The following is a 40,911-nucleotide window of genomic DNA, read 5'->3' as shown; positions in this document are numbered from 1 at the left end:
GGCGCGGACTTCGCCAACGGCAGCAGCACGCTGGTGGATCTGGCCAAGTACGCCGCCGGTAACGCACCCAAGCAGCTCAGCGGCCGTCAGGAAGCTTACGAGAGCCTGATCAACCAGTATCTGACGCGTTGATGTCCCGTGGCCGGCGGCGCACTGCGCGTCGCCGGCCGATGTCGGCCGCCCCGGTGGCCGCTCCCTTGCTTGCTTTCAGGTGAATCCATGTCCAGTGTCTCCGTAAACGGCGCCCCCGATGCCGGTGAGAACACCCGTTTTATCGTCCTGATCAGTTGCGTAGCCACGATCGGCGGTTTTTTGTTCGGTTTCGATAGCGGCGTGATTAACGGCACTGTCGACGGCCTGAAGCAGACCTTCAATTCCAGCGCCGCCGAGACCGGGTTCGAAGTCGCCTCGATGCTGCTGGGTTGCGCCATCGGCGCCTTCTTTGCCGGCCGGCTGGCCGACCGCTGGGGCCGCCGCGCGGTCCTGATCATTTCTGCGGCACTGTTCCTGCTCTCGGCCATTGGTGCCGGTGCCTCGCACAGTTCCGGCTTCTTTATTTTCGCTCGCGTGATGGGCGGCTTTGCGGTGGGCGCGGCCAGCGTCATTTCGCCGGCCTACATCGCCGAAGTCGCCTCCGCGCGCTATCGCGGCCGGCTCGCCACGATGCAGCAGATCGCCATCATCAGCGGGCTGTTCTGCGCGTTTTTGAGCAACTACCTGCTGGCCAACGCCGCCGGCGCCTCCACCGAGCCGCTATGGGCCGGGCAGGCCGCCTGGCGCTGGATGTTCTGGATGCAGGCGATTCCCTCGCTGCTGTTCCTGTTGCTGTTGCTGGTCATCCCGGAAAGCCCGCGCTACCTGGTGGTCAAGGGCCGCCGCGAGCAGGCACTGGTGGTGTTGAAGCGCCTGTACGGCAACGCCGCCGCGCAGACCAAGCTGGCCGAGATCTCCGCCTCGATGTCGGCCGACCAGCACAAGCCCAAGTTCTCCGACCTCATCAACAAGGCCACCGGCAAGATCCGCCCGATCGTCTGGATCGGCGTGGGTCTGGCGGTGTTCCAGCAACTGGTCGGCATCAACGTGGTGTTCTATTACGGCGCCGTGCTGTGGCAGGCGGTGGGCTTCTCCGAGCAGGACGCACTGCTGATCAACGTGCTCTCCGGCGGCCTCAGCATCGGCGCCTGCCTGGTCACGGTGATGCTGGTCGACAAGATCGGCCGCAAGCCGCTGCTGTGGATCGGCTCGGCCGGCATGGCGGTCTCGCTGGCCCTGGTGACCTATGCCTTCGCCACTGCCTCGCTGGACCCCACCGGCAAGCTGGCCATGTCCGACGCCATGGGCATGCTCGCGCTGGTGGCTGCCAACGTCTACGTGGTGTTCTTCAATGCCTCCTGGGGGCCGGTGATGTGGGTGATGCTGGGCGAGATGTTCCCCAACCAGATCCGCGGCTCCGGCCTGGCCATTGCCGGTGCCGCACAGTGGACCTCCAACTTCGCCATCACCGTCAGCTTCCCGATCCTGCTCGGCAGCATCGGCCTGGCCGGCGCCTACGGCATCTACACCGTCGCCGCCTTCATCTCGGTATTTTTCGTGCTCAAGTACGTCTACGAGACCAAGGGCAAGGAACTCGAGCAGATGGAGGGCTGATCTTTTCTATTATGCTGATATCGGCATGGAAGACGACCAAGGCCGCGCAATGCGCGGCCTTGGTCGTTGATGATCTTGCCGGGATCTTGCCGATGCCTCGCATGCCCGCATCGCGGCAATCGCCTCAATCGAGCTGGCCATCATATTAGCGGTGGATTGGTGCCTACGCCGCCTCGCGACTGCCCGCTGCTCTGGCCTATGCTGTGTCGGGCAGCCTGATTCCCGCATGGTCGAACGCACCAGCAAAGTGCAATAGATGTCTTCAACAGCGATAGCCGCCTGAAAGCGCAGCGGCTCTTTTTGCAAATTGTGCGCCACCGCTATACTCCAACAGGCAGTTTCCCTCCAGACTAGGGCGAATCGTGGAACCAAGGAGCGGTGGTATGGCGGTAGTAAGGGAAATCTTTAGGGGCGCGCTGGTTAGCGCTTGCTATTGTCTAGCATTCCTGTCGCTCTGGTATTGCTCCATCGACCAGTGGTACCTACCTGTCGGCTTGCGTGTTGTAACCCTGCTATTCAGACCTTATCGCGAGTGGCCATTCCTGTTGGCAGGAGATGCGGCTGCTATGCTCTGGCTGCGTGTTCCGCTTTCGCAGCGTCAGGGATACGACCTGACATGGGCGTACATAAGTCCGCTTGTTCATGCCCCCATGATCGCCTTTGTCATTTGGTTGGCACGCCATTATGCCCGTAAACTGCTTCAGCAGACTCCTTTCCTAATTCCATTGGCGATTGCGATTGGGTTTTTTAATTCATTGTGGAGCATTGTCCTCAATGCCAGCCTTGGTGGGCCGAGCACGGACAAAGTTTTAGAATTCCTTATTCGCTACTGGTTGGGAAGCTATCTGGGGATATTGATTTTCTTGCTTCCGGCCATGTTGTGGTCTCCTAAAAAACGAGAGCCGACGCGCATAGACTTGCCCCGAGATCTTGGAGTCTCGGTTGTCGTCATTCTTGTGCTTTTCTATGTGCTCGGCTACACGCAGGAGCCATTACTTCGAAAGATGTTGATGGCTGCGCTGATAGGGCCGGCGATTGCCTTGACGCGTCGTCACGGGTGGACAGGGACCGCTCTTGGGACGTTGCTTGCAAACTTCGCTTTGGCAATAACCTTGCCAAAGACGTATGAAATTGGATATTACAATCAAAGTCTTTTTGAAGTTCAAATTTTTCATGTAATCGTCAGCACCTTCTTATTTGTCTTTGGCATACGGTTCGTCAGGCCGTTGAAGCGATTTGATACCATCGGGCGAATTAAAGCGGATGCTCAAAAGGCTATTCAAGCTAGTTATCTCGCGGCCGAGCGAACACTGCGGGATCGAGTTGTAGAATACTCCGACATCAACGTCCAGATGAACAGGATGCGTAAATCGGTCGTGGCAGATCTTCGGGAGCGTGGTCACCATGCAGCAGCAATGGAGATAACACGCGTGGCCGTTCTGGAGTCGCAACTTCTGCATGAATATGTTGCGGCTTTATATCCATTGGAGATTGAAACGCATGGCCTGTTTCGAACGTTGCGTTCGGCTGCGTTTGAGAGGTTGAATTCGACCAAGCTCGACTGTCTATTGCAGGGGGACTGCCAGCAGCTCTCGCTTGGACTGCAGCTTGCGGCTTATCGCTGCACACTCAACGCGTTGGAGCTTCTGCCTGCGTCCAACAAGCATTTCATCCATGCGCGTGTCTGGCGCGGTAGAGGGGGGCAGGGGATCGTCATGAGGATTTTTGCCGATACTTCTTTGGTGGATTCCGTGCGGCGTGAATCCCCTGAGGACGAACATGAATTTCGGGCCCGGCTTAAGTCGCATGGCGGCTTGTTCCGTCGCCGCCATGCGTTGGTACTTACCTTCCTCGTGGCCGAGACATCTGCTGTTACCGCGTCGGAGAGACCTTCCAGCGTTCCACGTTGGCTTTCCGCTCGACATGCACGGTAAAGTGTGCGGTCTGGTATACCATTTGCGCGTTAGGTCCTAGCTCAGTCGCAGACGTTGCCGACGAATTCGCCCAAATTGTATTAGTTGCCGGGATTGTGACGCGATCAGCATCCTTGCCCATTGGCAGTACCCAAAGCGCATTGTCAACGCGTGCGACCACTGCTCTAACTCCCCCGGCGGCGTCATTAATTTGCAGATATGTCACGCCGTCACGTTGGAACTCGTAGATCGACCAAGCGGGATCTAGGGTGAGGTTGGCAGCTGCAGGGCTACGCTCCCCCAATCCCGTTGTTGCTTGGGCGCCTACACCGCCTGCGCAGCATCCGCCAGTTTGAGCCCAGACTTGGCCTGTCATCAAAGCGCAGGCCAGGACACACATAACCTTCAACGTATTTGCTTTAACTTCCATGGGTTTCGCCTTCCCCTGCTCGGGGCGATTTTGCCTGCAATTCAGGCTCGCCTACGTTACGTCCATAAAGCGGATAGGTGTTGGCGTTCGCGCAGAAATCGCTGGGAACCATTGTGTCTGGCGCGCGTTCGATATGCAGACTAGGCTGCTTCAGCCTTTAACGTACCTCTCAATTCGTGTTGGCTGCAGTGCTCCCTTGAGAATATGCAATGTCAGTTATTTGACAGTCCTGCCTATTGCACAGGGCTTGGTCTTACCGAAAAAAGCCTTATGTATCTCCACGTAGGCGATGGTGTTTCGCTGAATGTTGTAAGTCCGGCCATGTTTGCCTGGTCACCATGCCGAACCTTCCATGCTCCAAGCGACACGGCGGCCGCGTCGCTCTCCGGGATGGGCCTGATGCGGCGGCGGCAAGTGCTGCGCACCTGCGTGGTCGCCATCGACGCCCGCCACGGCGGCAAGAACGCCGCCAACGAGATGGGCGGCAGCGCGCGCCGTTTGCGGGTGCCAAGCAATCCGGTGTGGTCGCAGGTGCTGGCCGACCTGTCGCTCAGCGGCGGCCACCGCCGGCAGCGTGCGTTCGGCAAGTTGATGCGCGGGCGGCTGCAGCAGGTGACGCGGCTGCATCGGGACCAGGTCGGGCAGGCAGGATTGGCGGTATTGACGTCACCGGACATTTCGCCGCTACTGGTCGAAACTGTCTTGATGAGCAACCGCGACGATTGACGGCGGCTATGCGGCGATACGCATCAGGACGAACTGGCGCAAACGCTGCATGCCGGTATCGACGTGTACTTCCGGATGTTTCCCGGTCGCGCCTAAGGCGCGGTTGCCTTCCTGTCCTTCAGCGACCTTTCGATGTCCGCCACGCTTGCCGATGTTGCGGTTACCGAACGGTCTACGCTGAGCGCGCCGTTGCGCTGGGTCGGCATGCAGGACATTGCCGTGCCGGTGCGCCTGGCCGACGCACGCTGCGCCGATGCGGACGCGCTGGCGCGCAGGTCTACGTCTTGATCGGGCCGTCCATGATGGTTGTAGTGGGGTGATCGACAAGAGCCGAGCCCATGCGACGTCGCCAGGTTGCACTACGCGCAGCTGCAGGGCCGAAGTGCGCGATCGACGGCAAGGCCAACCCGCCGCGCCCGGTGCCGTAACCGGCCCCAGCCAATCGGCGCATCGGCTCGACGGCGCTGCCATGGGAGAAGTGTTTGTCCAGTCCGGGAACAGGACCATTGCGCGCCACCTGGTCGCCGGCAACTGCCCATGCCAATAACGCAAAAACCCCGCAATGCGGGGTCTTGGCGTTCTGCGGTCAGACGACGGTGGTGCTCCCTAGGGGACTCGAACCCCTGTTTTAGCCTTGAGAGGGCCACGTCCTAACCATTAGACGAAGGGAGCGTTTGGTGCGTCTTGTGCAGCGCGCTAGTATAGTGCGCTAAAACCCGTTGGGCAATCCTGCAACACAAGACGGAAGCGCCATCATCGAACCCTCAGTTACATCTCCGTTCACGCTGCGCGTCATCCCACGCGATCAGCACACCATCTCGCGCAAGGACATCAGCCCCAACGCATTGCGCGTGCTGTATCGCCTGCGCGAATCGGGCTTTGGTGCCTACCTGGTCGGCGGCGCGGTGCGCGATTTGCTGGTCGGCGGCCATCCCAAGGATTTCGACGTGGCCACCAGCGCCACGCCGGAAGAAGTCAAAGCGTTGTTCCGCAACTGTCGCCTGATCGGCCGCCGCTTTCGCCTGGCGCATGTGGTGTTCGGCCGCGAGATCATCGAAGTGGCCACGTTCCGCGCCAACATCGACGATGGCAGCGGCGACCGCGAACTGGATAACGGCCGGTTGGTGCGCGACAACGTCTACGGCACCATCGAAGACGATGCGATCCGTCGCGACTTCACCTGCAACGCGCTGTACTACGCGATCGAGGATTTCTCGGTGCGCGATTACTGCGGCGGCTTCGAAGACGTGCAGGCGCGCCTGATGAAGTTGATCGGCAACCCGGAGCTGCGCTACCAGGAAGATCCGGTGCGCATGCTGCGCGCGGTGCGTCTGGCGGCCAAGTTGAACTTCGATATCGAAGCCGGCACCGCAGACCCCATCCCGCGTCTGGCCGGGCTGTTGTCCGAAGCCGCGCCGGCGCGTTTGTTCGAGGAGATTCTCAAGCTGTTCCTGTCCGGGCATGGCGTGGCCAGTTTCGAGGGCCTGGAGCGTTACGGCCTGCTCGGCGCGCTGTTTCCGGAAAGTGCGGCCGCATTACGCTCAAACCGCAGCGGCGCATTGCGCGCCATGGTGCTGGAAGGCCTGCGCAACACCGATGCGCGCGTGGCCAACGACGAGCCGGTCTCGCCGGCATTCCTGTTCGCCCTGCTGCTCTGGCCGGCGTTCTGCCGCACCTTGATGGGCCTGCAGGCGCAGGGCGTGCAGCCGGAAGACGCGCAGCGTCGCGCCGCCGACCGGGTCACCCTGCATCAGCTCGAACGCGTGGCGCTGCCGCGCCGTTTCTCGCTGCCGATGCAGGAAATCTGGCTGTTGCAGACGCGCTTCTCCTCGCGGCAGCGCAAGCGCGTGTTCCGCACCTTGTCGCATCCGCGTTTCCGCGCCGCGTTCGATTTCCTGGTGCTGCGGCAGTTCGCCTCGGCCGATCACGCCGCCGATGTGGAGTTCTGGCGCGAGGCGCAGAAGTCCTCCGGCCAGGAACTGGTCGATGCGATCGAAACCGCGCAGGCCGATCACGAAGGCGAGGAGGGGGCACCGCGCAAGCGGCGCCGTCGCCGTCGGCGCACCGGCGCACCGGCAGGCGAGTAGGGCGTGCAGACTGTCTTTGTCGGCCTGGGCGCCAACCTGGGCCCGGCCGAGGCCAGCGTGCGCGCGGCCATCGCCGCGCTGGGCGAGCTGCCGCAGACCACCTTGATTGCGGCCTCGCGCCTGTACCGCACGCCGGCCTGGGGCCGCGAAGACCAGCCCGATTTCATCAATGCGGTGGCGCAGTTGCGTACCGCGTTGGCGCCGCTGCAACTGCTGGAGGCCCTGCTCGGCATCGAGCAGGCCTTCGGCCGGCAGCGTCAGGACGGCGAGCGCTGGGGCCCGCGCACGCTGGACCTGGATCTGCTGCTGTACGCCGATCAGGTGATCGACCTGCCGCGCCTGCAGGTCCCGCACCCGCATCTGCAGGCGCGCGCCTTTGCGCTGTTGCCGCTGTCCGAACTCGCCCCGGAGGCGGTCATTCCGGGCCATGGAACAGTGCGGCACGCCCTGCAGGCCATCGAGGTCTGCGGGCTGGAGCCGATTGGGTAGATAATGGCCGGCTCATCACCCCACGTAATGACTTCATGAGCAGCCATACCGACAGCAAGCCCTGGACCGTGCCCGCCTTGGCGCAGGCCAAGCGCGAGGGTCGAAAACTGGTCATGTTGACCGCCTACGACGCCGGATTCGCACGGACCTTCGATGCCAACGGCGTCGACTTGATCCTGGTCGGCGATTCGCTGGGCATGGTGGTGCAGGGGCACGATTCCACCTTGCCGGTGACCACCGCCGACATGGTCTACCACACCGCCGCGGTGGCGCGGGTGCTGGAGCGGGCGTTGCTGGTGGCCGATCTGTCGTTCCAGGCCGATGCCACGCCGGAGCGCGCACTGGACGCTGCCACCCGACTGCTGCAGGCCGGCGCGGAGATGGTCAAGCTCGAAGGCGCCGGGCACAAGCTCGAGGTGATCCGCTATCTGGTCGAGCGCGAGATCCCGGTCTGCTCGCACCTGGGGCTGACCCCGCAATCGGTGCTGCGTTTTGGCGGTTACACGGTGCAGGGGCGCGGCGAAGCCGGCGAACAGTTGCGCCGCGACGCGCAGGCCGTGGTCGATGCCGGTGCCAGCCTGGTCGTGCTGGAATGCGTGCCCACGCCGATCGCTGCACAGGTCAGCGGCGAGCTCGGCGTGCCCACCATCGGCATTGGCGCCGGCCCCGGCTGCGATGGCCAGGTGCTGGTGATGCACGACATGCTGGGCCTGGACAGCGGCCATCGCCGTCCCAAGTTCGTCAAGGATTTCCTCGCCGAAGGCGGCTCGGTGGCGGGCGCGGTGCGCGCTTACGCCCAGGCCGTGCGCGATGGCAGTTTCCCCGATGCAGCGCACGCGTACGCCGCATGATCCAGACCCTGACCGATCTTTCCACCCTGCGCGCGCTGGTCACCGGCTGGAAGCGTGAGGGCTTGCGCGTGGCGCTGGTGCCGACCATGGGCAACCTGCATGCCGGCCACTATTCGCTGGTGATGCTGGCGCGCCAGTACGCCGATCGGGTGGTGTCGAGCGTGTTCGTCAATCCGACCCAGTTCGGCCCCAACGAAGACTTTGCGCGTTACCCGCGCACGCCCGAAGCCGACCTGCGCGGCCTGGAAGACGCCGGCTGCGATGCGCTGTGGCTGCCGGATGTGGACACCATGTATCCGCTCGGTACCGCACTGGCCACGCCGATCCATGCGCCGGGCGTCAGCGACGTGCTGGAAGGGGTGTGCCGGCCGGGGCATTTCGATGGCGTGTGCACGGTGGTGGCGCGGCTGTTCAATCAGGTGCAGCCGGACGTGGCCGCCTTCGGCAAGAAGGACTATCAGCAGCTGGCGGTGATCCGCCAGATGGTGGCCGACCTGGCATTCCCGATCGAGATCCTGGGCGGCAGCATCGTGCGCGAGGCCGACGGCCTGGCGATGAGTTCGCGCAACCAGTATCTGACCGCCGACGAGCGCCCGCGTTCGACCCGGATCCGCAAGGTGCTGCTGCAGATGCGCGACGGCTACGCCGCCGGCACGCCGCGTGCGCAGGTCGAAGATACCGCCACCCAGGCGCTGGAACAGGCCGGTTTCCGCGTCGATTACGCGGTGGTGCGGCTGCCCGACCTGAGCGAGCCGGGCGATAGCCATGGTGGCGCGCGCGTGGCCTTGGTCGCCGCCCGTCTGGGCAGCACGCGGCTGATCGACAACCTGGAATTCTGAACGGTCCGAACGCTGCTGCAGGCGCGGCATCAGGCGTGACCGACGCTGCCGGCGCACAGGCGCACAAGCGCGTTTGTCCAGCGCCGGCCTGAAGCCCTCACGACCGGTTGCGGGGCAGGCCGGTGGACACCGGCGCTTTCCGCTAAAATGCCGGCTTTCCTTTGCCGTTGCCTGTCATGCACCTGTCCCTGTTGAAAGCCAAGATCCACCGCGCCACCGTCACCCATTCCGAGCTCAATTACGAAGGCTCGATCGCCATCGACGGCCTGCTGCTGGAAGCCACCGGTATCCGTGAGTTCGAACAGGTGCATATCTGGGACGTCACCAACGGTGCGCGTTTCAGCACCTATGCCATTCGTGCCGATGAAGGCAGCGGCATCATCTCGCTCAACGGCGGCGCCGCGCGTCACGTGCAGGTGGGCGATCTGATCATTGTGGCCGCTTTCGCCAGCATGAGCGAAGCCGAAGCCGAGACCTTCAAGCCCAATCTGGTATATGTGGATGGGAGCAACAAGATCACCCACACCAACCACAGCATCCCCACGCAGGCCGCATGACACATACCAACGGATTCGACGCGCTTCACGCCCACGCTCAGCGCCTGCGTGGCGCTGCCATCCCCGCATTGCTTGTCGCCGAGCCGCAACGGCCGACGCAGTACGCTAGGCAGGTCGGTCCGTTGTATTTCAACTTCGCGCGGCAGAAGTACGACCGCGCCGCGCTCGATGCCTTGTTCGCCATCGCGCGTGAGCGTGATCTGGCCGGCGCGTTTCAACGCCTTTTCCGCGGCGAGCAGGTCAATGTCACCGAACAACGCGCTGCGCTGCATACCGCGTTGCGCGGCGATCTGACCGATGCGCCGGTGGCCTCCGAAGCGTATGCAACCGCTGCGGAAGTACGCCAACGCATGGGCGCGCTGATCGGCCAGCTGGAAGCCACCGACGTCACCGATATCGTCAGCGTCGGCATCGGCGGCTCGGATCTGGGTCCGCGGCTGGTGGCCGATGCCTTGCGTACGCCGTCGGGTGCGCGTTTGCGCGTGCATTTCGTCTCCAATGTCGACGGCGCGGCGATGCAGCGCACGCTGGCGACGCTGGACCCGGCGCGCACTGCCGGCATCCTGATCTCCAAGACCTTCGGCACGCAGGAAACGCTGCTCAACGGCAGCATCCTGCACGCCTGGCTGGGCGGCAGCGAGCGCCTGTACGCGGTGAGCGCAAATCCCGAGCGCGCCGCCAAGGCCTTCGACATCGCGCCGAGCCGCGTGCTGCCGATGTGGGACTGGGTCGGCGGGCGTTATTCGCTGTGGTCGGCGGTGGGTTTTCCGATCGCCTTGGCGATCGGCTTCGAACGTTTCGAACAACTGCTGGAGGGCGCCGCGCAGTTCGACGCGCATGCGCTCAACACGCCGCTGGAAGAAAACGTCGCCGTGCTGCACGGCCTGACTGCGGTGTGGAACCGCAACCTGCTGGGCAGCGCCACGCATGCGGTGATGACCTACGACCAACGCCTGGCGCTGCTGCCGGCCTACCTGCAGCAGCTGGTGATGGAAAGCCTGGGCAAGCGGGTCAAGCTCGACGGTTCTGCAGTGGACAGCGATACCGTGTCGGTGTGGTGGGGCGGTGCGGGCACCGATGTGCAGCACAGCTTTTTCCAGGCGCTGCACCAGGGCACCAGCGTGGTGCCGGCTGATTTCATCGGCACCGTGCACAACGACGATCCGTATGCGGAAAACCATGTCGCACTGATGGCCAACGTGTTGGCGCAGACCGAAGCGCTGGCCAACGGCCAGGACAGCAGCGATCCGCACCGCAGCTATCCGGGCGGCCGGCCGAGCACGGTGATCCTGCTCGATGCGCTGACCCCGCAGGCGCTGGGTGCGCTGATCTCGATGTACGAGCACAGCGTCTACGTGCAGTCGGTGATGTGGGGCATCAATGCGTTCGACCAGTTCGGTGTGGAACTGGGCAAGCAGCTGGCCAGCCAGTTGCTGCCGGCGTTGAAGGGCGAGTCGGCCGACGTGGCCGACCCGGTGACACGCGAACTGCTGGCAAAGCTGCGCGGCTGAGCCTGTTACGCAGCGGTGACACGACGACAACGGGGCCTGCGGGCCCCGTTGCGTTTCTGGAAGCCTGGTATGGCGTGGGGCCAAAATGGCCAAATTTCCCAAAATGGGGAATCGCGAGTAGGCTGGTGTCACCACAGCGCGCAGGACCGTCCCATGTCTCGCCTCCAGGATCTGCCCGAGCTCGAAAAATCTCCCGCCGCCGATATCAAGGTGAAGGGCTGGCCCAGCCTGATGCGCAAGGTGCGCTCGCATGGAGCGGTGGTCATCACCAACCACAACCATCCCGAGGCGGTGGTGGTGGACGCGGAGGAATATCGCCGGCTGGTCAGTCAGGCGAGCGCAGCGACGGCTGCCTCGACGCGCATGCAGTCGCTGCAGGCATTGCAGACCAGGTTCGATGCGCATCTTGCGGCGGTGACCGATGGCGCAGGTCTGGCCCAGGTGATCGGCAAGCCGGCACGCCGGGGCAGGAAGATCACCCTGGGGCCGTCGCTCTAAACCGTGGGAAACATTCTGGTGCTGGCCGGCGTCAACGGCGCTGGAAAAAGTTCGCTGCTGGGCAGTCTGCTGCGGGAAGACGGCGCCACATGGTTCAACCCGGATGCGTTCACCCGGGACCTGGTGGAGCAGGGCTGGTCACCCGAAGACGCCAATGCGCAGGCCTGGCAAGAAGGTGTGCGGCGGCTGCGTCAGGCCGTGGACGCCGGTCACGACTATGCATTCGAAACCACCCTGGGCGCCACGACCATCCCGCGCCTGCTGCGGCAGGCCTGCGTGACGCACACGGTGGCGATCTGGTTTTGCGGTTTGTCGAGCGTCGAGCTGCATATCGCACGTGTCGCGGCGCGCGTGTCCGCCGGCGGACACGCCATCCCCGAGCACAAGATCCGTGAGCGATACGATGCCTCGCGCGGCAACCTGATCGCGCTGTTGCCGCACCTGGCGGTGCTGCATGTCTACGACAACAGCGCGCCCGCCGACGCGACGGGGCAGGTCGCGCCGCAGCTGGTGCTGGAACTGGACCGCAACGGCCTGCAGTACCCGCAAACGCCCGAAGAACTGGCGCAGGTGCCCGATTGGGCCAAGCCCATCGTGATGGCGGCGCTGGAGTTGCGGCAGTCTTGAACCGCGCGCTCAGGCACTTGCGGTCTGATCTGCTTCTCACCGACGCGGCCAGACATCCATCGACCTCACCCGTAGGAGCGCACCCGGGCGCGATAGGCCATACCGGCAAAGCTCCTCGCGCCCAGGTGCGCTCCTACCGGCATTGCGACAGCAGCGAGAACGCCACGCTGCACGTGGCAGCTGTAGCGTCACGCAGCGCTGCAACTGCAACTGCAACGGCGGCGCTTACGCCTTGCCCAACTTCACCGCCACCGGGTCGCCGGTGAGGTAGCCCACCGCCGCGCCGAAACGGTTCTTGTAGTTGGCGCGGATCAGCGGATCCAGCGTGGCCTTGACGGTGTCGTGCAGCGGGCTTTCCCAATCGCCGGGGTGCTGGAAGTTGCTCATCACATAGGTCCAGCCGTGGATCTGGTCGACCGCGTGCAGGCCGGTGGATTCGGCGCCAGCCGGTACCGACAGCACCCGCGTCAGCGAGCCGCTGTCCACGTTGTAGGCCCACAGGAAATTGTTGACGTGCAGGCTGCTGTCTTCGCCGATGAACAAGGTACGCAGCGTTTCGGAGAACTTGAGGTTGTCCGGGTTGGCCAGCCGTTCCGGGTCGGCCAGGTTGCCCAGCGCGTCGGCCTTGGCCAGATCGCGGCCGGTGAGCGCGGCCGGTGCGGCCATGTCGATCGGCACCCAGTCGCTGTGGATCGGCGCGCCGTGGCTGTCGCGCTGGCCGCCGCGCAGGTTCAAGGCGTACACCGCGCCTGCATCCGGTCCTTCCACCTTCACATCGCCCGAGCCGTCGCGCATGCTGGTGACGATGTAGGACATCGCCATATAGGCGATCTTGTCGCGGGCATTGACGGTGGTGCCTTCGAGCTTGGTGAAGCCCAGGCTGCCGCCGGCCAGCGCTGCGTAGCGGTGGGTTTCCAGATACGTCGCCGCCTTGTCCATGCCCGGCTTGATGCGGATCCAGTTGAAGCTGCCGTTGAACGGGATCCTGGTAAACGACGCATCGCCCGGGTCGCTCAGATGCACGTCGAGAATATCGGCGGCGGTCAGGCGGTCGGCCATGGCCTGGATCTCGGAACTGGTGGCGTGGCCGAGCTTGATCCAGCGCAACGTGGCCGCACCCGGGCCCACGCCCGAGGTCTGCTGCCACTTGCCCACGTACAAGGTGCCGGCCGACAGGTCCGCCTTGCGGTCGGCGATGAACATGAAAAGGCCGCCATTGGTGGCGTCGTCGCCCATCAGCACGGTGCGCTGGTCTGGCATCACCTGCACCAGCTCGTGCGAGATGCGGCCCAGGCAGTAGTGCTTGCGCACGCTCCCGGTGCCGTCCGGGTGCACGGTGATTTCAGGCAGATGGCCATAGTGATACGGATTGGCTTTTTCCGGGTCGCCGTACAGATGCGTGCTGTAGCTGCGGAACTGGGTGTTGCCGGCCAGCGCGGTGGCGTCGGGTTCGTACTCTTCGCTGGACAGGTGGGTATTCCACGGCGACAGGCTGGCGCCGCAGGTGGTCCATAGCCCGTGCACCGGCGCGGTGTCGACGTTGTGGTACTTCACCAGCGACAGCTTGCCGGTGGCCGGGTCCTGATCCAGCGTCAGCACCGCGATCGGCGCGGGCAGGTGGCGGTTGGTGTCGTTGCCGGCCTGGTCGCGGGTGGTGTATTCGAACTGCACCACCGCAAATACGTGGTTGCCCTTGACCCCGGGCACCTTGGCATCGGGCAGGGTCAGCAGCGAGGAGCCGTCCGGGCAATCGGAAAAGAACGGGCGTTCGGCACCGGGTCTGGAGCGGTCGATGATCGGCCGATGCTGGATGTCGTAATAGCCACCGGCCAGCACAGTGCCACCCTTGCCGTCGGGCACCTGGTCGCCGGTGACGAAGAACCGGTGGTAGGCCAGGGCATAACGCTGGGTGCTGCCATCGCTACGCGCCACCGTCAGCGCCGACCCCACCGTGGTGGTGGCCATCGCGGCCGGGTTGGCCAGGCTGGGCGCCGGCATGCCATGGAAGGTGGCCGACACCAGCCGGGCCGGGTTGTCCGATGGCTGCAGCGGACGTGCGGCCAGTGCCGCGCCGCCGAGGTGTTGCAGGGCGGCGGCGCTGGCGCTGCCCAGTGGCAACAGCGGAACGGACGCCAGCAACTGCATCAGGCGGCGGCGGGCAGGATCGGGGGAGGCAGACATCGAAACTCCAGGCAAAGACGACGATCAGCGATGGCCGGTGGCGCATCGGCAAGCCGGTCACGCTAGGCCCGAGGTATGACAGGTGTTTGACGGCGAGCTCACCTGTTGGCGCGTAATCGAACATGGCGCCGCAGGCGAACCCGGCACTGCCCGCATTGGCGACAGCGGCTGCGCAGTGCAGAACGCACGCAGTGGTGCATTGCAGCAAAGTGCGCCGCTACGCAAGTCCAGGCGCCGCACCGGATTCAGCGGTTTGCCGTGATTTGACAGGTGCTGCCGGTATTCCATGCCTATAGCCCGGGTCAATAAGTTGGCCGTCGTTTGGCATACAAGCGCGCGTTGTTGACAGGGTAGGGGAATCACGCAAGCGTACGCCGCCTAATGGCCTGCGGCGTCACGCATCGCCGTGGGGAGAACCACCTGGAGACCTGGATCTTGGACAAGCTGCTTCGTCGTACCGCCGCGCCTGTCGCGCGTCGTGCCCTCTCTCTGGCCACCGCCGCTGCGGTGCTGATGCTGGCCGCCTGCCAAGGCAAGGACACCGCTGCCGAGGCGAGCAAGACCGCGCCGGCCGCCGCACCGGCCGAGGCGTCCACCACGATTCATCCCGACCAATGGCCGTCGCCGAAGTGGCCGTTTGCCCAGGACCAGGCCCTGGAGCAGCGCATCACCGATGTGATGGCCAAGATGAGCGTCGAAGAGAAGGTCGCGCAGACCATCCAGGGCGACATCGCCAGCATGACCCCGGACGATGTGCGCAAGTACCGCATCGGCTCGGTGCTGGCCGGCGGCAATTCCGATCCGGGCGGCAAATACGACGCAAGCCCGGCGCAATGGCTGAAGCTGGCCGACGCCTTCTATGAAGCGTCGATGGACACCTCCAAGGGCGGCAACGCGATTCCGATCATCTTCGGCATCGATGCGGTGCACGGCCAGAGCAACATTGTCGGCGCCACGCTGTTCCCGCACAACATCGGCCTGGGCGCCACGCGCAACCCGGAGCTGATCAAGCAGATCGGCGAAGTCACCGCCGCCGAAACCCGCGTCACCGGCATGGAGTGGACCTTCGCGCCGACCGTGGCGGTGCCGCAGGACGACCGCTGGGGCCGCAGCTACGAAGGCTATTCCGAATCGCCGGACGTGGTGGCCAGCTTCGCCGGCAAGATGGTCGAAGGCGTGCAGGGCGTGCCGGGCACCCCGCAGTTCCTCGACGGCAGCCACGTGATCTCCTCGGTAAAGCATTTCGTCGGCGACGGCGGCACCAGCGACGGCAAGGACCAGGGCGACACCAAGGTGTCCGAAGCCACCATGCGCGATATCCACGCGGCCGGTTACCCGCCGGCGATCGCGGCCGGTGCGCAGACGGTGATGGCCTCGTTCAACAGCTTCAACGGCGAGAAGATGCATGGCAACAAGGTCATGCTGACCGACGTGCTCAAGGGCCGCATGAACTTCGGCGGCTTCGTGGTCGGCGACTGGAATGGCCACGGCCAGGTCAAGGGCTGCACCAACGAAAACTGCCCGGCCTCGTTCATTGCCGGCGTCGACATGGCGATGGCCTCCGACAGCTGGAAGGGCATCTACGACACCGAACTGGCGGCAGTGAAGTCGGGCCAGATCTCGGCCGAACGCCTGGACGATGCGGTGCGCCGGATCCTGCGCGTCAAGCTGCGCCTGGGCCTGTTCGAAGCCGGCAAGCCGTCCAAGCGTCCGCTCGGCGGCAAGTACGAATTGCTGGGCGCGCCGGAACATCGCGCGATCGCCCGCCAGGCGGTGCGCGAGTCGCTGGTGCTGCTGAAGAACCAGGCCGGCATCCTGCCGCTGGATCCGAAAAAGCGCGTCCTCGTGCTGGGCGACGGCGCCAACGACATGGGCAAGCAGTCCGGCGGCTGGACGCTGAACTGGCAGGGCACCGGCACCAAACGCAGCGACTACCCCAATGGCAACACCATCTGGGAAGGCCTGGACAAGCAGATCAAGGCGGCCGGCGGCACGGCCGAGCTGGCAGTCGATGGTGCGTACAAGACCAAGCCCGACGTGGCGGTGGTGGTGTTCGGCGAAAACCCGTACGCCGAGTTCCAGGGCGACATCGCCACCCTGCTGTACAAGCCGGGCGACGAGAGCGAGCTGGCACTGATCAAGAAGCTCAAGGCCGAGGGCATCCCGGTAGTGGCCGTGTTCCTGAGCGGGCGTCCGTTGTGGATGAACCAGTACATCAACGCCGCCGATGCCTTCGTCGCCGCCTGGTTGCCGGGTTCGGAAGGCGAGGGCATTGCCGACGTGCTGCTGCGCAAGGCCGATGGCACGGTACAGAACGACTTCAAGGGCAAGCTGAGCTTCTCCTGGCCCAGGACCGCGGTGCAGTTCGCCAACAACGTCGGGCAGAAGGATTACGACCCGCAGTTCAAGTTCGGCTTCGGCCTGACCTATGCCGACAAGGGCGACCTGGCCGCACTGCCGGAGGAATCGGGCGTGTCCGGCGAGCAGTCGGTGGGCGGGGTGTACTTCGTGCGCGGCAAGCCGGCGCTGGGCATTGCGATGCAGCTGTCCAATGCCGGCCAGGCCAACATGCCGGCGACCACGCTGCCGGTGGATCTGTCCGATGGCAGCCTGAAGATGACCGCGGTCGATCACAAGGCGCAGGAAGATGCGCGGCGTCTGGTGTGGTCCGGTGCCAAGGCCTCCAGCGTGTTGCTGGTGTCCGGCAAGCCGGTCGATGTCTCGCGTGAGAGCAACGGCGATGTGCAGTTGCAGCTGACCGTGCGCCGCGACAGCGCAGTGACTGCGCCGGTGTGGCTGGGCGTGGGCTGTGGCGACAAGTGCGGCGGCCGCGTCGATGCGCAGAAGACACTGGCCGCGCTGCCGCAAGGCCAGTGGAAGGTGGTCGGCGTGCCGTTGAAGTGCTTTGCGGTGGCCGGTGCGGATGTGACCAAGCTGACCCAGGTCGCCAGCATCGAAAGCGCTGCGGCGCTGGACCTGTCGGTGTCGAAGATCGCGCTGGGTGCGCTCAACGAAGCCGAAGTCACGCTCGACTGCCCGGTCAAGTAAACAGCACACCCGCGGGCGCGCCTGCGGGTGTGCCCAGGTAAGAACCACATACATGCGTCGCCGGCCCCGGCGACGTGTTACAGCGGCCACCTTTAGCGGTGGTGTCATCAGCCGCCGCGGGACGCGCGCGTCGATCGGCCGGGAAGGCCTGCAGCTGCGGTTCGCCGCGCTGCCCCCACGCACGCGGTGCGGGCGGCGGCAGTCTGCAGACCTGGCCGGTCCACGACGCGCAGCCCAGAGCCAGACAGGAGAGTGCAGTGGGTTTGGCGACGTTGGATATCGTGATTGTGCTGGTCTATCTGACCGGCATCTTCGTACTCGCGCAGTGGGTCTCGCGCGAGAAGGCAGGGCACACCAAGAGCGCCGAGGATTACTTCCTGGCGAGCAAGTCGTTGCCGTGGTGGGCGATCGGCGCCTCGCTGATCGCCGCGAACATCTCGGCCGAACAGATCATCGGCATGGCCGGTTCCGGCTATGCGATCGGCCTGGCGATCGCCTCCTACGAGTGGATGGCGGCGCTGACGCTGCTGATCGTGGGCAAGTTCTTCCTGCCGATCTTTCTGCGCAACGGCATCTACACCATGCCGCAGTTCCTGGAACAGCGCTACGGCAAGTGGATCCGCACGCTGATGGCGGTGTTCTGGCTGCTGCTGTACGTGTTCGTCAATCTCACCTCGATCCTGTGGCTGGGGTCGATCGCGGTCAGCCAGGTCACCGGCATGGACCAGACCCTGGCGCTGGCGTTGATCGGCGTGTTCGCACTGGTGTACCAGCTGTACGGCGGGCTGAAGGCGGTGGCGTTGACCGACATCGTGCAGGTCACCCTGCTGGTGCTGGGCGGCCTGCTGGTGGCCGGGCTGACCCTGGCGCGGATCGGCGATGGCGCCGGCGTGCTGGCCGGCTTCAAGCACCTGTGGAGTGCGCACCCGGAGCACTTCCACATGATCCTGAGCAAGGACAACCCGTTCTACAAGGACCTGCCCGGCCTGAGCGTGCTGCTGGGCGGCCTGTGGGTGATGAACATCAGCTACTGGGGTTTCAACCAGTACATCATCCAGCGCGCGCTGGCGGCCAAGAACATCGGCGAGGCGCAGAAGGGCATGGTGTTCGCCGCGTTCCTGAAGCTGCTGATGCCGTTGGTGATCGTGGTGCCGGGCATTGCCGCGGTGGTGCTGGCGCCGGATCTGGCCAAGCCCGACCAGGCCTATCCGACCATGATGCAGCTGCTGCCGACCGGCATCCTGGGCCTGGTGTTCGCGGCGCTGGTGGCGGCGATCGTGGCCTCGCTGGCCTCCAAGATCAACTCGGTGGCGACGATCTTTACCCTGGATTTCTACGCCAAGTTCCGCCCGCAGACCGAGCAGAAGCAGCTGGTGCGCGTGGGGCGCATCGTGGCCATCGTGGCGGTGGCGATCGGCATCCTGACCGCGCGGCCGCTGCTGGGCAACTTCGACCAGGGCTTCCAGTTCATCCAGGAATTCACCGGTTTCTTTACGCCTGGCGTGGTGGTGATCTTCATGCTCGGCCTGTTCTGGAAGCGCGCCAACGAGGCCGGCGCACTGACTGCGGCGATCGGTTCGGTGGTGTTGTCGTTCGCGCTCAAGTTCGCCTGGCCGGAACTGCCGTTCATGGACCGCATTGGCGTGGTGTTCGTGGCGGCGCTGGTGCTGGCGGTGCTGGTGTCGTCGATGACGGCGCCGACCCAGGCGCGCGACCTGATCCGAACCGACGATGTGGCCTACGGCACCACGCTCGGCTTCAAGATCGGGGCGATCGGGGTGGTGGTGATCCTGATCGCGCTGTACGCGACGTTCTGGTAATCGTCCAGCAGTCAGCTGACATTGGCTGCGCACATGCGGCGCGACACTCAGGTGTCGCGCCGCATTGCGTCTGCACGTTGTGCTACCGCCGCTTGTACGTGCGCTGCGGCCAGGCTTGCGGCAAGCAGGTTGACCGGCGCTTGGAACTGCTCATGCCACGGCGTCTGCAGCCAGGTTTCCAGTGCGGCGGCCGGCATCGGTTTGGCGATCCAGTAGCCCTGACCTTCGTCGCAGCCCCAGGCGCGCAACTGCGTGTAGGCCTCTGCCGATTCGATGCCTTCGGCGACCACGCGCTGGCCCAGGCTGTGGCCGAGCCGGATCATCGCCGGCACCAGGGTGCGGTCTGTGCGGTTGTCCGGCAACGAACGGATGAAGGACTGGTCGATCTTCAACGAGCTGGCCGGCAGCTGCTTGAGATAGCTGAAATTGCTGTAGCCGGTGCCGAAGTCGTCGATGGCGATATGCACGCCCAGCGCCGCGATGGCAGCCAATTGCTCGGCCAGATGCTCCGGGTGGCGGATCATCGCACTTTCGGTGAATTCGATCTCCAGCCGGCGCGGATCCAGCTGATGGCGCTCCAGGCCACGCCGTAGCAGGCCGGCGAATCCAGGCCGGTCCAGATCGGCGGCCGACACGTTCAAGGCCAGATTGAAGTCCAGACCCTGTCGTTGCCAGCGCGCGGCCTGTGCGATGCCGTTGTCGATGACCCAGGCGGTGATGCGGTTGATCAACGCGGTTTTCTCGGCCATCGGCACGAAGTCGGCAGGCATCACCGGGCCGATCATCGGATGCTGCCAACGCAGCAGCGCTTCCACTCCGACGCAGCGGTGATCGTGCAGATCCACGCGCGGCTGGTAGTGCAGGCGCAGCTGACTAGCGCTGTCCAGCGCGGCGGGCAGGGCTGCCAGCAGGCGGAAGGTATTGCGCTGGGCCACGTCGTGTTTGCGCTCGTACATGCTCCAAGGCACGCCGCGCTCGCGCGAGATGTCCACCGAGGTGGTCAGCGAGCGGATCGTGTCGGCAGCGCCGTAGCTGGTCTGTAGCGAGACCGCGCCGATCGAGGTCACTGCGGTATGCGGAATGCCCTGATGTTCCAGTGGCTCGGTGAAGGCCTTGGAAATCCTGGTGCACAGCGAGGACAAACGCTGTGTCTCGGCCTGGGCCAGAAAGCCGAAGGTGGTCGGGTCCAGCCGATACAGCGTGGTGCCGGCAGGCAGATAGGCCGCCAGACGGCCCTGCGCGAGCGCCACATAGCCGTCGACGTAATCCCAGCCCAGCGCCTTGACCATGTCGCGGAAGTAATCGCTGCCGCAGATGTCGACCGCCACCGCAGTGATGGCCGGCGCACTGTCGCGTTGCGACAGCCAGGCATCCAGATCTTCGGCAAAGCGCGACCGATTGGGGAGCCCGGTCGGACCGTCGCGGTAGGTAGTGCTGCGCAGGTTTTCCACCCGCAGCACTGCCAGGTCGCGCAGGCCTTCCAGTTGCGTGATCGCTTCGGCGTCCAGACCCGGACGCGGACTGGTTCCGATCACGCATAAGGTGCCGATGCGGTGGCCGTCGCGCAGCGTCAGCGGCGCACCGGCATAGAAGCGGATGAACGGCGGTCCCAGTACCAGCGGGTTGTCGCAAAAGCGCGGATCCAGTTGCGCGTCGGGCACCACCATCACCTCGTGGGCGCGGATCGCATGTGCGCAGAACGCCTGGTCGCGTGGGGTTTCCTGCGGTTCCAGGCCAATACGGGCTTTGAACCACTGACGATGCTCGTCCACCAGCGACACCAGCGCGATTTCCGCACCGAGGTTGCGGGCCGCCATGGCGGCGATGGTCTCGAACACCGGATCGGGCGGCGAGTCCAGCAGGCACAGGCCATGCAGGACGGCCAACCGGGTCGACTCGTCGACCATGGGCGGAAGAGGGGACTTGGCAGGAGCGAGCGCGGATTGCATGTGCTTCTATCGGCCTGGAGCGGAATCCCTTGATCGACCGCGCTGGGCGCCGTTCAGTTGAAGCGGCCTTGCCGCGCGATGGCTGCGACTGAGCCGCTGCAGGAACGACAGCTGCGCGATGGCATCAGGCCACGGCATGACGCGACGGTATGAGCGACGGCCGGGCGCCAGCTCGACGATCGCTCCGGACTGCTGCGGTATGGCCGAGGCAAGCAACTGTTCGGCGTCGCAGTCGGCGCCGGGCGCGCCGTCCACTAAACATCGGCGTCGCCTGGCCGATCACTGATGGCGCGCCTGCCTGTGTCGACCACAACAAAGTTCGGCGCACTTTTTTTCTGCGGTTGTTCGTTATGTGACATGGGTTGCATCGATTGACGCAAAAGATTGACACAGTGTTCACGCGCGCTGTGAGCGATGCCGTCGCTTCTCATCTCCCTACTGTCTGGAAATCGATCGTGAAATCATCGTTGTCTCGTTTCGCCAGCTGCATGCTGCTGGTCGTTGCAGGCCTGGCATTGTCGTCTGCCGCGCACGCGGGGCTGTCGGTGTCCGGCGCGCAGCTGCGTGAGTCCAATGGCAACACCGTGGTCTTGCGCGGCGTCAATCTGCCGCATGCCTGGTACGCAAGCCGTACCGATGCGGCCCTGGCTGCCATCGCTGCCACCGGCGCCAACAGTGTGCGTGTCGTGCTCAGTTCCGGCTATCGCTGGAACCGCACGCCGGAGGCCGACGTGGTGCGCATCATCGCGCGTTGCAAGAGCCTGGGCTTGATCGCGGTGCTGGAGGTGCACGACACCACCGGCTATGGCGAAGACGGTGCCGCCGCCGGTCTGCCCCAGGCCACTGCGTACTGGACCAGCATTCGCAAGGCGCTGATCGGCAACGAAGACCACGTCATCATCAACATCGGCAACGAGCCGTTCGGCAATCAGTTGAGCGCCAGCGAATGGGTCAACGGGCATGCAACCGCGATCGCCGCACTACGCAAGGCCGGGTTGACCCACGCACTGATGGTGGATGGCCCGAACTGGGGACAGGACTGGACGTTCTACATGCGCGACAACGCTGCCGCCTTGCTGGCACGCGACAGTCGCCGCAACCTGATCTTCAGCGTGCACATGTACGAAGTGTTCGGCAGCGATGCGACGATTAACAATTATCTGCGCGCTTTCCGCGATAAAAAGCTGGCGCTGGTGATCGGCGAGTTCGGTGGAGACCATCGCGGCGCGCACGTGGACGAGGCGGCAATCATGCGCCGTGCCCGCGAATACAACGTCGGCTATCTGGGCTGGTCGTGGTCGGGCAACGACAGCAGCACGCAATCGCTGGATATCGCGATCGGCTGGAACGCCACGCGCCTCAGCAACTGGGGCCGCAACCTGATCCTGGGCGCCGATGGCATCGCCGCGACCTCGCGCATGGCGAGCGTGTTCGGGCCACGTTGAGATTGAAGCCCTGCGGTCAGCGTCTTTGGTCTTTTGGGATGCGTAGATAGTTCGCTGGGAGCTGCAGCGCGGTTGATCTGCGGGTTTGCTGCAAGGGCCCTTGCCCACCCACCATCGCGGGACACGCCGCAAGTACGTCCGTGTAGGCTCTTACGCGGCGTCCATGCCGCGTAAGGTCCCGCGACGGTGGGCGGGCAAGGACCAGTCGAGATGGTCGGTGTCATAGTGCAAGCGACGCATGACGTGTGCTGGTCGGATTACTAAGCGTTCGATCAACCTCTGACCATTTTCGCGTCGCAAGCCGAGCAGCAAACGGGCTTTCAACACGCAGGCTACAAACGGCGCATCTGCTACCGCAAGCCGAGCAACACGCTTTAAAGAAAGCAGTCGATTAACTCTCTGGCGCGGTGTCCTTGCCGGTTGCGCGACCCTTGGCGGCATGGATGCCGCCAAGGAGCCTCCATGAACGGATTCACGGCGTGTCCCGCGAGCGGTGAGGGCACCGCGCACTCGACTCGCCGAGCGTTTGACTTGAGCGTCGGATCGAACCAAAAAACAACGCCATGGTTAAATGGATCAAGCCTGGAATAGCACCTGAAAAATGCCACGGTTCAACGTTTCGTTGCCAGGTCTCAACGCCCGGGCTCGCGTAACGGCCCCGGGCTTGGCCGCTTGGTCAGCTTGCGCTGCAGCGAGCGGCGGTGCATGCCGAGCAGGCGTGCGGCAGCGGAGACATTGCCGCCGGTTTCGTGCAGCGCCTGCTGGATGTGCTCCCACTGCAGGCGGCTGAGCGGTGTCATCATTTCCCGCGCGGTTTCTTCTTCGTCCGGCTCGGGCAGTTCGTCGTCTTCTTCGCCCAGCGCCCGCATGATGGTGGGGATGTTGGCCGGCTTGGGGAGATAGTCGTCGGCACCGAGCTTGATCGCCTCCACGGCGGTGGCGATGCTGGCGTAACCGGTGACCAGCAGGATGCGCATGTCGGCGCGGATTTCGCGCAGCGGCTGGATCAGGCTCAGGCCGGAATCGTGGCCGAGCTTGAGATCGATCAAGGCGAAATCGGGCAAGGCGCTGCGTGCGGTCGACAGGGCACTGGCCGCATCGGCGGCGGTCACGGTTTCCACGCCACGGCGGGCGAGGCTGCGTTGCAGCGTGCGCAGGTACAAGGTGTCGTCATCGACCAGCAGGCCGGTGCGCAGGGGAGTGCTTGTCATGCGAGTGCCTCGTGTTCGGAGAGCGGCAGACGGAAACCGACGCGGGCGCCGCTGCCTTCGGCGGGCAGCATCCACAACTCGCCCTGCAGGCGCTCGACGGTGGCGTGCGAGAGCGCCAGCCCCACTCCCATGCCGTCATGCTTGCCGCTGTTGAACAAGGTGCCCGGCAACATGGCCTGCGAGGTGTCGAAGCCTGGACCGTAATCGCGGACTTCGCCGCTGAGATGGTCCTGCTCCACGCGCAGGGTCAGATCGATCTGCGGCCGACCGGCGCGTTCGCCCGCATCGGCCGCATTGTTGAGCAGCACCATCAGCAGGTGGCTGACGCCTGGCTGCAGCAGCAGGCGCATCGGTGCGTCGTCGTTGCGGCGCAGCTCGATGGTCGGGCGCACCAGCCGCCATTGTTCCAGGACGTCCTTGACTGCCACTTCGCGGCTGAGGTGGCCATTGTCGGCCGGTGCGGCCAGGGCCAGCACGCGCTCGTGGCACTGCACCAGCAGCTCGCGCAGGGTGTCCAGATCCTCGCGCAATTCGCTCTGGTCGCACTGGTCTGCGATGTCGTCCACCAGTAGGGTCATCGTCGCCAGCGGGGTGTTCAATTCATGCGCGACCGAGGCCGCATGTGTGGCCAGCGCGACGATGCCCTCGTTGCGTGCGAAGCGCTCGCGAAGCGTGGAAATCTCGCGCTCGCGTTCGCGCATCGACAAGGCCAGCCGGGTGGCGAAGGCCAGCACCACCACCGTCGACAGCAGGAAGTTGGCCGCCATGCCCCACATGTGCAGGCTGAGCGGGTCGAAGCTGCCGTAGGGCAGCGGCAAGCCGAACGCCGCACTGATCACATAGCCGGCCACGCAGGACGCCGCCACCGCCATCGCCCAGCCCAGCGGCAGGGCCAGCGCGGCCAGCGCGATCAGGACCAGGAACAGCGAACCGAACGGGTTGGCGATGCCGCCGCTCCAGCCCACCATCCAGGTCAGCACGGTGACATCGACCAGGATGTGGCCGAATTCGGTGGCCTGGCTGACCGCGCCACGGTGGGCCACCCGCAGCTGCGCATACAGGTTGAACACCGTCAGCGCGGCCACACCGGCCCACAAGGGTTGCTGCGGCAGGTGCAGGCCCATGAGTCCGGTGGCGACCAGGATGGTGGCGGCCTGCCCGGCAGTGGCCAGCCAGCGCAGGCTGCACAGGGTCCGCAGGAAGGAGGCGTCTGAGGAATTCATCACGGCAATGCTATGCGCTCGGGGGCGTGGCGGCCTGCGACAAACCGTCGCATCGGCAGGGAAGGCGGCCCGCGCAGCGCTTCAGCTGTGAGCGGACCGATGACAGGCTAAAATACCGCGATGTACGACGCCGTGACTCGCCCAACCCCTCCCGCCGACGCCACCGCCTGGCCGCGCCGCATCACCCAGGCCGTCAAGATCGGCAGCGTGATCGTGGGCGGCGGCCACCCGGTGGTCGTCCAGTCGATGACCAATACCGATACCGCCGACATCGCCGGCAGCGTCAAGCAGGTGGCCGACCTGTGGCGCGCGGGCTCGGAAATGGTGCGCCTGACCGTCAACAACGCCGAGTCGGCCGCGGCCATTCCGCGCATCGTCGACAAGCTGCGCATGATGGGAATCGAGGTGCCGTTGATCGGCGACTTCCACTACAACGGCCATCAGCTGCTCTCCGCCGAACCGGCCTGCGCCGAAGCCCTGGCCAAGTACCGGATCAATCCGGGCAATGTCGGCTTCGGCAAGAAGAAGGATCTGCAGTTCGCGCAGCTGATCGAGTTCGCAATCAGGTACGACAAGCCGGTGCGCATCGGCGCCAACTGGGGCTCGCTGGACCAGTCGCTGGCCGCGCAGCTGATGGACGAGAACTCGCAGCGCGACACGCCCTGGGATGCCGGGCGCGTGCTGCGCGAGGCGCTGATCCGTTCAGCGGTGGATTCGGCCGAGCGCGCGGTGGAACTGGGTCTGGCGCGCGAGCGCATCATCCTGTCGGCCAAGGTGTCCGGTGTGCAGGAGCTGATCGCGGTGTATCGCGACATGGCGAGCCGCTGCGACTTTGCGCTGCATCTGGGCCTGACCGAGGCCGGCATCGGCAGCAAGGGCATCGTGGCCTCGGCTGCGGCGCTGAGCGTGCTGCTGCAGGAGGGCATCGGCGACACCATCCGCATCTCGCTGACGCCGGAACCGGGCCAGTCGCGTACCCAGGAAGTGATCGTCGCGCAGGAACTGCTGCAGACCACCGGCCAGCGCGCCTTCACGCCAATGGTCACGGCCTGCCCGGGCTGCGGCCGCACCACCTCCGAGTTCTTCCAGGAACTGGCCGGCGTGGTGCAGAACCACGTGCGCGCCAAGATGCCGGAGTGGAAGATCAGCAACCCCGGCGCGGAAAACATGACCCTGGCGGTGATGGGCTGCGTGGTCAATGGGCCGGGCGAATCGCGCCACGCCAATATCGGCATCTCGTTGCCGGGCACCGGCGAGGCGCCGTCGGCACCGGTGTTCATCGATGGCGAAAAAAGCGTCACCTTGCGTGGCGAAAACATCGCCTACGAGTTCATCGATCTGATCGATCAGTACGTCGAACGTACCTATGTCCGCCGCGCCGGCTGAATCGCCGGCCGGTTTCAGGGGGTGGCTGCGCAGCAATGCGTGGCGCATGGCGTTGCTGTTTGCCGGCGTGCTGCTGCCGCTGGGGTTGTTCGTCGACCTGGCCGACGAAGTCCACGAACTGGAAAATTTCTACTTCGACGAGCCCTTGCTGTGGAGCATGCGCAGCATCGCCACGCCGGGCCTGGATGCGTTTTTCGGGGTGGTTTCCAAGATCGGATACCAATATGGCGTGATCCCGGCCGATATCGTCATCGTGCTGGTCTTGCTGATGTTGCGGCGCTGGCGCGAGGGGACCTTTGCCGCACTCGGCTTTGGTGGCTCGGCCTTGTTGAACATGGGCGCCAAGCAGGTCTTCCAGCGCGACCGCCCGAGCCTGTGGGAATCGATCGCCCCGGAAAGCACCTTCAGCTTTCCCAGCGGGCATGCGATGGGCTCGATGACGCTCGTCGCGGTGGTCATCGCGCTGGCCTGGAACACGCGCTGGCGCTGGCCGGTGACCATCGCCGCCAGCCTGTTCGCAATGCTGGTCGGCGTGTCGCGCATCTACCTGGGCGTGCATTACCCCTCCGACATCCTGGGCGGCTGGTCGGCTGCGCTGGTGTGGGTGGTCGGGCTGTATCTGGTGATGTTTCGCGGCGCACGGCGACCGCATTGGCGTCGCCATCTCACTCCGGCCTGAGGGCACGGCCGCGCCGACGTCGAACGGGGTCTGCGCAAGCGCGGTTGCCAGGAGCGGCGAACACAGGTGCTGCCTTTGACTCAGCAACGACTTGCCCGCTCCCGATGGCGCAACTGCAGCCCGATCACGCTGCCGATCACGGCCAGCAGAATCATGTCATAGGCCGGCTGCAGCAACGTCGGTGTCATCAACGACACTACCAGCACCCCGGCCGCCACCATCCAGGTCAGCTAAAACGACAGCGCCACACTGCGTGGATGATCGCGCAGCACCAGTTTGAGCGGCGTTTCGCGCGCGACGGCCCGCATCGCCATCAGCTCGGCGAACACCGGCGTTTCGTGCAGCCGACGCCGCAGATACACGGAACGCAGGCCGAAGATGCCGCCGGCCAGGAACGGCAGACGCCAGGCATGGTCGGCGATTTCCTGCGGCGTGAAGGCGCGATTGATCGCCCCGGCGCTGAGCGAACCGAGCAACACGCCGGCAGCCCGGCCGGCGGTCAGGGTTCCGCAAGCCGGTCCCCTGCGCTGCGCAGGCACGTGTTCTGCGACGAAGACCCACGCACTGGGGACTTCGCCGGCACAGGCGCGTTGGCTGCGCCTTCGCTGCCGATCAGTCGTGCACACTTGCGTGCGCGGCCGCTTCGGCATGCAGTGCGGTGGTGTCGAACAACGGCAGCTGCGCATCGCCGCTGTCCACCAGCAGCGAAATCTCGGTGCAGCCCAGGATGATCGCTTGCGCACCATCCTGGCCGAGGTCGGCCATGACCTGGCGGAAATAGCCGCGCGACTCCGGCCGGATGATGCCCTGGCAGAGTTCGTCGTAGATCACCCGATGCAGTTGCACGCGTGCATCCGCCGGCGGTACCAGCACCTGCAGGCCGCGCGCAGCCAGGCGCGCGCGATAGAACGGCTGTTCCATGGTGAAACGCGTGCCGAGCAGCCCGACCCGGGTGAGGCCCGCGGCAATCAACGCATCGGCGGTGGCATCGGCGATATGCAGCAACGGCAGCGGCGTTGCGGAAGTGATCGCATCGGCAACGCAATGCATGGTGTTGGTGCACAGCACCAGGAAGTCGGCGCCGCCGGCATGCAGCGAGCGCGCCGCTGCCGCCATCGCCTGGCCTGCGCCGTCCCAGTCGCCGGCGTGTTGCAGGCGCTCGATCTCATGGAAATCGACGCTGTACAGCAACAGCTTGGCCGAGTGCAGGCCGCCGCAGGCCTGGCGCACCCGCTGGTTGATGATGCGGTAGTAGGGCAGGGTGGATTCCCAGCTCATGCCGCCGATCAGGCCGATGGTTTTGCTTGGAACCGGCATGCGACCTCACCTTGGAGCAGTCAACGAAAGTGCGTATCGTCCAGTCGATGCCTGGGGTGCGCGGACAGCGCAGTGTACGTCGGCATCGTCGCCCCACACTCTCCTGCGCCGGTGAGGCTGCCTGCGGACGATCGATCATTCGCCCGGTTTTGCGCCTTCCACCGGGGCATGCGTGGCGGCGCGACGTGCCAGCACGCTTTCGCGATGGGCGATGTAGACGTTGGCGCAGATGATGATGGCCGCACCGATCAGTGTATGGCGTTCGATCGCCTCGCCGAACAGCCACCAGCCCAGCAGCGCCACCAGCGGCAGCTGCATGAAGCTGATCGGCTGCAGTGCGGAAACCTCGCCCAGCTTGAGCGCGCGTGTCCAGAACAACTGCCCGGCGGTGCCGAAGATGCCAGTGGCCACCAGCCACAGCCAGGCGATGCCCTGCGGCCAGGCCCACTGAAACAGCGCCGGAATCAGCGACATCGGCACCCAGAACACGTAGGTATAGAACACCACGGTGTCCGAGTCGTCGCTACGCGAGAGCTGCTTGATCTGGATCGCCACCACGGCGCTGATCACCGCTGCCAGCAGCGCAATCAGCAGGCCGGGCGTGAATGTGGACGAGCCCGGCCGCAGGATCACCAGCACGCCGACAAAGCCTGCCGCCACTGCCAGCCAACGGCGCATGCGCACCTGTTCGTGCAGCCATACCACGGCCAGCACGGTGACGAACAACGGGGTGGAATACGACAGCGAGATCGCCTGCGACAACGGCAGATGGCCGATCGCCCAGAACCCGCACAGCATCGAGGCCAGGCCGATCAGGGTGCGTGCCAGGTACTGCGGCAATTGCCGCGTGCGCGGCAGCGCCTTGCCGGGGCGCAGGATCAGCGGCAACAACGCTAACAGCCCGAACGCATTGCGAAAGAACGCGATTTCGGTGGTGGCGATCGTGCCCGACGCCAGCCGGATGCAGATGGCCATCAGGCCGAAGGCGAAGGTACTGGTGAGCATCCACAGCGCAGCACGTCGTGATGCCTGCTGCGCTGTCACCAATGCGCTCCGATGATGCGCGGCTCCGGCTCCAGGATCACCGAGTAACGCTCGCGCACCGATTCGGCAACGCGCCGCGCAAAGTCCAGCAGCTGCGCGCCGCTGGCGGTGCCGTAATTGACCAGCACCAGCGCATGGTCCGGCGACACCCCGGCATCGCCCTCGCGCCGGCCTTTCCAGCCGCACTGCTCGATCAACCAGGCCGCCGACAACTTGCCCTGGCCGGGTTGTTCGCCGGGATACACCGGCATATCGGCAAAGGTGGCCTGCAGTGCGGCAATCTGCTCGCTGGGCAGCAACGGATTCTTGAAGAAGCTGCCGGCATTGCCGAGCACATCCGGGTCCGGCAGTTTGCGCCGACGGATGTTGATCACCGCCTGCGCCACATCGGCGGCGCCGGCCAGTTCGGCGCCCATGCCGGCCAGTTCCTCGCGGATGCCTGCATAGTCCAGCCGCAATTCGTGCAGCAGCGGCAGATTGAATTCCACCGCGACGATCAGATAACGCTCTGGCTGCCGCTTGAACACGCTGTCGCGATAGGCGAAGGCGCACTCGGCCGCGGTCAGCCGCACAAACTGCCGTGCGTGCAGATCGAAAGCGTCCACCACGTGGATGAAGTCGCCCACCTGCGCGCCGTACGCGCCGATGTTCTGGATCGGGCAGGCGCCGACCGTGCCGGGAATCAAGGCCAGATTCTCCAATCCCGACAAGCCTTGCTGCAGCGAGTACAGCACCAACGCATGCCAGTTGACGCCTGCGCCGGCGCGCACGATGGCATGGTCGGCGTGGTGCGCAATGATGGCGATGTCGCGGTTTTCGAAACACAGCACGCAGCCCGGCGGGTCGCCGGCCAGCAGCACGTTGCTGCCGCTGCCCAACACCAGCAGCGGTTGCCCGGCGATTTCCGGCGCTGCCAGCGCCTGCGGCAATGCATCGGGTGCGTGGATGCCGAGCAACCAGCGCGCCGTGGCCTCCACATGAAAGGTATTGAGCGCGCGCAGTGGCGCGTGTTCGCTCAAGCGCCAGCCGGCCTGCGCTGCCTCGCTCATAGCGGCGACACCGCACCGCCGCTGGGCGCTTCGCGGCGGCGACGGATCGCCGCCACGCATTCGCCGATCAGCGGGGGCCCGCGATAGACCAGGCCGCTGTAGCACTGCACCAGGGTCGCGCCGGCCGCCATCTTGGCCACCGCGTCCGCACCGGAGTTGATGCCGCCCACGCCGATCAACGGAATCGACTCGGGCAGGCGTGCGCGCAGGCGGCGCAGCACCAGCGTGGATTGCCCCAGCAGCGGCGCGCCCGACAGGCCGCCGGCCTCGGCAGCCAGCGGATGGTTGGCGATCAGGGTGCGGGTCACCGTGGTGTTGGTGGCGATCACGCCATCCACCGCCAGGTCGGCCAGCACGCGCGCGGCCGCATCGATGTCGCGGTCGTTGAGGTCCGGCGCCACCTTCACCAGCATCGGCACGCGCTTGCCGTGTTGCGCGGCCAGGCTTTCCTGGGTGTCGCGCAGATCGGCGATCAGCCGACGCAGCGCCTGTTCTTCCTGCAGTTCGCGCAAGCCGGCGGTGTTGGGCGAAGAAATATTGACGGTGATGTAGTCGGCCAGCGGGTACACGCGCTCCATGCAATAGCGGTAGTCGCTGGTCGCCTCTTCGTTGGGCGTGTCCTTGTTCTTGCCGATGTTGATGCCGAGCAGGCCGCCGCGACGACGCGCGCGTTGCACGTTGGCCACCAGCACATCCACACCCAGGTTGTTGAAGCCCATGCGATTGATCACCGCTTGATACTCCGGCAAGCGGAACATGCGCGGCTTGGGGTTGCCCTCCTGCGGCCGCGGCGTCACCGTGCCGATCTCGACAAAACCAAAGCCCAGCGCAAGCAGCGCATCGATGTGCTCGCCGTTCTTGTCCAGGCCGGCACCGAGCCCGACCGGATTGGGAAACATCAGACCGAAGGCCGGCGTCGGCAGCGGCGCCGGACGCTTGGCCAGCAGCGGCGTGGTGCCGGTGCGGTAGGCGGCATCGATGGAGCGCAATGCCAGCGCATGGGCGCGCTCGGCGTCGAGGGAAAACAGCAATGGGCGGGCAAGCGAATACATGCGGGTCAGTTCAATCCCCCGGCGAAGACCCGGGTCTGGTATTGGAAGTCGATCAGCCCGTCGCGCGCATGCGCATCGAACAGCGTGCGCAGCGCGGAGAGCATCGGGGCATGGCGCGGGTCGTGCGCAAGCGGCGCATAGGACGACGACAACAGCCGGCCACGCAAGGCATCGAAATCCAGCCGCTGCACATTCGGAAAGCGTGCCATCGCGCGGAAGCCCTCAGCGAACCACGCCTGCATGGTGGCATCGTCTTGATAGCGCTCGGCCACGGCCGAATAGTCGGTGCCGTAGTCCAGCAGCAGTTGCTCGTAACCGCGCAGGAAGTCGGTGGTGTCCAGCTCGCGGCTGTTCCAGTAGATCACCGCCAGCCCGCCGGGCTGCAGGATGCGTGCCCACTCCGCGCGCACGGCCTGCACGTCGAACCAGTGGAAAGCCTGCGCCGCAGACACCAAGCCGACGCTGGCATCGGCCAGACCGGTGGCCTCGGCGGTGCCGTCGACCGCGCGGAACCTGGGGAACTCCGCCAGCCACTGCTGCGCGGCTTCGCGCATGGCCGGGTTGGGTTCCACCGCTGTGACCGGATAACCGGCCTCCAGAAACAGCCGGCTGGAGATGCCGGTGCCGGCACCGATATCGGCCACCGCGGTGGCCGGCGTCACGCCCAGCGCTTCGTGTAGCCAGCGCAGCAGTTGCGGCGGATAGCTCGGCCGGTAGCGCACATAGGCCGCGACGCGGTCGTTGAAGCGTTGGGCGGAGGAGGGCGCGGCCATGCTCAACTGTTGGCGGCCGCAAGCCAGGCCAGGCCGCCGAAGAACAGGATGAAGATCGCCACCCCTGCCACCCACAGCGCAACCGCCAGCCAGCCAAGCATCAGCCCGCCGATGGCCAGCCCGTCGCCGTCCAGCCCCTGCGGATTGCGGCGGATTTCGCCACGCGCCAGATGGCCGGTGATGATGGCGCAGAGACTGCCGAGGAACGGGATCAGCGTCCAGCCGAGGATGCCCGAGACCAGGCTGACGATGGCCATGGCGCTGGTCTGTCGAACGACGACGTTCATCATGAACTCCTGAAATGGCGGCAGCCGACGGCTGGCGTGGCCCGATTATCCCAGAGCCGCCGCCCGAATGGCGTGCCGTCTGCGGGCAGACGCGGTGCGTGGCCTGTTTTGACGGGAATGGGCGAGGCTGCGTGTCTGGCCACCCGGCCGAGCGCTCGATGAAAATGTCGGGCGCCGAGGCAAGGCGCAGCCGCGCGGTTCACGCCCACGACCAGGGCATCGGCACCAGGCCGCTGGGGATTGTGGAAGCCGGGCGCGGGCGCAGCGCAACAGCCGTGGTCCGGCATGCTCGCGACAGCGCGCCGGCTCAACGCCCGGCGCGCCTGCACGTCGATCAGAGATCGAACTTGATGCCCTGCGCCAGCGGCAGCGAGTCGGAGTAGTTGATCGTGTTGGTCTGGCGACGCATGTAGACCTTCCATGCATCCGAGCCGGATTCGCGGCCACCGCCGGTTTCCTTTTCGCCACCGAATGCGCCGCCGATCTCCGCACCGGAGGTGCCGATGTTGACGTTGGCGATACCGCAGTCGCTGCCGGCGGCCGACAGGAACTTCTCGGCCGCCTTCAGGTTCTGGGTGAAGATCGACGACGACAGGCCCTGCGGCACACCGTTCTGCAGCTCGATCGCCTCGTCCAGCGTGCTGTACTTCATCACGTACAGGATCGGCGCGAAGGTCTCGTGCTGCACCACCGCGTCGCTGTTCTGCAGCCCGGTGACGATGGCCGGCAGCACGAAGTTGCCCGGGCGGTCGATCGCGGTGCCGCCCACTTCGACCGTGCCGCCGGCGGCCTCGGCCTTGGCGATCGAGGCCAGGAACTGCTCCACCGCGCCCTGGCTGTTGAGCGGGCCCATCAGGTTTGCCGGGTCGGTCGGGTCGCCGATCTTGCTGTCGAGCTGCTTGTACGCCTTGACCAGCGTGGCCAGCACGTTGTCGTAGATGGAGGCGTGCACGATCAGGCGGCGCGTGGTGGTGCAGCGCTGCCCGGCGGTGCCCACCGCGCCGAACACGATGCCCGGGATGGCCAGCTTCAGGTCGGCGGTGTCGTCCAGGATGATGGCGTTGTTGCCGCCCAGCTCCAGCAGGCAACGGCCCAGGCGGTGGGCGACCTTTTCCGCAACCACGCGGCCGATCTGGGTCGAGCCGGTGAAGCTGATCAGCGGCACGCGGCCGTCTTCCACCAACGTCTGCGACAGCGCCGTGCCGGCATCGTTGATCAGGAAGAAGATGTCCGGGAAGCCAGCGTCCTTCAATGCCGCATTGCAGATCTTCATCGTCGCGATCGCGGTCAGCGGGGTCTTGTTGGACGGCTTCCAGATGCAGATATCGCCGCAGATCGCCGCCAGGAACGCATTCCACGCCCACACCGCCACTGGGAAGTTGAACGCGCTGATGATGCCGACCAGGCCCAGCGGCTGGTACTGCTCGTACATGCGGTGGCCCGGCCGCTCCGAGTGCATGGTGTAGCCGTACAGCATGCGGCTCTGGCCGACCGCGAAGTCGGCGATGTCGATCATCTCCTGCACCTCGCCATCGCCCTCGGGCTTGCTCTTGCCCATTTCCAGCGCCACCAGCGAGCCCAGCGCATCCTTGTGTGCACGCAGCGCCTCGCCACACAGGCGAACGGCTTCGCCACGGCGCGGCGCCGGCGTGGTCCGCCAGATCTTGAAGGCAGCCTGCGCGCGCTGGACGATCAGCTCGTAGTCTTCCGGCGTGGTCGCCTGCACCTCGGCGATCACCGCGTTGGTGGTCGGATTCAGCGGCTGCAGCACCCCGGCGCCGGTGGCCTGCGACCAGGTCGCCTCGCCAAGATAGGTGCCGGAATTGGACGCGGCGAGGTCGAGCGCCTTGAGCAGGTCAGCGGACATGGGATCTCCAAAGGTCGGGACGGTCGCGCGGCGGCCAGGGCCCCCGCGACACGGGTAGCCGCCGATTTTAGCAGGCTCCGTCGACCACCCACCGGCTTGGCAATCGCAACGATCGTGCGACAATGCCCACCTTGGCCCCGTAGCTCAGCTGGATAGAGCGTCCCCCTCCTAAGGAAGAGGGGGAATTGAGAGCGCACTCTCAGCCGATCTAACCTCTTGTAGTGTTTAAAAGTAACAAAAGGGCGGAAAGTGAGAGATATCTCACGCAAATAAAATGAACTCCAGATAAATTGGGTGGCTTTGCCTAATCCAATCAATCTTAAGAAGACAGTTAGGCAATCCCATTTTGAATCGGCCGGAGCACTGAAAAACGGGCGGATGGTGTCGCAGGATGTGTGACATAACTCGGCTGAAATCACTGCCCAGGATGACTCATGGCCAATTGGCTGACGCAAGCGATAGCCAGCGGCACGGTGGCTTCAGAGTTAATCTATTTGGCGTGTTGGTTTCCATCTTCGGAGGTTGAATATTTGTCCGAGCGCGCGCGGGGCATCTACGCTGTTTACGCTGTGTGGTTCTGATCACATCCCGTTTCTAGGCGCACTTTGAGGCCTGCTGATCATGGCATTGACGGCGGTAGCGCCCTGCGGTTTTGCCTGGATACTATTAAAAGACTGGACAGAGGCTAAGTTGATGCACTCGAAGTCCGGCGTAAGCCCTACGCCACCCTTGTCATCCACAACAACAATAGCGCCCATTTCTATAAGCTCTGGCAAAAACGCTTTAATGACCATGCGCGGAACTAATAGCCACCCCCCAGTGCTTCCGTGCAACGCCCCACTTACGATCTCTACGAAACCTAAACGCGGTCCCCCTAGGCGATGCGAATACTGACGATGTTTGTAGACCTCGCTCAGAAAGCATGCCTCGTCTAGATGGTTAAGGGGGAGAGTCGTTGCGGATCCATTGTGATAGATCATGTAGTGCACCCAGCTGATCTCTTCAACGAGTGCGTTGATATGCCCTTTCGACAAAGATACAAGTCGTGTTGCTGCTGTGAGTGTATCCGGGTCTTTGTCAAAAATCTTATATGAAGGCATCCCAGCCTTTGCCATTAAACGGCAAGTAAAAGCCAACAACATGGTGAATTGGTAATGGCCATTCGATGATTTCGCCGGTCCCCTTCGCACGGATAAAAGGTGCTCATCTTCTGCAGGGTCTAGTTTCTTGGCCTGAAAAATGGCAACTTTTGCGCACTCGTCATCATGGCCAATGACGAGGCAAAAATCGGCCCCTGTAGCGGTTTCGCTCAATGGCGTCTGGGCCCCGCCGTTCTTCCGAAATGTTCCAAACCGAAAATCCGCGTTGGTGCCCGAGGTTTGACCTTCAAAGGCAGCGAGCAATGGTGCCGCTATGGCTGTTCCGCCTAGGATGGTAGAGGTGTAGCTCTCCTCGTCATAGTCTTGGTGCGCTGCATTGTCCAAAGGAGCGCCAAGTGCATGGGGTCGGTTGGCGTCGTTTTAGAAGAGATGTCATCGCTCGGCCCCATCGGGAGACCTCAATCTGAAAGCGCGAACATAGCATTGTCGCGTCCCAGGAGCGAATCACCAGCTACGCTACAAGCTCTCTCGATAGATGCGCAAAGCGTCGGGGTAACGACGACCAATCGCTTGCAGAAGCTTCCCACCACCGAAAACGGCGCCCTCACCTTCATCTTGAAAGCATCGGAGCAAGCGATCAGACCAGTCAGATGGGATGCATTCTGTCGTTATGATTGGACCGGCTAAAAGTGAGCTTAGAACGCAACCGCCTTTCTTCCCGGCAAGACCTTCGTAGCTTTGTAGCGCGTCAAGCAATGAAACTTGAGTTGCAAGATCCGCATCCATGAAGACATCCATGAAGCGTGATCTCTTCCGCTCGTTTTCGAGCGCAAACGCGATATACCAAGTCCACTCGGCCCAGAAGTGTCCTAAGGTCTGAAATCGAGCAGACTCGCTTCCCGCTCGCCATGCACGCCAGCTGGTGTCTCCTTCAAGAACGACCCCGTCGCCAGCGCGGGTCAGACTCATGCCAAACGGCTCGATGGCATCATTGGCGTCTTGCAAGCTTGGAAAAAACATTTCAGGCCTCCGGTGGGTATGCTTTGGTAGGCCAAAAATCAGACTTGTCAAGCGTGTTTAGCCTTTCCACGGCTCCCAAACTCGTGAGCGCATGGGCAGCAGGAGGAGGGTTAGGGTGTAGTCGAACTGGTCGGCAGTAATCTTCATCTCTTTGAGACTAAGTCCATCCTCGGCATGCTCGAACCATGCATTGGCCGGAAGCTCCATACCTAATCGCTCGTGGATGATTTGATCGTTGGCCGCTAGAGTTTGAGGGCCAACTGCAACCACGCTTCTGCGCGGCCGAAAAAAGGCGCCACCGGCTCTAGCTGACTTGCTCGACACCGACCAATTGATGAAGCCATCGGTGTGTGAGATGAGCACGGCGCACTGGTCAGTGTGGTCGATCCAGCGCAATGCAGCAGCAGTCAGTGATACGCCATATCGATCGGCGCACTGAGCGAGCACCTCAAAGTCGGCGCCACCTTGGGTTTTCTCGCGGAAGTCATCCAGCGGCATGAGCAAGGTCGCAGCAAAGGCGTTGGCCTGGGCTTCCATCGACGCCTCTTGCTCCGTCAGGCTCACCATGTCTTGCGTGGCGCACTGAAAGCCGTCGATGCGGTCTTGTCGATGCAGCAGGTAGTGGCCAAGCTCGTGAGCTTGCGTGAATCGGATGCGACCAGCGGATTTCAATGTCTGGTTGTAAAGCAGCATCCACTTGCTGCGCGTGTCATTCGGGAAAAGTGCGCCTTCAAACGATTTGATGTCGGCCGATTCGACATTGGTGATGGGGTCATCCCATCGGAAGATCTCCGCCGTCCCCTTGGCCAGAGCAACGACGTCAACCGGAAAGCGGGGGTCCCCATGCGCCGCTGACACCGCATTGAGCAAATGCGTTAGCCGGAAGGCTGCCTTGGAGGGTGTAAGCAAATCCTTTGTCATCGGCCGATCCTTGGCAGGCTAAGACTTCTTGAAGGTTTCCATGATCTTGCGCATCTGCTCTTTGGCTGTCGCGTCAAGCTCTCCATAGTTCCTAAAGAAGGCCAGGTCCAGGTGCCGCTCTTCAGGGCTGGTCGCCTCTTGGTCCAGGAAGTAGGACACATCCATCGAAAGCGCCTTGGCGAGTGACGCGAGCTTCTCAACCGATGGGCGAGGGGAGTCTCGGTTCTCCAGCTCCCACAAGTAGCTCTTGCTCATGTCAGCCGCTGCCGCGAGTGCGTCAAGCGTCATTCCCCTGTCTTTTCTTAAGTTCTTGATTTTATTGCCAAAATTCGTTGTCATCGACTATTCCTCATCGGCCGGCACAGCGCCAGGTACCACTATACCGAACAAAAAGTTTGACGACAGCGAAATTCATAGGCAAGATGACCAAAATCCGCTGCACCGAACAAAAAGTAATGCTAAAAAGAGGTGGCGCATAGCACATATGCCCTGGGGCTCTAGAGTCCAACGCAAAAGGGCCCGACCATTGGTCGAGCCCCTAGATACCTGGAGTCACTGAAATTGCAACACAACATGTAGTGGTCGTAGGGACCACTGCTGCAAAACAAACCTCACACGCATGGCGTCAGTCGGTGGGGTCTTTGAGATTGGCTGCCTCGTAAACAGCCGAAAAAGTATAGCGCCCTCGCAAGGGGTGTCAATACACCAGTCTCGAAGTTGTCGGATGAGCGCCCTTAACCAAGAGGATTTACGGCCGTGTCAACAACGACCGCTACCCCTCGTCCTGGCTACAAGCTCATCTTCAGAGCAGTCATTACTTTGAAGAATGGCAAGAAGCTCCACGCTTCTGCTGCAGGCTTGAAAGCTTGGCCGATCTGGGTCCCTGACGTTTAGTCAGGGAAGGTGCGGGGTAGCGTCTGCTGCCCCGCCTTTAACGGTCAAGATCGGGCGACCTCTTGTGCTTTCTTCCTTAACTACCGAGAACATCAATGGCTACTAATCCACCGAAAGGCGACGGTCACCGCAATGGCGCGGTGCGTAACCGCTCGCAAACACAAACTCCTGCAGGCAATTTCGTTAAGCGCGATACCGAAACTGGGCGCTTTATGGATGTCAAATCAGACAAAGTGCCTTTCAAGGGCGTTCGCAAGGAAAAGTGAAGGGTCGAAGGGGGTGCGCGAGCACCACCAATTCGATCATTTGTCCCTCTAAGGAGAAGCGCTTTGCCTAACTTCATCATCAATAAAAATGCCCAGACCAATGGCGATCATGAGGTGCACAACACCACGACCGGGTGCTCCTACATGCCGCAGCCGGTCAATCAAGTCAGTCTTGGTTCTCACGCTACTTGCCAACAGGCTGTAACAAACGCAAAGGCTCGCTGGCCGCAAAATCGGATCAACGGTTGCTACTACTGCGCAAATGCGTGTCATACCAGCTGATGCTTGACCTTAGGGTGTCGGTGTTCACCGGCACCCTTTTTGCTAATGCATCGGAAGGGCTTGTAGCTCATCGGTTAAAAAAGACGGGGCAGTGAGCCGTTCCATCTATTTTTCTGGCTACTGAGGTGACTTATGACCAATTGGTTGGCGCAAGCTGTAATCGGCGGCATTGTGGCTTCAATGGTGATCCATTTGGCGCGTTGGGCTTACGGCAAAGCGATTTTCTGGAACGACCGGGTTGGCCTCGCCATCAATCGAGCTGAGCTGCGGAAGATTGAGCGCCTTGGACAGGACAAATTCCACGTCATGCAGTTCCTGCTGGTCCAAGTGCTGTGCTGTTTTGGGATATTGGGCATTGCTATCATGCTTGCCCCATTGGCCTTCATGACGGACGGAGCCAAGTGGATTGCGCCAGGCCTGGGACTGCTTGGCCTATCGATCTACGGATGTGTGATCTATCCCCTTGGCATGATCGTGCGTCTTCGGAAGGGCGCAGCATATATCGAGCGTCAGCGGTCTCTCATCGAGCGAACTGAACGCCGCTTGGAACTCGTTTCAAAAAAGGCCTAGGCTTCCTATCGACGCTTACGGTCACCAGGGCGCGGTATGGGGCTATCGGTCGTCGTAGAAGAAGATATCGCCGGAAAGCTGGAAGCTGCGATCAGCTACGCCTCTTGGCTCCTGGCTCATATTGATCCAACCGAACGGCTTAGCCATGTCGTTCCTGCGGTGCGATTGTTGGGAGAGCATGCTGGTGCTTGGATGACCCGCGCCGAGCACGAGGCCAGTCCCAACAACATGCAGGTGCCTTACCGGCAAGGTGAGCACCAAGCCCCCGTGCTCCTTTCACCGGCCCATCGAGTTAGGCAATCGCTATCCATGGATGCGCAGCGCATGGTCGAAGACTTGGTTGTGCTGCTGCGTCGTCGTTGGAATAGCTGATCCCATCAGTTCAAAGTCGAGGTGCACGATGACTTTTCCCGCAGAGGCATTTGCAGAGCGGATCCCGCAGGATCTTTCACCTGGGAGCATTTTTCTGTTTCGGGAAGCTTGGGCTCTGCTCGTCGATAACCAAGCGGATCCTAGTGATCCCACCCCATGTTTCGTGATGCTGCAAGGAGATCGTGTCGGGACGGTCTTCAAGGTGGTCCAAGGTATGCCGCCTTGCCTGACGCTGGCCGAGCCATTTGCTTGGTTCGCGGCCGTGCCCCAGGGAGCTGTGCCGGTACACCAAACCTTGGAGACGGCCTCGTTGTCGGTGACGCCCTCAGGTGTCGTGCTGGTCGGTGGCATTCCGGACCGTTGGGGCGTTGCCGACAAGTTTGCCTTCGGCATGAAAGGGCAGTTCATTGGAGAGACACCTCATGGAGCAGTAAGGCGATTTGCTAAATGGAGTGCTGAGCTTTATCACCCGTCGCAACCTTTCGTGAGCCTGGGTCAGCTTTTTGAAGTCGACCGGAGTTCGCGGTAATTCCATAATAGGCAGAAAAAATCCCTAAAAAATAAGTGTTTTTAGCCCTTTCGCTTCGCGAAATCTTGAGTCAGAACTGATGAACTCTGACTCAGGAAACACACATGGCCATCCATCACACCCGCATCAAAACTTACAGCCGAGCAAAAGGCCATTCCGCAATTGCCGCAGCGGCATATCGCGGCGGCTACTTGCTTACCGATCCCAAGTCGGACGCTCGCCACGACTACCGGGGTAGGGCAGGCATCATTCAATCGCGTTGCCTGGCGCCACTTAGTTCGCCGGCATGGGCCGATGACCCGCAAGCACTTTGGGCCGCTGCAGAAGCAGCAGAGCGACGCTGCAACTGTAATGATCCACTGAATTCCTGCTCAGGTGTTACTTTCCCCGAAGGAGACACCGATGAGCGAAGTGATGGAAGAAGAGATCAAGCGCTGGACGGCCCGGCGCA

Annotated in this window: 36 protein-coding genes, 1 tRNA gene and 3 pseudogenes; 22 read left to right on the top strand and 18 right to left on the bottom strand. The window is 63.6% G+C overall.

The window, feature by feature from the left end:
• Positions 1-219 precede the first annotated feature (219 nt).
• The gene (locus tag FHT09_RS19915) at positions 220-1,647 is read left to right on the top strand and encodes a sugar porter family MFS transporter (protein ID WP_104607260.1); all 1,428 of its coding nucleotides are present in this window, start codon (positions 220-222) and stop codon (positions 1,645-1,647) included.
• A 383-nt stretch (positions 1,648-2,030) separates the two neighbouring features.
• Positions 2,031-3,581 (top strand): MASE1 domain-containing protein, encoded by a 1,551-nt coding sequence (locus FHT09_RS19910; protein ID WP_104607261.1) that lies wholly within the window; start codon positions 2,031-2,033, stop codon positions 3,579-3,581.
• Here FHT09_RS19910 and FHT09_RS20490 read toward each other — a convergent pair.
• Positions 3,520-3,936, bottom strand: a complete 417-nt coding sequence (locus FHT09_RS20490) for a hypothetical protein (RefSeq protein WP_308686689.1) — start codon at positions 3,934-3,936, stop codon at positions 3,520-3,522. The two genes, FHT09_RS19910 and FHT09_RS20490, sit on opposite strands and share 62 nt — an antisense overlap.
• A 513-nt stretch (positions 3,937-4,449) precedes the next feature.
• On the opposite strand from FHT09_RS20490, the pseudogene FHT09_RS19905 reads away from it, so the two are divergent.
• Both FHT09_RS19905 and FHT09_RS19900 read left to right on the top strand, forming a co-directional pair.
• Positions 4,450-4,812 (top strand): annotated as a pseudogene (locus FHT09_RS19905) (N-acetylmuramoyl-L-alanine amidase); the annotation flags it as partial.
• A 36-nt stretch (positions 4,813-4,848) separates the two neighbouring features.
• Positions 4,849-4,950: pseudogene (locus FHT09_RS19900) on the top strand (GTP cyclohydrolase I FolE2); the annotation flags it as partial.
• Positions 4,951-5,313: 363 nt separating this feature from the next.
• Here the strand turns inward: FHT09_RS19900 and FHT09_RS19895 are convergent.
• Positions 5,314-5,388 (bottom strand) — tRNA-Glu (locus FHT09_RS19895).
• Between the two features lie 47 nt (positions 5,389-5,435).
• On the opposite strand from FHT09_RS19895, the gene pcnB reads away from it, so the two are divergent.
• The 8 genes from pcnB (at position 5,436) to FHT09_RS19855 (ending at position 12,175) form a co-directional block, all read left to right on the top strand.
• A complete protein-coding gene (gene pcnB / locus FHT09_RS19890) occupies positions 5,436-6,803 on the top strand; it encodes a polynucleotide adenylyltransferase PcnB (RefSeq protein ID WP_104607263.1) in 1,368 nt (455 codons plus the stop codon).
• A gap of 3 nt (positions 6,804-6,806) precedes the next feature.
• A complete protein-coding gene (gene folK / locus FHT09_RS19885; RefSeq protein WP_016904382.1) occupies positions 6,807-7,292 on the top strand; it encodes a 2-amino-4-hydroxy-6-hydroxymethyldihydropteridine diphosphokinase in 486 nt (161 codons plus the stop codon).
• A gap of 35 nt (positions 7,293-7,327) precedes the next feature.
• Complete coding sequence (gene panB / locus FHT09_RS19880; protein ID WP_104607264.1) at positions 7,328-8,143, top strand: 3-methyl-2-oxobutanoate hydroxymethyltransferase; 816 nt, start codon at positions 7,328-7,330, stop codon at positions 8,141-8,143.
• Positions 8,140-8,982 carry a pantoate--beta-alanine ligase gene (gene panC, locus FHT09_RS19875; RefSeq protein WP_047124974.1) on the top strand — a complete coding sequence of 281 codons (843 nt, stop codon included), beginning with the start codon at positions 8,140-8,142 and terminating at the stop codon, positions 8,980-8,982. Before panB ends, panC begins: the two co-directional genes overlap by 4 nt.
• Before the next feature lie 176 nt (positions 8,983-9,158).
• On the top strand, positions 9,159-9,539 hold the full coding sequence (gene panD, locus FHT09_RS19870; protein ID WP_016905039.1) for an aspartate 1-decarboxylase: 381 nt from the start codon (positions 9,159-9,161) through the stop codon (positions 9,537-9,539).
• A complete protein-coding gene (gene pgi, locus FHT09_RS19865) occupies positions 9,536-11,050 on the top strand; it encodes a glucose-6-phosphate isomerase (protein ID WP_184417096.1) in 1,515 nt (504 codons plus the stop codon). Before panD ends, pgi begins: the two co-directional genes overlap by 4 nt.
• A gap of 153 nt (positions 11,051-11,203) precedes the next feature.
• Complete coding sequence (locus FHT09_RS19860) at positions 11,204-11,548, top strand: type II toxin-antitoxin system prevent-host-death family antitoxin (protein WP_104607265.1); 345 nt, start codon at positions 11,204-11,206, stop codon at positions 11,546-11,548.
• Between the two features lie 3 nt (positions 11,549-11,551).
• Positions 11,552-12,175: a hypothetical protein gene (locus FHT09_RS19855; protein ID WP_104607266.1), complete on the top strand. Its 624-nt coding sequence runs from the start codon at positions 11,552-11,554 to the stop codon at positions 12,173-12,175.
• 225 nt (positions 12,176-12,400) lie between these two features.
• Here FHT09_RS19855 and FHT09_RS19850 read toward each other — a convergent pair whose 3' ends face one another.
• Positions 12,401-14,356: an alkaline phosphatase PhoX gene (locus FHT09_RS19850; protein WP_104607268.1), complete on the bottom strand. Its 1,956-nt coding sequence runs from the start codon at positions 14,354-14,356 to the stop codon at positions 12,401-12,403.
• A 435-nt stretch (positions 14,357-14,791) separates the two neighbouring features.
• Here FHT09_RS19850 and FHT09_RS19845 point away from each other — a divergent pair, with 435 nt between their 5' ends.
• Positions 14,792-17,404, top strand: a complete 2,613-nt coding sequence (locus FHT09_RS19845; protein WP_104607286.1) for an exo 1,3/1,4-beta-D-glucan glucohydrolase — start codon at positions 14,792-14,794, stop codon at positions 17,402-17,404.
• A gap of 257 nt (positions 17,405-17,661) precedes the next feature.
• Positions 17,662-19,224: a sodium/sugar symporter gene (locus FHT09_RS19840; protein WP_104607270.1), complete on the top strand. Its 1,563-nt coding sequence runs from the start codon at positions 17,662-17,664 to the stop codon at positions 19,222-19,224.
• Between the two features lie 47 nt (positions 19,225-19,271).
• Here FHT09_RS19840 and FHT09_RS19835 read toward each other — a convergent pair whose 3' ends face one another.
• Positions 19,272-21,173: an EAL domain-containing protein gene (locus tag FHT09_RS19835; protein ID WP_104607271.1), complete on the bottom strand. Its 1,902-nt coding sequence runs from the start codon at positions 21,171-21,173 to the stop codon at positions 19,272-19,274.
• A gap of 488 nt (positions 21,174-21,661) precedes the next feature.
• Here FHT09_RS19835 and FHT09_RS19830 point away from each other — a divergent pair, with 488 nt between their 5' ends.
• A complete protein-coding gene (locus tag FHT09_RS19830; protein ID WP_104607272.1) occupies positions 21,662-22,618 on the top strand; it encodes a glycoside hydrolase family 5 protein in 957 nt (318 codons plus the stop codon).
• A gap of 632 nt (positions 22,619-23,250) precedes the next feature.
• Here FHT09_RS19830 and FHT09_RS19825 read toward each other — a convergent pair.
• Both FHT09_RS19825 and FHT09_RS19820 read right to left on the bottom strand, forming a co-directional pair.
• Positions 23,251-23,829 (bottom strand): response regulator transcription factor, encoded by a 579-nt coding sequence (locus tag FHT09_RS19825; RefSeq protein ID WP_104607273.1) that lies wholly within the window; start codon positions 23,827-23,829, stop codon positions 23,251-23,253.
• Positions 23,826-25,052, bottom strand: a complete 1,227-nt coding sequence (locus FHT09_RS19820; protein ID WP_166775858.1) for an ATP-binding protein — start codon at positions 25,050-25,052, stop codon at positions 23,826-23,828. The genes FHT09_RS19825 and FHT09_RS19820 overlap by 4 nt, the downstream gene beginning before the upstream one ends.
• 120 nt (positions 25,053-25,172) lie before the next feature.
• Between FHT09_RS19820 and ispG the strand changes: the two genes are divergently transcribed.
• Positions 25,173-26,438 carry a flavodoxin-dependent (E)-4-hydroxy-3-methylbut-2-enyl-diphosphate synthase gene (gene ispG, locus FHT09_RS19815; protein ID WP_104607274.1) on the top strand — a complete coding sequence of 422 codons (1,266 nt, stop codon included), beginning with the start codon at positions 25,173-25,175 and terminating at the stop codon, positions 26,436-26,438.
• A complete protein-coding gene (locus FHT09_RS19810; protein WP_104607275.1) occupies positions 26,419-27,117 on the top strand; it encodes a phosphatase PAP2 family protein in 699 nt (232 codons plus the stop codon). Before ispG ends, FHT09_RS19810 begins: the two co-directional genes overlap by 20 nt.
• Positions 27,118-27,275: 158 nt before the next feature.
• Here the strand turns inward: FHT09_RS19810 and FHT09_RS19805 are convergent.
• The 12 genes and pseudogenes from FHT09_RS19805 to FHT09_RS19750 form a co-directional block, all read right to left on the bottom strand.
• Positions 27,276-27,695 (bottom strand): annotated as a pseudogene (locus FHT09_RS19805) (MFS transporter); the annotation flags it as partial.
• 34 nt (positions 27,696-27,729) lie between these two features.
• Positions 27,730-28,434 (bottom strand): aspartate/glutamate racemase family protein, encoded by a 705-nt coding sequence (locus FHT09_RS19800; protein ID WP_104607276.1) that lies wholly within the window; start codon positions 28,432-28,434, stop codon positions 27,730-27,732.
• A 135-nt stretch (positions 28,435-28,569) separates the two neighbouring features.
• Positions 28,570-29,481, bottom strand: coding sequence for a DMT family transporter (locus tag FHT09_RS19795; RefSeq protein ID WP_104607277.1), 912 nt, complete (start codon positions 29,479-29,481; stop codon positions 28,570-28,572).
• Entirely contained in the window at positions 29,475-30,527 is a 1,053-nt protein-coding gene (murB, locus tag FHT09_RS19790; RefSeq protein ID WP_104607278.1) for a UDP-N-acetylmuramate dehydrogenase, read from the bottom strand. Before murB ends, FHT09_RS19795 begins: the two co-directional genes overlap by 7 nt.
• Positions 30,524-31,579, bottom strand: a complete 1,056-nt coding sequence (locus tag FHT09_RS19785; RefSeq protein WP_104607279.1) for a quinone-dependent dihydroorotate dehydrogenase — start codon at positions 31,577-31,579, stop codon at positions 30,524-30,526. Before FHT09_RS19785 ends, murB begins: the two co-directional genes overlap by 4 nt.
• Positions 31,580-31,584: 5 nt before the next feature.
• A complete protein-coding gene (locus FHT09_RS19780) occupies positions 31,585-32,352 on the bottom strand; it encodes a class I SAM-dependent methyltransferase (protein ID WP_181141450.1) in 768 nt (255 codons plus the stop codon).
• A 2-nt stretch (positions 32,353-32,354) separates the two neighbouring features.
• Complete coding sequence (locus tag FHT09_RS19775) at positions 32,355-32,639, bottom strand: DUF4190 domain-containing protein (protein WP_104607281.1); 285 nt, start codon at positions 32,637-32,639, stop codon at positions 32,355-32,357.
• Between the two features lie 334 nt (positions 32,640-32,973).
• Complete coding sequence (locus tag FHT09_RS19770) at positions 32,974-34,506, bottom strand: aldehyde dehydrogenase family protein (RefSeq protein WP_104607282.1); 1,533 nt, start codon at positions 34,504-34,506, stop codon at positions 32,974-32,976.
• Between the two features lie 581 nt (positions 34,507-35,087).
• Positions 35,088-35,990: a hypothetical protein gene (locus tag FHT09_RS19765; protein ID WP_146096584.1), complete on the bottom strand. Its 903-nt coding sequence runs from the start codon at positions 35,988-35,990 to the stop codon at positions 35,088-35,090.
• A 132-nt stretch (positions 35,991-36,122) separates the two neighbouring features.
• Positions 36,123-36,677, bottom strand: a complete 555-nt coding sequence (locus FHT09_RS19760) for a hypothetical protein (protein ID WP_155410687.1) — start codon at positions 36,675-36,677, stop codon at positions 36,123-36,125.
• A 6-nt stretch (positions 36,678-36,683) separates the two neighbouring features.
• Complete coding sequence (locus FHT09_RS19755) at positions 36,684-37,547, bottom strand: ImmA/IrrE family metallo-endopeptidase (RefSeq protein WP_016903076.1); 864 nt, start codon at positions 37,545-37,547, stop codon at positions 36,684-36,686.
• Positions 37,548-37,565: 18 nt separating this feature from the next.
• A complete protein-coding gene (locus tag FHT09_RS19750; protein WP_026064459.1) occupies positions 37,566-37,886 on the bottom strand; it encodes a helix-turn-helix domain-containing protein in 321 nt (106 codons plus the stop codon).
• A 650-nt stretch (positions 37,887-38,536) separates the two neighbouring features.
• Here FHT09_RS19750 and FHT09_RS19745 point away from each other — a divergent pair.
• The 5 genes from FHT09_RS19745 to FHT09_RS19725 all read left to right on the top strand — a co-directional run.
• Entirely contained in the window at positions 38,537-38,707 is a 171-nt protein-coding gene (locus FHT09_RS19745) for a hypothetical protein (RefSeq protein ID WP_181141451.1), read from the top strand.
• Between the two features lie 414 nt (positions 38,708-39,121).
• Complete coding sequence (locus FHT09_RS19740; RefSeq protein WP_104607284.1) at positions 39,122-39,559, top strand: hypothetical protein; 438 nt, start codon at positions 39,122-39,124, stop codon at positions 39,557-39,559.
• A gap of 36 nt (positions 39,560-39,595) precedes the next feature.
• Complete coding sequence (locus FHT09_RS19735) at positions 39,596-39,931, top strand: hypothetical protein (protein ID WP_225306965.1); 336 nt, start codon at positions 39,596-39,598, stop codon at positions 39,929-39,931.
• A gap of 28 nt (positions 39,932-39,959) precedes the next feature.
• Positions 39,960-40,460 (top strand): hypothetical protein, encoded by a 501-nt coding sequence (locus tag FHT09_RS19730; protein ID WP_104607285.1) that lies wholly within the window; start codon positions 39,960-39,962, stop codon positions 40,458-40,460.
• A gap of 104 nt (positions 40,461-40,564) precedes the next feature.
• On the top strand, positions 40,565-40,911 hold a 347-nt coding region (locus tag FHT09_RS19725; RefSeq protein ID WP_260283700.1), incomplete at its 3' end, for a MobA/MobL family protein.

The organism is Xanthomonas sp. CFBP 8152 (assembly GCF_014199025.1).
GTDB classification, from domain to species: Bacteria; Pseudomonadota; Gammaproteobacteria; order Xanthomonadales; family Xanthomonadaceae; genus Xanthomonas; species Xanthomonas arboricola_B.
This window is presented reverse-complemented; position numbering and strand designations above follow the sequence as displayed.

Bases quoted from the DNA above. Each gene is read 5' to 3' on its own strand.
- FHT09_RS19745 (WP_181141451.1), top strand. From the start codon at position 38,537: ATGGCTACTAATCCACCGAAAGGCGACGGTCACCGCAATGGCGCGGTG.
- ispG (WP_104607274.1), top strand. From the start codon at position 25,173: ATGTACGACGCCGTGACTCGCCCAACCCCTCCCGCCGACGCCACCGCC.
- FHT09_RS19800 (WP_104607276.1), bottom strand. From the start codon at position 28,434: ATGCCGGTTCCAAGCAAAACCATCGGCCTGATCGGCGGCATGAGCTGG.
- panC (WP_047124974.1), top strand. From the start codon at position 8,140: ATGATCCAGACCCTGACCGATCTTTCCACCCTGCGCGCGCTGGTCACC.
- FHT09_RS19755 (WP_016903076.1), bottom strand. From the start codon at position 37,547: ATGACAAAGGATTTGCTTACACCCTCCAAGGCAGCCTTCCGGCTAACG.
- FHT09_RS19750 (WP_026064459.1), bottom strand. From the start codon at position 37,886: ATGACAACGAATTTTGGCAATAAAATCAAGAACTTAAGAAAAGACAGG.
- FHT09_RS19860 (WP_104607265.1), top strand. From the start codon at position 11,204: ATGTCTCGCCTCCAGGATCTGCCCGAGCTCGAAAAATCTCCCGCCGCC.
- FHT09_RS19785 (WP_104607279.1), bottom strand. From the start codon at position 31,579: ATGTATTCGCTTGCCCGCCCATTGCTGTTTTCCCTCGACGCCGAGCGC.
- FHT09_RS19850 (WP_104607268.1), bottom strand. From the start codon at position 14,356: ATGTCTGCCTCCCCCGATCCTGCCCGCCGCCGCCTGATGCAGTTGCTG.
- pgi (WP_184417096.1), top strand. From the start codon at position 9,536: ATGACACATACCAACGGATTCGACGCGCTTCACGCCCACGCTCAGCGC.
- FHT09_RS19915 (WP_104607260.1), top strand. From the start codon at position 220: ATGTCCAGTGTCTCCGTAAACGGCGCCCCCGATGCCGGTGAGAACACC.
- FHT09_RS19735 (WP_225306965.1), top strand. From the start codon at position 39,596: ATGGGGCTATCGGTCGTCGTAGAAGAAGATATCGCCGGAAAGCTGGAA.
- FHT09_RS20490 (WP_308686689.1), bottom strand. From the start codon at position 3,936: ATGACAGGCCAAGTCTGGGCTCAAACTGGCGGATGCTGCGCAGGCGGT.
- FHT09_RS19770 (WP_104607282.1), bottom strand. From the start codon at position 34,506: ATGTCCGCTGACCTGCTCAAGGCGCTCGACCTCGCCGCGTCCAATTCC.
- FHT09_RS19820 (WP_166775858.1), bottom strand. From the start codon at position 25,052: ATGAATTCCTCAGACGCCTCCTTCCTGCGGACCCTGTGCAGCCTGCGC.
- panD (WP_016905039.1), top strand. From the start codon at position 9,159: ATGCACCTGTCCCTGTTGAAAGCCAAGATCCACCGCGCCACCGTCACC.
- murB (WP_104607278.1), bottom strand. From the start codon at position 30,527: ATGAGCGAGGCAGCGCAGGCCGGCTGGCGCTTGAGCGAACACGCGCCA.
- FHT09_RS19780 (WP_181141450.1), bottom strand. From the start codon at position 32,352: ATGGCCGCGCCCTCCTCCGCCCAACGCTTCAACGACCGCGTCGCGGCC.
- FHT09_RS19835 (WP_104607271.1), bottom strand. From the start codon at position 21,173: ATGCAATCCGCGCTCGCTCCTGCCAAGTCCCCTCTTCCGCCCATGGTC.
- FHT09_RS19740 (WP_104607284.1), top strand. From the start codon at position 39,122: ATGACCAATTGGTTGGCGCAAGCTGTAATCGGCGGCATTGTGGCTTCA.
- FHT09_RS19825 (WP_104607273.1), bottom strand. From the start codon at position 23,829: ATGACAAGCACTCCCCTGCGCACCGGCCTGCTGGTCGATGACGACACC.
- panB (WP_104607264.1), top strand. From the start codon at position 7,328: ATGAGCAGCCATACCGACAGCAAGCCCTGGACCGTGCCCGCCTTGGCG.
- FHT09_RS19730 (WP_104607285.1), top strand. From the start codon at position 39,960: ATGACTTTTCCCGCAGAGGCATTTGCAGAGCGGATCCCGCAGGATCTT.
- FHT09_RS19810 (WP_104607275.1), top strand. From the start codon at position 26,419: ATGTCCGCCGCGCCGGCTGAATCGCCGGCCGGTTTCAGGGGGTGGCTG.
- FHT09_RS19910 (WP_104607261.1), top strand. From the start codon at position 2,031: ATGGCGGTAGTAAGGGAAATCTTTAGGGGCGCGCTGGTTAGCGCTTGC.
- FHT09_RS19830 (WP_104607272.1), top strand. From the start codon at position 21,662: ATGCTGCTGGTCGTTGCAGGCCTGGCATTGTCGTCTGCCGCGCACGCG.
- FHT09_RS19775 (WP_104607281.1), bottom strand. From the start codon at position 32,639: ATGAACGTCGTCGTTCGACAGACCAGCGCCATGGCCATCGTCAGCCTG.